This window comes from Flavobacterium rarum (SeqCode), assembly GCF_965234445.1.
GTDB classification, from domain to species: Bacteria; Bacteroidota; Bacteroidia; order Flavobacteriales; family Flavobacteriaceae; genus Flavobacterium; species Flavobacterium rarum.
The window spans coordinates 1-57671 of sequence record NZ_OZ248506.1; the positions used below are offsets into that span (position 1 = coordinate 1).

Annotated in this window: 45 protein-coding genes; 27 read left to right on the forward strand and 18 right to left on the reverse strand. The window is 34.3% G+C overall.

Translation table 11 applies throughout. The features are described 5' to 3' along the window. Positions 1–182, forward strand: a 182-nt coding sequence (locus AC8GF4_RS16900; protein ID WP_506596356.1) for a transposase, incomplete at its 5' end; no start/stop codon positions are given. Between the two features lie 74 nt (positions 183–256). After that, positions 257–601 (forward strand): 5'-methylthioadenosine/S-adenosylhomocysteine nucleosidase, encoded by a 345-nt coding sequence (gene mtnN, locus AC8GF4_RS16905; RefSeq protein WP_506596622.1) that lies wholly within the window; start codon positions 257–259, stop codon positions 599–601. Positions 602–635: 34 nt separating this feature from the next. Here the strand turns inward: mtnN and AC8GF4_RS16910 are convergent, their stop codons facing one another. Next, positions 636–1025, reverse strand: a complete 390-nt coding sequence (locus tag AC8GF4_RS16910; RefSeq protein WP_506596358.1) for an SPOR domain-containing protein — start codon at positions 1023–1025, stop codon at positions 636–638. 218 nt (positions 1026–1243) lie between these two features. Between AC8GF4_RS16910 and AC8GF4_RS16915 the strand changes: the two genes are divergently transcribed. The 14 genes from AC8GF4_RS16915 (at position 1244) to AC8GF4_RS16980 (ending at position 25430) form a co-directional block, all read left to right on the forward strand. Continuing rightward, complete coding sequence (locus AC8GF4_RS16915) at positions 1244–2587, forward strand: c-type cytochrome (protein ID WP_506596359.1); 1344 nt, start codon at positions 1244–1246, stop codon at positions 2585–2587. 86 nt (positions 2588–2673) lie between these two features. After that, positions 2674–5724 (forward strand): TAT-variant-translocated molybdopterin oxidoreductase, encoded by a 3051-nt coding sequence (locus AC8GF4_RS16920; protein ID WP_506596360.1) that lies wholly within the window; start codon positions 2674–2676, stop codon positions 5722–5724. Positions 5725–5760: 36 nt separating this feature from the next. Then, entirely contained in the window at positions 5761–7164 is a 1404-nt protein-coding gene (gene nrfD / locus AC8GF4_RS16925) for an NrfD/PsrC family molybdoenzyme membrane anchor subunit (protein WP_506596362.1), read from the forward strand. Then, positions 7157–7681: a DUF3341 domain-containing protein gene (locus AC8GF4_RS16930; RefSeq protein WP_506596363.1), complete on the forward strand. Its 525-nt coding sequence runs from the start codon at positions 7157–7159 to the stop codon at positions 7679–7681. The genes nrfD and AC8GF4_RS16930 overlap by 8 nt, the downstream gene beginning before the upstream one ends. An 8-nt stretch (positions 7682–7689) precedes the next feature. After that, on the forward strand, positions 7690–8238 hold the full coding sequence (locus tag AC8GF4_RS16935) for a c-type cytochrome (RefSeq protein ID WP_506596365.1): 549 nt from the start codon (positions 7690–7692) through the stop codon (positions 8236–8238). Between the two features lie 30 nt (positions 8239–8268). After that, positions 8269–9633: a quinol:cytochrome C oxidoreductase gene (locus tag AC8GF4_RS16940; RefSeq protein ID WP_506596367.1), complete on the forward strand. Its 1365-nt coding sequence runs from the start codon at positions 8269–8271 to the stop codon at positions 9631–9633. A gap of 19 nt (positions 9634–9652) precedes the next feature. Beyond that, positions 9653–10810 carry a cytochrome c oxidase subunit II gene (locus AC8GF4_RS16945; protein ID WP_506596369.1) on the forward strand — a complete coding sequence of 386 codons (1158 nt, stop codon included), beginning with the start codon at positions 9653–9655 and terminating at the stop codon, positions 10808–10810. A gap of 28 nt (positions 10811–10838) precedes the next feature. Next, the gene (locus tag AC8GF4_RS16950) at positions 10839–12635 is read left to right on the forward strand and encodes a cytochrome c oxidase subunit I (protein ID WP_506596371.1); all 1797 of its coding nucleotides are present in this window, start codon (positions 10839–10841) and stop codon (positions 12633–12635) included. A gap of 83 nt (positions 12636–12718) precedes the next feature. Continuing rightward, positions 12719–13741 (forward strand): Holliday junction branch migration DNA helicase RuvB, encoded by a 1023-nt coding sequence (gene ruvB, locus AC8GF4_RS16955; protein WP_506596624.1) that lies wholly within the window; start codon positions 12719–12721, stop codon positions 13739–13741. A 127-nt stretch (positions 13742–13868) separates the two neighbouring features. Further along, positions 13869–14792, forward strand: a complete 924-nt coding sequence (gene queG, locus AC8GF4_RS16960; RefSeq protein WP_506596626.1) for a tRNA epoxyqueuosine(34) reductase QueG — start codon at positions 13869–13871, stop codon at positions 14790–14792. A gap of 234 nt (positions 14793–15026) precedes the next feature. Continuing rightward, positions 15027–21536 carry a T9SS type B sorting domain-containing protein gene (locus AC8GF4_RS16965; protein ID WP_506596373.1) on the forward strand — a complete coding sequence of 2170 codons (6510 nt, stop codon included), beginning with the start codon at positions 15027–15029 and terminating at the stop codon, positions 21534–21536. A 33-nt stretch (positions 21537–21569) separates the two neighbouring features. Beyond that, complete coding sequence (locus AC8GF4_RS16970; RefSeq protein ID WP_506596375.1) at positions 21570–22496, forward strand: PorP/SprF family type IX secretion system membrane protein; 927 nt, start codon at positions 21570–21572, stop codon at positions 22494–22496. Positions 22497–22591: 95 nt separating this feature from the next. Further along, positions 22592–24535 (forward strand): OmpA family protein, encoded by a 1944-nt coding sequence (locus AC8GF4_RS16975; protein ID WP_506596377.1) that lies wholly within the window; start codon positions 22592–22594, stop codon positions 24533–24535. 187 nt (positions 24536–24722) lie between these two features. Next, positions 24723–25430, forward strand: coding sequence for a porin family protein (locus AC8GF4_RS16980; protein WP_506596379.1), 708 nt, complete (start codon positions 24723–24725; stop codon positions 25428–25430). Here AC8GF4_RS16980 and AC8GF4_RS16985 read toward each other — a convergent pair. From AC8GF4_RS16985 to AC8GF4_RS17005, 5 genes are all read right to left on the reverse strand, one after another. After that, positions 25425–26030 (reverse strand): hypothetical protein, encoded by a 606-nt coding sequence (locus AC8GF4_RS16985; protein ID WP_506596381.1) that lies wholly within the window; start codon positions 26028–26030, stop codon positions 25425–25427. The two genes, AC8GF4_RS16980 and AC8GF4_RS16985, sit on opposite strands and share 6 nt — an antisense overlap. Positions 26031–26072: 42 nt before the next feature. Further along, entirely contained in the window at positions 26073–27542 is a 1470-nt protein-coding gene (gene rpoN / locus AC8GF4_RS16990; protein WP_506596383.1) for an RNA polymerase factor sigma-54, read from the reverse strand. 102 nt (positions 27543–27644) lie between these two features. Beyond that, positions 27645–28553 carry an IS1595 family transposase gene (locus tag AC8GF4_RS16995; RefSeq protein ID WP_506596385.1) on the reverse strand — a complete coding sequence of 303 codons (909 nt, stop codon included), beginning with the start codon at positions 28551–28553 and terminating at the stop codon, positions 27645–27647. Between the two features lie 51 nt (positions 28554–28604). Next, a complete protein-coding gene (asnS, locus tag AC8GF4_RS17000; RefSeq protein ID WP_506596387.1) occupies positions 28605–30038 on the reverse strand; it encodes an asparagine--tRNA ligase in 1434 nt (477 codons plus the stop codon). 665 nt (positions 30039–30703) lie between these two features. Continuing rightward, the gene (locus AC8GF4_RS17005) at positions 30704–33118 is read right to left on the reverse strand and encodes an efflux RND transporter permease subunit (RefSeq protein WP_506596389.1); all 2415 of its coding nucleotides are present in this window, start codon (positions 33116–33118) and stop codon (positions 30704–30706) included. A 282-nt stretch (positions 33119–33400) separates the two neighbouring features. On the opposite strand from AC8GF4_RS17005, the gene AC8GF4_RS17010 reads away from it, so the two are divergent. The 4 genes from AC8GF4_RS17010 to AC8GF4_RS17025 all read left to right on the forward strand — a co-directional run bounded on the left by AC8GF4_RS17010 (position 33401) and on the right by AC8GF4_RS17025 (position 39898). Next, entirely contained in the window at positions 33401–35671 is a 2271-nt protein-coding gene (locus tag AC8GF4_RS17010; RefSeq protein ID WP_506596391.1) for a cation:proton antiporter domain-containing protein, read from the forward strand. A gap of 104 nt (positions 35672–35775) precedes the next feature. Continuing rightward, entirely contained in the window at positions 35776–36540 is a 765-nt protein-coding gene (locus tag AC8GF4_RS17015; RefSeq protein WP_506596392.1) for a sensor histidine kinase, read from the forward strand. Continuing rightward, a complete protein-coding gene (locus tag AC8GF4_RS17020) occupies positions 36509–37228 on the forward strand; it encodes a LytR/AlgR family response regulator transcription factor (RefSeq protein WP_506596394.1) in 720 nt (239 codons plus the stop codon). Before AC8GF4_RS17015 ends, AC8GF4_RS17020 begins: the two co-directional genes overlap by 32 nt. Positions 37229–37627: 399 nt before the next feature. Beyond that, positions 37628–39898, forward strand: coding sequence for a cation:proton antiporter (locus AC8GF4_RS17025; RefSeq protein ID WP_506596396.1), 2271 nt, complete (start codon positions 37628–37630; stop codon positions 39896–39898). Between the two features lie 50 nt (positions 39899–39948). On the opposite strand, the gene AC8GF4_RS17030 is transcribed toward AC8GF4_RS17025, so the two are convergent. From AC8GF4_RS17030 to AC8GF4_RS17045, 4 genes are all read right to left on the reverse strand, one after another. Further along, positions 39949–42447 carry a DUF5686 family protein gene (locus AC8GF4_RS17030; protein WP_506596397.1) on the reverse strand — a complete coding sequence of 833 codons (2499 nt, stop codon included), beginning with the start codon at positions 42445–42447 and terminating at the stop codon, positions 39949–39951. Between the two features lie 280 nt (positions 42448–42727). Further along, positions 42728–43291: a ribosome recycling factor gene (gene frr, locus AC8GF4_RS17035; RefSeq protein ID WP_506596399.1), complete on the reverse strand. Its 564-nt coding sequence runs from the start codon at positions 43289–43291 to the stop codon at positions 42728–42730. A gap of 124 nt (positions 43292–43415) precedes the next feature. Continuing rightward, positions 43416–44123, reverse strand: coding sequence for a UMP kinase (gene pyrH, locus AC8GF4_RS17040; RefSeq protein ID WP_506596401.1), 708 nt, complete (start codon positions 44121–44123; stop codon positions 43416–43418). Between the two features lie 128 nt (positions 44124–44251). Continuing rightward, positions 44252–45037: a patatin-like phospholipase family protein gene (locus AC8GF4_RS17045; RefSeq protein ID WP_506596403.1), complete on the reverse strand. Its 786-nt coding sequence runs from the start codon at positions 45035–45037 to the stop codon at positions 44252–44254. Between the two features lie 94 nt (positions 45038–45131). Between AC8GF4_RS17045 and AC8GF4_RS17050 the strand changes: the two genes are divergently transcribed. Further along, positions 45132–45749, forward strand: coding sequence for a thioredoxin family protein (locus tag AC8GF4_RS17050; RefSeq protein WP_506596405.1), 618 nt, complete (start codon positions 45132–45134; stop codon positions 45747–45749). A gap of 441 nt (positions 45750–46190) precedes the next feature. Here the strand turns inward: AC8GF4_RS17050 and AC8GF4_RS17055 are convergent, their stop codons facing one another. From AC8GF4_RS17055 to AC8GF4_RS17080, 6 genes are all read right to left on the reverse strand, one after another. Next, a complete protein-coding gene (locus AC8GF4_RS17055) occupies positions 46191–46454 on the reverse strand; it encodes a hypothetical protein (protein ID WP_506596407.1) in 264 nt (87 codons plus the stop codon). Further along, on the reverse strand, positions 46430–46594 hold the full coding sequence (locus AC8GF4_RS17060; RefSeq protein ID WP_506596409.1) for a hypothetical protein: 165 nt from the start codon (positions 46592–46594) through the stop codon (positions 46430–46432). The genes AC8GF4_RS17055 and AC8GF4_RS17060 overlap by 25 nt, the downstream gene beginning before the upstream one ends. Before the next feature lie 67 nt (positions 46595–46661). Continuing rightward, a complete protein-coding gene (truB, locus tag AC8GF4_RS17065) occupies positions 46662–47357 on the reverse strand; it encodes a tRNA pseudouridine(55) synthase TruB (RefSeq protein ID WP_506596411.1) in 696 nt (231 codons plus the stop codon). A 7-nt stretch (positions 47358–47364) separates the two neighbouring features. Then, positions 47365–48174: an undecaprenyl-diphosphate phosphatase gene (locus tag AC8GF4_RS17070; RefSeq protein WP_506596413.1), complete on the reverse strand. Its 810-nt coding sequence runs from the start codon at positions 48172–48174 to the stop codon at positions 47365–47367. 94 nt (positions 48175–48268) lie between these two features. After that, on the reverse strand, positions 48269–48514 hold the full coding sequence (locus AC8GF4_RS17075; RefSeq protein ID WP_506596415.1) for a DUF3098 domain-containing protein: 246 nt from the start codon (positions 48512–48514) through the stop codon (positions 48269–48271). An 84-nt stretch (positions 48515–48598) separates the two neighbouring features. Next, a complete protein-coding gene (locus tag AC8GF4_RS17080; protein WP_506596417.1) occupies positions 48599–49474 on the reverse strand; it encodes a cell division protein FtsX in 876 nt (291 codons plus the stop codon). Positions 49475–49902: 428 nt separating this feature from the next. Between AC8GF4_RS17080 and leuS the strand changes: the two genes are divergently transcribed. The 6 genes from leuS to AC8GF4_RS17110 all read left to right on the forward strand — a co-directional run bounded on the left by leuS (position 49903) and on the right by AC8GF4_RS17110 (position 56035). Beyond that, positions 49903–52788 (forward strand): leucine--tRNA ligase, encoded by a 2886-nt coding sequence (gene leuS, locus AC8GF4_RS17085; RefSeq protein WP_506596419.1) that lies wholly within the window; start codon positions 49903–49905, stop codon positions 52786–52788. Positions 52789–53036: 248 nt separating this feature from the next. Continuing rightward, positions 53037–53885 (forward strand): alpha/beta fold hydrolase, encoded by an 849-nt coding sequence (locus AC8GF4_RS17090; protein ID WP_506596421.1) that lies wholly within the window; start codon positions 53037–53039, stop codon positions 53883–53885. Positions 53886–53887: 2 nt separating this feature from the next. Then, the gene (locus tag AC8GF4_RS17095; protein WP_506596422.1) at positions 53888–54358 is read left to right on the forward strand and encodes an RNA polymerase sigma factor; all 471 of its coding nucleotides are present in this window, start codon (positions 53888–53890) and stop codon (positions 54356–54358) included. Next, positions 54348–54944, forward strand: coding sequence for a hypothetical protein (locus tag AC8GF4_RS17100; RefSeq protein WP_506596424.1), 597 nt, complete (start codon positions 54348–54350; stop codon positions 54942–54944). The genes AC8GF4_RS17095 and AC8GF4_RS17100 overlap by 11 nt, the downstream gene beginning before the upstream one ends. Positions 54945–55069: 125 nt before the next feature. Continuing rightward, complete coding sequence (locus AC8GF4_RS17105; RefSeq protein WP_506596426.1) at positions 55070–55255, forward strand: hypothetical protein; 186 nt, start codon at positions 55070–55072, stop codon at positions 55253–55255. A 93-nt stretch (positions 55256–55348) separates the two neighbouring features. Then, on the forward strand, positions 55349–56035 hold the full coding sequence (locus AC8GF4_RS17110; protein WP_506596427.1) for a zinc metallopeptidase: 687 nt from the start codon (positions 55349–55351) through the stop codon (positions 56033–56035). 105 nt (positions 56036–56140) lie between these two features. Here the strand turns inward: AC8GF4_RS17110 and AC8GF4_RS17115 are convergent, their stop codons facing one another. Then, positions 56141–56890, reverse strand: coding sequence for a uroporphyrinogen-III synthase (locus AC8GF4_RS17115; RefSeq protein ID WP_506596429.1), 750 nt, complete (start codon positions 56888–56890; stop codon positions 56141–56143). 12 nt (positions 56891–56902) lie between these two features. Further along, positions 56903–57574, reverse strand: coding sequence for a DUF4271 domain-containing protein (locus tag AC8GF4_RS17120; protein WP_506596430.1), 672 nt, complete (start codon positions 57572–57574; stop codon positions 56903–56905). Positions 57575–57671: the final 97 nt, after the last annotated feature.

The window sequence follows — 57671 nt, forward strand, 5'->3', positions numbered from 1 at the left end:
TTAATACCGCTGCAAATAGTTTGAACTATCATTTAGAAACCATTTTAAACTTCTTTAAAAACAGACATACTAATGCAAATGCAGAATCATTTAATTCCAAAATAAAACTCTTTAGAGCAAATCAAAGAGGCGTAGTAGATGTGAAATTCTTTCTCTTTAGAATGGAAAAACTTTTTGCTTAATCCCCATAAAATTTATGTGACCCCTTTATCCTCCAAAAAACATCTTGGATTGGGCTGTAGAGAATGTAAATAATATGATAAGGAATGATGATTTAATTCGTTTAATTTCTTTTAAACAACAAAAGACATTTTCTTTGTCAAGTCCAAAAGTTGTTGTTGGTCAAATTGCAAGTGGCGATCAATTCTTTTCTAATAATGAAGAAAAGAAAAACCTACTAACCCTGCTTCCTGAAGTTTTGTGTGTGGAAATGGAGGGAGCTGCAGTAGCGCAAGTCTGTTTTGAATATAAAGTTCCATATGTTATTATACGTACTATTTCAGATGAGTCGAATGAGAATTCTGTTGTTGATTTTAATGAATTTGTAACTCAAGTCGCTTCCAAATTTGGAGTGGCAATTATTCAAAAATTAATTCAATAATACTTTTTTTATAGCAAAGATTTTTATTAATATTTTATTTACTTGGCTTTATTAAGAATACTGTTTTGTATTTTTTTTGAATTTCAATAAGGTTTCTTTCTGCCTCCATTCGGGTTCTGAAGTTTCCAACCCAAACTTTATAATTAGGAGTATTGAAAATTATGGTTCCATCCAAATTTTTATATTCTTGTCTAAATTCATATAGAGTTTTTTTGGCACTCTCACTAACACCGTTGTAAATTTGAATTTTATAACGATCGTTATATGATAAATTAGGGTTGGATTTTCTTTTTTCGTTTAATAATTGTTCAAATTTTGAGTTTTCATTTAGGTTTAATATAGTGCTTTGAGCCATTAAATTTGTAGAGGTAATGGAAAACAGTGTAAAGAGTAGCAATGTGTTAAGTGGGCTTAAAAATCTCATAATCTGATTATTTATTATGCAAAAATAGTTTTTTAACAGGAAATCGTAATAGTTTTATTATTTAGATTTAATATAAATTATAATTAAGATTATTTTAAGGTTTTGAGAATAGTTCTTAAGTCGTATTTTTGTCCAAATTTTTAAATTAGGTCCGTTAGGTTTTCAGTATTTTTGGATGACAAACGAACAATTTTTTAGTAGATAATCAATATTTTAATATGAAAAAGGTGGGTAACCATAATTCGAATTCAAGGAAATTATTTTTAGGCTTAGCTTTAATGCTAAGTATTTCCGTAGCTACATTTGCTCAGGATACAGCTCCTGTTGCCGCTGCAGCAACTACAGCAGCTCCAGCCGTGAGTTCTGGAGGTGATGCGGTAAAAGGTAAAGAGCTTTTTAATGCCAATTGTGCTGCTTGTCATAAACTTGATGCTAAAGCGACAGGGCCAGCTCTTAGAAATATCATTTCAAAACATGATATTACATGGCTTTATAAGTGGATTCATAATAGTTCAGATTTAATAAAATCTGGTGATGCTGCTGCTGTTAAGGTTTTCGAGGAAAACAATAAAATTCCTATGACTGCTTTTCCTCAATTATCTGAGGGTGATATTGATAATATAATAGCTTATACTTCTGAGCCAAAAGCAGAAGCTCCTGCTGTAGTTGCAGGTGCAGCTGGTGTAGCTGGTGGTAAAGGTGATGCTTCTCAAGATGGAGGTGTTTCTAATAATGTTATTTTAGGTGCGTTATCATTTGTTATGATAATTCTTATTGTAATGTTAGTTTTAGTTAATAAAGTTTTAAGAAAAGTAGCTTCTGCTAATGGAATTGAAGTAGCTCCTAAAGAACCTTCGTTGCCGATTTGGAAAGCTTTTGCTAGAAATCAATTTTTGGTTTTAGTAACTTCTATATTTTTAATATTAACTGGGGCGTATTTTGTTTATGGCTTTTTAATGCAAGTTGGAGTTGATCAAAATTATCAGCCTATTCAGCCAATACATTACTCACACAGAATTCACGCTGGAGACAATGAGATCAATTGTAAATATTGTCACTCTTCGGCACGTGTTAGTAAACATTCTGGAATACCTTCTTTAAACGTTTGTATGAACTGCCATAAAAGTATTGGTGAAGTTGCAGAAACTACTGCTACTCCTGAATACAGCAAGGCTTTTTACGATGGAGAAATTCAAAAGCTTTATAAAGCAGTTGGATGGGATGCTACTTCACAATCGTATACTGGTAAAACAGAGCCAGTAAAATGGGTTCGAATTCATAATTTACCCGATTTTGTATATTTTAATCACTCTCAACACGTTTCGGTTGCTGGAATTGAATGTCAAACTTGTCATGGACCAGTTCAAGAATATGAAATAATGAAGCAATTTTCTTCTTTAACAATGGGGTGGTGTATTAATTGCCATAGAAAAACTGACGTTAAAATGGAAGGGAATGAATATTATACTAAAATTCATGAAGAGCTTTCTAAAAAGTATGGTGTTGATAAGTTGACTGCTGCTCAAATGGGTGGTTTAGAATGTGGTAAATGTCATTACTAGAAAGGTTATTAGGTTAATCGATTATTCGAATAAACCTTTAAACGAATCAATAAAATAATAATTAAGATTTAATATTTATATATAATATGTCATCAAACAAAAAATACTGGAAAAGTGTTGAAGAGCTAGACGGAAATAGTTCTATTGTTGAGGCGCTTAGAAATAACGAATTTGTTGAAGAAATTCCTACTGATGAATTTTTAGGAAACGAAGCTGCTTTGTCATCCTCTTCAACTACACGTCGTGACTTTTTAAAGTACGTTGGTTTTAGTACTGCGGCAGCGTCACTTGCTGCTTGTGAAGGCCCTGTGCACTTGTCTATTCCTTACGTATTACAACCTGAACAAATTATACCTGGGGTAGCAGATTATTATGCAACTTCAATATTTGATGGTTTTGATTTTGCAAACCTTTTGGTGAAAACGCGAGAAGGTCGTCCAATTAAAATTGACAATAATGCTATTGCTGGAGCAAAATTCACCGCAAATGCTAGAGTTCATGCTTCTATTTTAGGATTGTATGACAGTATGCGTTTGAAAGAACCAAAATTAGAAGCAAAAGATTCTACATGGGCTGCAGTTGATTCCAAAATCAAATCTAGTATTGTTGATGCTAAAGCAAAAGGTGGACAAGTTGTTTTTTTGACAAACACATTAGCAAGTCCTTCTACAGAAGCACTTATAGCTAGTTTTATTGCTAAGAATTCAAATGCTAAACATGTTATATATGATGCTGTTTCTTCTTCAGAAGCGTTAGATGCTTTTGAAACTGTTTATGGAGAAAGAGCTTTAGTGGATTATGATTTTTCAAAAGCTTCTTTAATCGTTTCAGTTGGAGCTGATTTCCTTGGAGATTGGCAAGGTGGTGGTTACGATACTGGATATGCACAAGGTAGAATTCCTAAAAACGGAAAAATGTCTCGTCATTTTCAATTAGAATCAAATATGACTTTATCTGGTGCTGCAGCTGATAAACGTGTTGCAATGTCAACCGTAAATCAGAAGCAAGCGTTAGTTACTATTTATAACATTATTACTGGTTCGTCTGTAGCTACTTCTTTGGATGCAGCTTATAAAGCAGATGTAACAAAAGCTGCTCAGCAATTAAAAGCAGCCGGTTCGAAAGGACTTTTGGTTTCAGGTATTCAAGATAAAAATGCTCAATTATTAGTCTTAGCAATTAATCAAGTATTAACAAGTGAAGCTTTTTCTACTTCGGGTACTAGACAAATACGTAAAGGATCTAATGAAAAAGTAGCTCAATTGATAAAAGATATGAATGCTGGTAGTGTTCATACTTTAATTATGAGTGGTGTTAATCCTGTTTATACTTTAGCTGACAGTAAATTGTTTGTTGAAGGATTGAAGAAAGTGAAGACTTCAGTTTCATTATCTTTAAAAGAAGACGAAACGGCATTGCTTTCTACAATTGCTGCTCCTGTTCCTCATTATTTGGAATCTTGGGGTGATTTAACTTTAACAAAAGGAACTTACAGTCTTACTCAGCCTACAATTCGTCCATTATTCAATACCAAACAATTTCAAGATATTTTATTATCTATTAGTGGTATTCCAGGTACTTATTATGATTATTTGAAATCTTTTTCAAGTTCAGTAATTGCTGGTTCGTCTTGGAACACTGTTTTACATGATGGAGTTTATGTTGGAGTTGTACCATCAGCTTCTGCAGGAACAGCTGATTATTCAGGTGCTGCAAATATCTTAGCACAAGCAAAATCAAACGGTCTAGAATTAGTATTGTATACTAAAACTGGAATGGGAGATGGTCAACAAGCGAATAACCCATGGTTACAAGAGTTTCCAGATCCATTAACAAGAGTGTCTTGGGATAATTATGTTACTGTTTCAAGTGTTGATGCTAAGAAATTAGGTTTGTCAAATGAAATTGTTGCAAATGGTGGATTGAATGGAAGTTATGCAAAATTAAATGCAAATGGAGTGACTTTTGAAAATGTTCCTGTAATTGTTCAGCCAGGTCAAGCGGTTGGTACAATTGGTATGGCTTTAGGTTATGGTCGTAAAGCAGCTTTAAAAGAAGAAATGCAAGTAGGTGTTAATGCTTACGGTTTATATGAAAATTTTAATAATGTACAAACTGCTACATTAGTAAAAGCTGATGGACAACACGAATTTGCTTGTGTTCAAGGTCAAAAAACATTGATGGGTAGAGGGGATATTATCAAAGAAACTTCTTTGGAAATATTCAATACAAAAGATGTCGAGTTTTGGAATGAAAAACCAATGGTATCATTAGATCACAAAGAAGTAGAAGCTACTTCTGTTGACTTATGGGGTTCTTTTGATCGTTCTACTGGACATCATTTTAATCTATCTATTGATTTAAATGCTTGTACTGGATGTGGCGCTTGTGTAATTGCTTGTCATGCTGAAAACAACGTTCCAGTTGTTGGTAAAGAAGAAGTACGAAGAAGTAGAGATATGCACTGGTTGCGTATCGATAGATATTATTCTTCTGAAAGTACTTTTGAAGGTGATAATGAGAGAAAAGAAAATATAGCTGGTTTGTCTAGTTCATTATCTACTTTCAATGAAATGGAAAATGCAAATGCTAATCCACAAGTTTCTTTTCAACCTGTAATGTGTCAACATTGTAATCACGCTCCTTGTGAGACTGTTTGTCCGGTTGCTGCAACTTCACATGGTCGTCAAGGTCAAAATCAAATGGCTTATAACAGATGTGTTGGTACGCGTTATTGTGCTAACAACTGTCCTTATAAAGTGCGTCGTTTTAACTGGTTCTTATATAATAAAAACAGTGAATTCGATTATCATATGAATGATGATTTAGGACGTATGGTTTTAAATCCAGATGTAAATGTTCGTTCTCGTGGAGTAATGGAAAAATGTTCAATGTGTATTCAAATGACACAAGCTACAATTTTGAAAGCTAAAAACGAAGGAAGAGCTATTAAAGATGGAGAATTCCAAACTGCTTGTTCAAATGCTTGTTCTACTGGAGCAATGATATTTGGGGATGTAAATGATAAAGAGGCTTCAGTTACTAAATTGGCTGAAGATGAAAGAAGTTATCATTTGTTAGAGCATGTTGGTACAAAACCAAATGTTGTATACCACGTTAAAGTTAGAAATACCTAGTACAAAAATTATTAATTAAGAATCAAATAAAGGATTATGTCGTCTCACTACGAAGCAGCCATTAGAAAACCCTTAGTTATAGGTGATAAATCATATCACGATATAACTGTAGACGTAGCCGCACCTATTGAAGGTAAAGCAAACAAACAATGGTGGATTGTATTTACAATCGCATTAACCGCTTTCCTTTGGGGAATGGGGTGTATTATTTACACTGTATCTACCGGTATTGGAACTTGGGGATTAAACAAAACAGTTGGTTGGGCTTGGGATATTACTAACTTTGTATGGTGGGTTGGTATTGGTCATGCCGGTACTCTTATCTCTGCTGTACTATTATTATTCCGTCAACGATGGAGAATGGCTATTAACCGTTCTGCAGAAGCTATGACTATTTTCTCTGTTATTCAAGCAGGTTTATTTCCAATTATTCACATGGGTCGTCCTTGGTTGGCTTATTGGGTATTGCCTATTCCAAATCAATTTGGATCACTTTGGGTAAACTTTAACTCTCCTTTACTTTGGGACGTGTTTGCAATTTCTACTTATCTTTCTGTTTCATTAGTTTTCTGGTGGACTGGTTTGTTACCCGATTTTGCAATGCTTCGTGATAGAGCAATTACTCCTTTTAACAAAAGAGTATATTCTATATTAAGTTTTGGATGGAGTGGTAGAGCAAAAGATTGGCAACGTTTTGAAGAAGTATCTTTGGTTCTTGCAGGTTTAGCTACTCCACTTGTACTTTCGGTTCATACTATTGTGTCGATGGACTTTGCAACTTCTGTAATTCCAGGATGGCATACTACAATTTTCCCTCCGTACTTCGTTGCTGGAGCGGTTTTTTCAGGATTTGCAATGGTTAATACTTTGCTAATTATAATGAGAAAGGTTTCTAATCTTGAAGCGTATATTACTATTCAGCATATCGAATTGATGAATATTGTAATCATGATTACTGGTTCTATTGTTGGGGTTGCTTATATAACTGAGCTTTTCATTGCTTGGTATTCCGGAGTAGAGTATGAACAATATGCGTTTTTAAATAGAGCAACTGGACCTTACTGGTGGGCCTATTGGGCGATGATGACTTGTAATGTGTTTTCACCACAATTTATGTGGTTCAAAAAATTAAGAACAAGTATTATGTTTTCTTTTGTCATTTCAATTGTAGTAAATATTGGTATGTGGTTTGAAAGATTTGTGATTATTGTAACTTCATTGCATAGAGATTATTTACCGTCTTCATGGACCATGTTCTCTCCTACATTTGTTGATATTGGAATTTTTATAGGAACAATTGGTTTCTTCTTTGTATTGTTTTTATTGTATGCTAGAACTTTCCCAGTGATTGCTCAAGCCGAGGTTAAAACTATATTGAAAGCTACTGGAGAATATTATATTAAAGAAAGAGAAGCTAATAAACATTCACATCATGAGTAATAGAGTTATATACGCCATTTATAATGACGATGATATTTTGATGGATGCTGTAAAGAAAACACGTGCAGCTCATCACCATATTGAAGAAGTTTTCACCCCTTTTCCAGTTCACGGATTGGACAAAGCAATGGGTTTAGCACCAACAAGATTAGCCATTTGTGCTTTTATATATGGATTGTGCGGATTGTCTTTTGGTACTTGGATGATGAATTTTATTATGATTCAAGACTGGCCTCAAGATATTGGTGGTAAACCAAGTTTTAGTTATATTGATAATATGCCAGCTTTCGTTCCTATAATGTTTGAAGAAACAGTATTTTTCGCTGCGCATTTAATGGTTATTACTTTTTATATGAGAAGTAGATTATGGCCGTTTAAAGAAGCTGAAAATCCTGATGTTAGAACAACAGATGACCATTTTTTAATGGAAGTTGCTGTTAATAACAATGAAGAAGAATTAGTTTCTTTCTTTGAAAGTACAGGTGCAGTAGAAGTAAAAGTAATTGATAAGCATTAATTTTAGATATGAAAAGTTTATATAAAATAACACTTGTATTTGGTATAATGATATTCGTTTCATCATGTCATAATGATGCAAATCCTAATTATCAATATTTTCCAAATATGTATGAAGCAGTGAGTGCTGAAACATATGCTCCCGCACCAGTAACTGTTTTCAAAAATGGTAATGAAGCACAACTTCCTGCTATTGGTTCTATTAAAAGAGGTTTTCAACCTTTCGAATATGATAATACTCCTGAAGGATATACATTAGCGAAAGCAAATTTAAAATCTCCATTGGATTCATTAGACAGAAATTCCGGTAAGGGGAAGGATCTTTTTGAAATTTATTGTATCAGTTGCCATGGTGCAGCTGGTGATGGTAAAGGAAAATTAGTTGAAAGAGAAAAAATATTAGGGGTTCCTAGCTACAAAGACAGAGAAATCACCGAAGGTAGTATTTACTTTGTTGTAACTTATGGGTTAAATGCTATGGGTTCTCATGCAAACCAACTTAGTTCACACGAACGTTGGTTAGTTTCAGACTATGTTCTTAAACTTAGAGCACAATAAAAATTGTTGAACAAACTGATCGTAATAGATATGTATACATTTTCAAGTAAATTAAAAACGTTTTCTTTCGTCTTAATGGCAATTGGCCTTTTAGGAATTGGATACGGATTTTTAACTGCACCTAAAGACATTCAACAAGTTGAAGCTTTACTTGCTGCAGAAACTCATGGAGGACATGGTGAAGCTAAACATGAAACAGCTGCACCTGCTCATAATTCTGAAACAGCAGCTACAGAACATGGCAAATTAGAAACTGAGAAACATGATGTAAAAGAAGTTTCTGAACATAAGGAACATTTAGAGCATGTTTTTCATCAATTGCAAAACAAACCATGGGCTGCATTATATGTAGCTTGTATTTTCTTTATGCTTTTATCAATGGGGACTTTAGCTTTTTATGCTATACAACAAGTTGCTCAAGCAGGTTGGTCGCCAGTTCTTTTTAGAGTAATGCAGGCAATAACGGCTTATTTGCCAGTTGGTTCTGTTTTGTTTTTTATCTTTTTATTGTTATGTGGATTGCATTTTAACCATTTGTTTATTTGGTTGGATCCTGAAGTCGTAGCTCATGATAAAATTATTGCTGGAAAATCAGGATACCTAAACTTTCCTTTTTGGATAGTTAGAGCTGCTATATTTTTGTTGGGTTGGAATGCTTATCGTTATTTTTCTCGTAAAAATTGTCTGGCTCAAGATGAATCAAGTGATAATTCTTTTTACAAAAAGAATTTCAATATTTCTGCAATGTTTTTAGTATTCTTTATTGTAACTGAATCCATTATGTCTTGGGATTGGATTATGTCTATTGATCCGCATTGGTCAAGTACATTATTTGGTTGGTACGTTTTTGCTAGTTTCTTTGTAAGTGGTATTACTATGATAGCCATGGTTACTGTATATTTGAAATCAAGAGGGTATTTAGAAAATGTAAATTCAAGTCATATACATGATTTAGCTAAATTCATGTTTGGTATTAGTGTATTTTGGACATATTTATGGTTTTCACAATTCATGTTGATTTGGTATGCTAATATTCCAGAAGAGATTACTTATTTTGTAACCAGAATTCAAGTTTACAATTTACCATTTTTTGGAGCTGTAGTTATGAATTTCTTGTTTCCAATATTGATCTTAATAAATACTGATTTCAAACGTATCACTTGGATTTTAGTTATGGCTGGTATTTCAATTTTGTTAGGTCATTATATTGACTTTTTCAATATGATTATGCCAGGTACAGTGGGTGGAAGTTGGTTTATTGGAATCTCAGAAATTGCATCCGTTTTATTCTTTCTTGGATTATTTATTTTTGTTGTCTTCTCAGCATTAACTAAAGTTCCTTTGTTACCAAAAAGAAATCCATATATAGAAGAGAGTAAACATTTTCATTATTAATATTTAAAGAGATAAACAGATGACAAGTTTGTTGGTAATTATAGTTTTAGTTTTATTGGCAATTGCATTATGGCAATTGACGAAGATCTTCGATCTAACGCAAGTAGGTTCGACTTCGGACAATTCTCAAATAGCAAATGACGATGATAATAATGTTCAAGGATATTTGATGTTTGGCTTTGTTGCTTTCATTTATATATTTACGATTTATGGTGTTTACACTTGGGGTCCATTAGTTCTTCATACCCCTGCTTCAGAACATGGTTCGTTAATAGACGGATTAATGAATGTTACTTGGGTTTTAATATTTATAGTTCAAGCTATTACGCAAGTTCTATTGCATTATTTTGCTTTTAAGTACAGAGGAAATAAAGATAAAAGAGCCTTATATTTTGCTGATAATAATAAATTAGAAGCAATATGGAGTGTTATTCCTGCTGTTGTTTTGGCTGGTTTAATTCTTTACGGTTTGTATGCTTGGACCAATATTATGTTTATTGATGAAGATGATGATACGGTTGTAATTGAAATTTATGCTCAACAATTCAAATGGACAGCGAGATATGCAGGTACAGACAATGTATTAGGTAAAGCTAATGTAAGATTAATAGAAGGCGTTAATACTTTAGGTGTGGATTTAGCTGATCCATACTCTCAAGATGATATAGTAGTATCTGAATTACATATCCCGAAAGGAAAGAAAATTCATTTCAAGATGCGTTCTCAAGATGTTTTGCACTCTGCTTATTTTCCTTATTTTAGAGCGCAAATGAATTGTGTTCCTGGAATGGTCACAGAGTTTGCTTTTACTCCAATATATACAACTGCTGAATATCAAGCGTTACCTTATATGGTTGAGAAAGTAGCTAATATTAATAAAATTAGAGCTAAGAAAAGTATTGAACTTGTAGCTAAAGGTGAAACAGCTTTAGACCCTTACACTTTTGACTATTTATTATTGTGTAATAAAATTTGTGGAGCTTCACATTATAACATGCAAATGAAAGTAATTGTTGATTCTCCAGAAGATTACAAGAAATGGGTAAATGAACAAGCCAAATTAGTAAGCCAAGTTAAAGAAGATAAAGCAGGTGCTGTACCTTCTGAAGGCGAAGTAAAAGTAGATTCAACTCAATCAAAAGATACTGTAGCTGTTGTTAAAATAGCTATGAAATAATTATTAAGAAAATTTAAAGTATAAATATATGTCAGCAGAAGGTCACGATCACGGACACGATCACGAACACGAACACCACCATAAGGACACTTTCATTACTAAATATATTTTTAGTATTGATCACAAAATGATTGCCAAACAATACCTTATAACAGGTATTATTATGGGAGTAATTGGTGTTACTATGTCTATGCTTTTTAGAATGCAATTGGCATGGCCAGAAGAGTCTTTCAAGATTTTTAATATTTTACTTGGTGATAAATGGGCTCCAAATGGAGTAATGACTAACGATATTTACTTAGCTTTAGTTACTATACACGGAACAATAATGGTTTTCTTTGTGCTTACCGCGGGTTTGAGTGGTACGTTTAGTAACTTATTAATACCGTTACAAATTGGTGCTCGAGATATGGCATCCGGTTTTATGAACATGATTTCGTATTGGTTATTCTTTTTGTCAAGTGTAATCATGATTTGTTCTCTATTTATTGAATCAGGACCTGCAAATGCAGGTTGGACTATTTATCCTCCTTTAAGCGCACTCCCTCAAGCAATATCTGGTTCTGGTTTGGGTATGACTTTATGGTTGGTTTCTATGGCAATTTTTATTGCTTCATCTTTAATGGGATCTCTTAATTATGTCGTAACTGTAATTAATCTTAGAACCAAAGGAATGTCAATGACAAGAATGCCTCTTACTATTTGGGCTTTCTTTGTAACTGCAATTATCGGTATAGTTTCTTTTCCTGTTTTATTATCGGCTGCTTTATTGTTGATTTTTGATAGAAGTTTTGGTACTTCATTTTTCTTGTCAGATATATATCTAGCGGGTGAAGTGTTACATTATCAAGGTGGTTCACCTGTTTTGTTTGAGCATTTATTTTGGTTTTTAGGGCATCCTGAAGTTTATATAGTTCTTTTACCTGCTTTGGGTATTACTTCTGAAGTTATTGCAACAAACTCACGTAAACCAATTTTTGGTTACAGAGCAATGATTATGTCTATCATAGCTATTGCCTTTTTGTCAACAATTGTTTGGGGTCACCATATGTTTATTTCTGGTATGAATCCTTTTTTAGGATCTGTTTTTACTTTTACTACGTTGTTAATTGCAATACCATCTGCAGTTAAAGCGTTTAATTATATAACAACGCTTTGGAAAGGAAACTTACAACTTAATCCAGCTATGTTGTTTTCAATAGGTTTGGTTTCTACTTTCATAACTGGAGGTTTAACTGGAATTATTTTAGGAGATAGTACATTGGATATTAATGTTCATGATACTTATTTTGTTGTTGCTCACTTTCACTTGGTTATGGGTATTTCTGCACTTTACGGAATGTTTGCAGGTGTTTATCATTGGTTTCCAAGATTATTTGGTAGAATGTTGAACAAAAATTTAGGATATGTTCACTTTTGGGTTACTGCAATATGTGCTTATGGTGTATTTTTCCCAATGCATTTTATTGGTTTAGCAGGTTTGCCAAGACGCTATTATACAAATACGAATTTTCCTTTATTTGATGATTTGCAAAACGTAAATGTATTGATTACAACATTTGCATTAATTGGTGGAGTTTTTCAATTAGTGTTTTTGTATAATTTCTTTAGTAGTATTTTCTATGGTAAGAAATCAGTTATGAATCCATGGAAATCCAACACTTTGGAATGGACAGCGCCAGTAGAACATATTCATGGTAACTGGCCTGGAGAAATTCCAGAAGTTCACCGTTGGCCTTATGATTATAGTAAACCAGGTCATGATGATGATTTTGTACCTCAAAATGTACCAATGAAAGTTGGAGAAGAAGTATTACATCATTAGTTTTAAAATAAAATTTTTAAATGCCTTTCAATCTTGAGAGGCATTTTTTTATAATTTATAGTTACTTTTTTTATCTTTATAGAATGAATGAAAACTTAGATCCTACTAACAGCAATTTAAGCACTGATGAACTTGATATCGAAAAAAGATTAAGGCCTTTGTCTTTTGATGATTTTGCAGGTCAAGATCAGGTGTTAGAAAATTTAAAAGTTTTTGTTGCGGCCGCTAATCAACGAAATGAAGCGCTAGATCATACTCTTTTTCACGGGCCTCCTGGATTAGGGAAAACCACTTTGGCTAATATTTTGGCTAATGAATTGCAAGTGGGTATCAAAATTACTTCAGGACCTGTATTGGATAAGCCTGGGGATCTTGCTGGTTTATTAACAAATCTTGAAGAGCGAGATGTTTTGTTTATTGATGAAATTCATCGTTTAAGTCCTATAGTAGAGGAATATCTATATTCAGCTATGGAAGATTTTAAGATCGATATCATGATTGAATCAGGTCCAAATGCAAGAACCGTTCAAATTAATTTAAATCCTTTTACATTAATCGGTGCAACTACTCGATCAGGTTTACTTACTGCGCCTATGCGTGCTAGGTTTGGTATTTCTTCAAGATTGCAATATTATACTACTGAACTTTTAACTTCTATAGTCGAGCGTTCGGCTTCTATTTTTAAAATGCCTATTTCTCTGGAAGCTGCTATAGAAATTGCTGGTAGAAGCAGAGGGACACCACGTATAGCAAATGCATTACTTCGTAGGGTTCGAGATTTTGCTCAGATTAAAGGAAATGGAACAATTGATATTGAAATTGCTCGGTACGCCTTAAAAGCACTAAATGTTGATGCTCATGGCCTAGATGAGATGGATAATAAGATATTAAATACTATTATTGATAAATTTAAAGGAGGCCCTGTTGGTCTTTCAACATTGGCGACTGCTGTTTCCGAAAGTAGTGAAACAATTGAAGAAGTATATGAGCCCTTTTTGATCCAAGAAGGTTTTATTATGAGAACGCCTAGAGGAAGAGAAGTTACTGATAAAGCTTATAAGCATTTAGGTAAAATTAAAACAAATATTCAAGGAGGCTTGTTTTAATTGTAAGAAGCTTTTCTTTCTAAATACTATGTTTTTGCCAACTTCAAGTAAGTAGAAAAAATTTTTCTTTTTTAACGAATTATTCGATAGTTATTTTATCAAGTCGGTAATTATAATTTTTTTTATTATTCTAAACAATAAATCAAAATATACAGAGTTCATAAAGTCTGAGTCTAAACGCCTCGGTTTTCTGTCTTGTGGAATATCTAAAGCTGGTTTTCTTGAACAAGAAGCACCTCGTCTAGAAGATTGGTTAAACAAGAATAGAAATGGCCAAATGGCCTATATGGAGAATCACTTTGATAAACGTTTGGATCCTACTTTATTGGTAGATGATGCCAAAAGTGTGGTTTCGCTTTTGTTGAATTATTATCCTTCTGAATTACAGAATTCTGATTCTTTTAAAATATCAAAATATGCTTATGGTCAAGATTATCATTATGTAATCAAAGATAAATTAAATGAATTACTTTTTTCCATTCAACAAAATATAGGAGAAGTTTCGGGTAGAGCATTCGTAGATTCAGCCCCTGTACTTGATAAAGCTTGGGCAGCAAAAAGTGGTTTAGGTTGGATTGGAAAAAGTAGCAATTTATTAACTCAAAAAGTAGGTTCTTTTTATTTTATTGCCGAACTTATTATCGATTTAGACTTAGAATACGATCAAGTAACCACAGATCATTGTGGTACTTGTACCGCTTGTATTGATGCTTGTCCTACCCAAGCAATTGTTGCTCCCTATTTAGTTGATGGAAGTAAATGCATATCTTATTTTACTATTGAACTCAAAGATAGTATTCCGCAAGAAATGAAAGGTAAATTTAATGATTGGGTATTTGGTTGTGATGTTTGCCAAGATGTTTGTCCTTGGAATAGGTTTTCAAAGCCGCATAATGAACCTTTATTTAATCCTAATCCTGATTTACTTTCTATATCCAAAAAAGATTGGATTGAAATATCAGAAGAAACTTTCAATGTTGTTTTTAAAAACTCTGCGCTTAAACGCACTAAATATCAAGGAATTAAGCGAAATATTGCCTTTTTAAAATAATTTTCATTTTTTATCTAGTTTTTTTGTTTAATTATTTTTGCATATTAATTTTTATTTAAAATATTTTGTATCTTTATTGTAATTAGTTGTAATTTAAAGAAATAACACTTTTTTATCGGTTAAAAACGCTTGTTGTCGACTATAAAAGCATTTAATCGGATTTTGTTAATAAGTTGTTTGCAATTTTATAATTTTGCATGTCCCATTCTATTTGAACTTAATACAGAATTAATTATGAGAAACTTTACTTTAAAAAGGCTTAAATCTTTTAAGCCATTATTTTTTGTTGTTTTATTTTTATTCAGTAGTTTTTCTGTATTTTCTCAATATTCAACAAAACATTATATTGCCGCTGCTCCTTGGGATTATTCTTCAGATGCTAATGAGTTTGTTATTTCATGTCCTTCAGGGACAGCTAGTGTGACCATTACCAAAAGTGATGGAACTGCAATTACAACGATGAGTGTTACTTCAGGTTCACCTGTTGCTTTCAGACCAACAGGTATCCCTGCAACAAAACCTGCCAATGCCATCAATACAATATACAATGATAGAGGGTTGATTTTTACAAGTACTCTACCCATTGCAGTTTCTATAAGAAATATTGAAAGTGATCAAGTAAATGGTGGTAGACCTGCAGAGATTAAAGGAAATGCCTCATTAGCAAGTTATGGAAATGAAGCAATTGGATCTTCTTTTAGAGTAGGATATTACAGAACAAATTTCACTGGGCTTTATGCTTATGCACCAACAGGATTTCCAGCTGCAACAGCAGCACCTGTTTATTCAGTTATGGCAATTGATAACAACACTGTGGTATCAATAAATGGGACTGTTTTGGTTACTTTGAATGCAGGCCAGTGTTATCTTTTTCAAACAGCAATCGGATCATTAATTTCTTCTACTAAACCAGTTGTAATGAATTCTGGTCAATGGAGAGATACGCCAACTGGTTGTGGAGATTCAGTTTTGAATGAAATTCCTCCTGTTCGAGTTTTGGGTACAAATTATTTAGTGGTTAGAGGAAGTGGAACAACTCGAGGTACTAGTACTAATTTAAATTTCCCAGAACAAACCGTCTTTATTGCTACTGAAGACAATACAAGAGTTACTGTAAATACTGTAGATACTGCAGGAACCATAACAGCTACAAATAACTACCTTTTGCCAACTGCTGGAAGTTATCAAAGTATTTTTCATGGTATTGATGGTGTAAAATATTCAGCTTCAATTATTTCTGCTGATAAAAAAATTATAGTATATTCTGGTACAGCACAAAGTTGCGAAGTTGATATGGCTTGTGTTGCTCCTATAAGTCCTTGTACGGGTTCCTATAGTGTAGAAACCATTAAATTTTTAACATATAATAATACTACCTTAAAATATTTTGGGTATGTTTTAGTTAATGATGCATCTGCTCCAGTTTTTATAAATGGTGTCAATTTGGAGACTTTGACAAGTACTTCAAGATATCAAATAGGTAGTTCTGGTTATTACATTATGAGATTTACAAATACTCAATTAGGTGATCCTACAAACCTTGTTTTTACATCTTCTGTTCGAATGAGTTTGAGTATGGTGCAGTCAGAAGGAGGGTTTTCTATGGCTTCTTACTTGTCTTCGTATAATGATAATGCCACCCAACAGTTTGCCCCTACAATAAACGGTTCTGGGTGTGTTTCGACCTTAACGGCTGAGCCAGGGTTAGAGCCATACCAATGGTATTTAAATGATGTCTTGATACCAGGCGCCACAAACCAAACTTATGTCCCTACGGAAACAGGATCATATTCGGTTGCAGGAATAAAAGAATGTGGGCTTTCGGTAGCTTCAACCCCTGTAGTAATCAATTGTATTCCAATCGATGCGGTTAATGATGGGAGTAGTTTGTCTCCATTTGCGACCGTGATTTCAGGTTCAACTCTGCCAACTTCTGTAATGTCAAATGATTTTATAAATGGAGTTGCAGCAACAACGAGTAACACTACTATCACACCTAAGACTCAAGGACCCTTAACTATTAATGCTGCGGGTATTATTACTGTAGCCTCGGGAACCGTGAATGGAGTATATCCAATTGAATATGAATTGTGTTCGACGCTTTTGTCTCCTACTATTTGTGATAAAGCTACAGCTTATGTTAAAGTAACTGTCCTGCCAGGATCAATTGCTTCAGATCGAACAATTTGTAGTGGAGGAGATCCTGCTGCTTTTACAAGCACAAGTAATGGTGTAGGAGTTGGAACAATAACCTACCGATGGGAAAGTGCTGTAAGTCCATTTACTACCTGGAATACGATATCAGGTCAAACTGCTACAACTTATGATGTTCCCTCAGGATTAATAGTTACAACTAGCTATCGCAGAATTGCAATATCAACATTAGGAGAATCTGATCCAACTGCACCAGTAACTGTAACGGTAAATCCATTACCAACAACTTACGCTGTAACAGGTGGTGGAGCTTTTTGTTCTGGTGGAACAGGAGTTGCAGTAGGGCTAGCGAATTCTCAAACTGGTATCAATTACCAATTAAAATTAGGTGGTGTAAATAATGGAGCAGCTGTTACAGGAACTGGAAGTGCGATTAGTTTTGGAAATAAAACGACCGCTGGAACGTATACAGTTGTAGCCACTAATGCGACAACAGGATGTACAGTTGCAATGACTGGAAGTGTTTCGGTTTCTATTAATTCATTACCAATAAGTTATGCTGTAACCGGCGGTGGAGCTTTTTGTTCTGGTGGAACAGGAGTTGCAGTAGGACTAGCGAATTCTCAAACTGGTATCAATTATCAATTACAATTAGGTGGTGTAAATGACGGATCAGTTGTTGCAGGTACTGGAAGTGCGTTTAGTTTTGGAAACAAAACGGCCGCTGGAACGTATACAGTTATAGCTACTAATGCAACTACAGGATGTACAGTTGCAATGACTGGAAGTGTTTTGGTTTCTATTAATTCATTACCAATAAGTTATACTGTAACAGGCGGTGGAGCTTTTTGTTCTGGTGGAACAGGTGTTGCAGTAGGACTAGCAAATTCTCAAACTGGTATCAATTATCAATTACAATTAGGTGGTGTAAATGACGGTTCAGTTGTTGCAGGAACCGGTAGTACGATTAGTTTTGGAAACAAAACGACCGCTGGAACGTATACAGTTGTAGCCACTAATGCAACTACAGGATGTACAGTTGCAATGACTGGAAGTGTAGGTATAACAATCAATGCCGCACCAGCTGCGCCAACAGCGCCAGTGGACGTAACGGTATGCGAAACAGGATCATCTCAAACTTTGACAGCAACAGCCACGGTTCCTTCGGGATCAAGTATTGTTTGGTATGATGCTGCAACAGGCGGAAATGTGGTAAATCCAGCGACATTAGTAAGTACAACCGCTTCGACACTAACATTATACGGACAAACGTCTAACGGCACCTGTTCTAGTTTAACAAGAACCGCTGTTGTTTTGACAATCAATGCCGCACCAGCTGCGCCAACAGCGCCAGTGGACGTAACGGTATGCGAAACAGGATCATCTCAAACTTTGACAGCAACAGCCACGGTTCCTTCGGGATCAAGTATTGTTTGGTATGATGCTGCAACAGGCGGAAATGTGGTAAATCCAGCGACATTAGTAAGTACAACCGCTTCGACACTAACATTATACGGACAAACGTCTAACGGCACCTGTTCTAGTTTAACAAGAACCGCTGTTGTTTTGACAATCAATGCCGCACCAGCTGCGCCAACAGTATCTGTTTTAACTCAGGCAACTTGTGCTTTTTCAAAAGGTAGTGTTTTATTAAGTGGGTTGCCTTCAGGGATTTGGATGATTAATCCAGTTTCTATCTCAGGTAATACTCCTTCATGGTCTATTTTTAATTTATCTTCGGGTACTTATAGCTATACTGTAACTAATTCTGTTGGTTGTACATCATTGACAACTGCGGATATAATTATTTCTAATGTAATTTGTGCTAATGATGACAACATCTTCCCAGCACAAACACCAAGCACTACCGTTGCCACCACCGTTGGAAACGTAACGGATAATGATACCTTAAATGGAGTTGCAGTTACAGCTTCCAACACGGATGTTACTCCAATCACCACAGGACCATTAAGCATAGATGCGGACGGAGTGTTAAGCTTAGCGCCAAACACCATCACAGGAACGTATACCATTACCTACCAATTGTGTGAAGTAGGAGCAATGCCTACGAATTGTGATACAGCAGTTGCTACAGTAGTAGTTGGGAATGTAATCGATGCCGTATTGAACAACACTTTCCCAGCACAAACACCAAGCACTACCGTTGCCACCACCGTTGGAAACGTAACGGATAATGATACCTTAAATGGAGTTGCTGTAACAGTATCAAATACAGATGTTACGCCAATCGCCACAGGACCCTTAAGCATAGATGCGAACGGAGTGTTGAGCTTAGCGCCAAACACCACCACAGGAACATACACTATAACATACCAATTGTGTGAAGTAGGAGCCAATCCAGCAAATTGTGATACAGCAGTTGCGACAGTAGTAGTAGGCAATGTAATTGATGCCGTATTGAACAACACTTTCCCAGCACAAACACCAAGCACTACCGTTGCCACCACCGTTGGAAACGTAACGGATAATGATACCTTAAATGGAGTTGCAGTTACAGCTTCCAACACGGATGTTACGCCAATTATCACAGGACCATTAAGCATAGATGCGAACGGAGTGTTGAGCTTAGCGCCAAACACCACCACAGGAACATACACTATAACATACCAATTGTGTGAAGTAGGAGCCAATCCAGCGAATTGTGATACAGCAGTTGCTACAGTAGTAGTTGGCAATGTAATCGATGCCGTATTGGACAACACTTTCCCAGCACAAACACCAAGCACTACCGTTACCACCACCGTTGGAAACGTAACGGATAATGATACCTTAAATGGAGTTGCAGTAACAGTATCAAATACAGATGTTACGCCAATCACCACTGGACCATTAAGCATAGATGCAAACGGAGTTTTGAGCTTAGCGCCAAACACCACCACAGGAACGTATACCATTACCTACCAATTATGTGAAGTAGGAGCTTCGCCAGCGAATTGTGCCACATCCACTGTAACGGTTGTGGTAAGTGCACCACTAATCGATGCGGTAACCGAAACAACTCCATCAATCAACGGATTAACTGGAGGAACCACAGCGACTTTAGTAGGGAACGACACTTTAAACGGTAGTCCAGTAGTAATAGGTAGTAACCCAGGTCAAGTAACTTTGGTAGGCCTAGCAGTTCCAACAGGATTAACCTTAAATGCAGACGGAACGGTATCGGTAGCACCAAACACCCCGGCCGGAAACTACAATGTAGTTTACAGAATCTGTGAAGTAACGAATCCAAGTAATTGTGATACCGTGACTTCAGTAGTAGTTGTTAACACAATAGATGCTAAAAATGATGCATTATCAACTATAATTGGAGCATTTGGAGGAACAACAGAAAATATACTATTGAATGATAGTCTAAATGGTGTAGTATTAACCGCTGCTACTTTAAATACAGTAGTTGTAACTCGAGTAGGGGTTTATCCATCAGGAATAACAATTAATGCAGATGGTACTTTGAATGTTGCTCCAGGAACGGCAGTTGGAAATTATATATTAGAATATCAAATATGTTCGTTAGCATTACCAACATTATGTGATACGGCTAGTATTACAATTCAGATAATTACTGTTGCACCACCACCATCACCAGCTCCACCGGCAATATTCGCTGATACTGATTTGGCTGGTCCAATTGTGAGTAATACAACAGCGCAAAATGTTTTGAATGTATTGTCTAATGATTTTATAGAATTGACACCAGCCACAGTAAGTAATGTTGTAGTATCTACAGTTACAGCAGATCCAACAGGGTTTATGACTTTGCAAGGAGATGGGACAATAGTTCTAGGGGCTAATATACCAGCTGGTACCTATACATTGACCTATTCAATATGCGAAATAGTTAGACCAACCAATTGTACGACTGCAACGGTTACGATAATTGTAGATAAGCCAAGTATTGCATTAGTGAAAACGGCCAAATTCAATGACGAAAATGGTGATGGTTATTCTAAAGCAGGAGAAACTATTACGTATAGTTTTGAGGTAACCAATACTGGTAACACGATTTTGACCAATGTTACGATAAGTGATCCATTACCAGGGGTTGTAATGTCAGGATTTCCATTAACATTGGGCATTGGAGAGAGTAATAGTACCCATTTCCAAGGAGTATATACGATCAAACAAAGCGATATCAATTCGGGAAGTATTTCTAACCAAGCTACCGTTTATGGAACAGCACCAAGTGGTTTAGTAGTAGAAGACAAATCAGATGATTCAAATTTGGTTAATGATAATCCTACTGTACTATCAGTTTCGGGCTGTGCTGTAAAAGTCTTTAATGCGGTATCTCCAGACGGTAACGGTCAAAACGATCGATTCTATATCCTTGGACTGGAATGTTATCCAGAGAATTCGATAGAGATTTTCAATCGTTGGGGAGTTTTGGTATTTGAAAGGGATCAATACAACAATGAGGACAAAGCCTTTAGAGGGATATCAGAGGGAAGAGTTACCTTAGAGAAATCATCTGAATTGCCTGTAGGAACTTACTTTTATATACTTAAATATAAAGACAGCGGTAACAATAGTTTTGAAAAATCAGGATACTTGTATTTGAATAGAAAATAAAAAGAGCCCCAAGCTTTAAAAATAAATATACTTATGAAAACAATAATAATAGGGTTGTTGTTAATGGTTTTGTCCATTAACAGCTATGCCCAACAAGATGCCCAATACACCCAGTACATGTACAATACTATATTGGTCAATCCAGCTTATGCAGGATCCCGACAGGCAATGAGCATTTTTGCTTTACATCGTACACAGTGGGTGGGTTTGGATGGAGCTCCAGTAACGAATTCTTTTTCGATTAATACACCGATAAATGAAAGTAAAGTAGGATTGGGATTATCATTTGTAAACGATCAAATAGGGCCTTCTGATGAAAATAATATCGCTGTCGATTTCTCCTACACTATCCCAGCATCAGAGAAGTATAAAATGTCATTTGGAATAAAAGCCAGTGCCAATTTGTTAAACGTAGACTTTACCAAACTGGATCAATACCCAGGCGACCCTATATTTGAAGAAAACATAGACAATAAATTTTCACCCAATATAGGAGTTGGATTCTATTTGCATTCCGACAAAGGCTACTTAGGATTGTCCGCGCCTAATCTTATCGAAACGCAACATTTTGATGGTTCTGCTACATCGAGTTCTACGAGTCATATAGCTACCGAGCGAATCAATTATTACTTAATAGCGGGTTATGTTTTTGATTTGAATCCAAGTCTTAAATTCAAACCCTCTTTGCAAAGTAAATACGTTCAAGGAGCGCCATTGCAAGTTGATTTGAGCGCCAATTTTATGATAAATGATAAATTTGTGGCAGGATTGGCCTACAGGTGGAGCGCAGCGATGAGTGCTATGGTCGGATTTCAAGCAAGTGATTCTTTTTTTGTGGGCTATGCCTATGATTTTGACACCACCGATTTAGTTGATTACAATTCAGGTTCGCACGAAATCTTTTTGCGATACGAATTGTTTAACAAGTTTGACAAAATTATATCCCCAAGATTCTTCTAAAACGTACACTTATGAAATCGGCATGATTCCATATCATAAATTGCAAAGAAGAATGTCGATACCATATTCCGTTAAAAAACAAATATTATCTTCATATGAAAATTAAAAACATAGTTTACATCCTGTTTTTGAGTGTTATCCTAACACAGGGATATGCCCAAAAAGCAACCGTTGCCAAAGCAGATACCAATTACGATCGATATGCTTATGTGGACGCCATAGACAATTACGAGAAAGTAGCCGAGAAAGGGTACCAAGACGAGAAGATGTTCCAAAAATTAGGCAATGCTTATTACTTTAAAGCCGAATTGCCACAAGCTTTAAAATGGTACGATAAGCTTTTTGCTTTATATCCCAACCAAGAGCCAGAGTATTTTTACCGCTATTCGCAAACATTAAAATCAACAGGAGACTACACCAAAGCCGATCAGATGCTGGAGCAGTTTAATGCAAAAACCGGTAACGATAAAAGAGGGATATTATTCAAAGAAAACAAGAATTACCTAGAAGAGATCAAAGTCAATTCTGGTCGTTTTCAAGTAGTGGATGCAGGAGTTAATTCGGAATTCTCCGATTACGGTAGTTCTTTTTTTGGAGATAAATTAGTATTTGCATCGGCAAGAGATACCGGCGGGGTTTCCAAGAAAGTATTCAAATGGACCAACAAATCTTTTACGAATTTGTACGCCTCAGAGATGAAATCCGATGGTGAAATGGGGATTCCCGAAAAATTTGAACGTAAGATCAACTCCAAATTTAATGAGTCGACTCCAATTTTTACCCAAGACGGTAAAACAATGTATTTTACTAGGAATAACTACCTGTCGGGCAAAAGAGGAAGAGATGCAGACAAAAACACATTGCTTAAAATTTATAAATCCACATTGGACAAAGAAGGTCAATGGAGTGATGTAAAAGAATTGCCTTTTAATAGTGATCAATACAGTGTGGCGCATCCTACATTGAGCGTTGACGAAAAGACGTTGTATTTTGCATCGGATATGCCGGGTACCTTAGGACAATCGGATTTGTTTAGAGTCAAAATAAATGAAGATGGCACTTATGGAGTTCCAGAGAATCTGGGGCCAGAGATCAATACCGAAGGAAGAGAAACTTTTCCGTTTATATCTGCCGACAAAGAATTGTATTTTGCCAGCGATGGTCGACCAGGACTTGGCGGATTGGATGTGTTTGTGGCCAAAATTGAAGTAGATCAAAGCTTTTACGGGATTCAAAACGTAGGAGAACCAATCAATAGCAAGCAAGACGATTTTGCCTTTTTGATCAACAGTAAAAATAGAAATGGATTTTTTACCTCGAACAGAGAAGGGGGAAAAGGATATGATGATATTTACCGATTTGTGGAGAACAAAAAACTAACTTGTGAGCAAGAACTTTCAGGATTGGTAACCGACTTGGAAACAAAAGAAATACTGATCAACACAAAGATGAGTTTGTTTGATGCCAATTTCAAGCCACTGCAAGTAACACAAACAGATGCAAAAGGGCGATATAGTTTTCCGGTAGATTGTGGTAAAATTTATTATGTAAGAGCTGAGAAAGACGAATACCAAACCAAAGAAGGGTCAGTTAAGACAAAGAGTTTTAGCAGCAGCAAAGATTACCCAGTGGCTTTGGAAAAAAGAATTAAAACCATTGCAGTAGGAACGGATTTGGCCAAAACCTTGGATATTCCTATTATTTATTTTGATTTGGATAAGTCCTTCATTCGAAAAGATGCTGCTTATGAGTTGGCCAAAGTGATGACGGTAATGCAACAGTATCCAGAGATGAAAATAGAAGTACGCTCACATACCGATAGTCGCCAAACATCGAAATACAACGAAAAACTATCCGACAAAAGAGCCAAAGCTACAGTAGCTTGGTTAGTGAAAAACGGAATAAATTCGACGCGATTAATCGGGAAAGGATATGGAGAAACAATGTTAGTGAATCAATGTGCTGATGGCGTAAAATGTACTGAGGAAGAACATCAAGCCAACAGACGAAGTGAATTCATAATTGTTTCGTTGAAATAAACCTACAATAAGTATTTAAATCCCTTCTTTTTGAGACATTCTTAAAGAAGGGATTTTTTGTGCTATTAATTTGTTTCAAAAAATAGTATCAAACTTTCTAAATGGTATATTTGTGGGTATAATTCATAAGCAATGGTTATAAATGTACTAGTAAAGCATTTTTGCCTACAATTTAACTCTCAAAATAATGATACGATTAGTACTTGGTTGTTTCCTTTTTTTTTCCGCTATCAAAGGCTTTTCTCAAGAGGAGCCGTTTTCTATAGATACCTTACATGTTAAGATTGACAGTCTATACCGGGAAGATCAATTCTATGCAGGAATTAATTACAACTCACTTATAACAAAACCTGAGGGTGTTTTTCAAAACAAAATATCATTTGGTTTTTCTGCAGGATTTCTTAGAGATATGCCATTAAACGAAAGTAGAACTTTAGCAATTGCTCCAGGAATAGGATTTTCTTTTAACAATTATATACAAAATATGGTGATTGCTGGAAGTGGCAAGAACCCAGTTTATGGGGTAATTCCATCTGATGTGAGTTATAGTAAAAATAGATTTGAGCAATGGCGAGTAGAAGTACCAATTGAACTTAGGTGGAGAACTTCTACTCCCGAAGAGTTTCAGTTTTTTAGGATTTATGGGGGATTCAAATTCAGTTATTTGTTATCGGATAAATCAGTATTTGACGATGGAATTCAAAAAAAAGTCATAAAAAATAATAAAGATTTTGAAGACTTATTGTACGGTGTTTATCTTACAATTGGTTACAGTTCGTTTAATTTACAAGTATATTATGGTTTGAATACACTGTTTAAATCTACAGCACAAATTGATTCGGTTCCTGTAAAAATGGATGTTCTAAGTATTGGTGTAGTCTTTTATATATTATAACCATAAAAATAAAAACGCTAGTTGAGGAAAACTACCTATTAATAAGCCAATAATGAGTTCTTTTTGAGTATGTGCTTGCATAACCAATCGAGAGGAAGCAACAAAGCCATTCATCAATAACATAAATGGCACAAGGTATATACTTCCCATTTGCAAGTGAATATTCAATCCAAATACAAATACGGTTAACGCAGAAATAGCAAGCATATGAAGGCTGGCTTTTGTTTTGAGATACAGTAATCCAAGTGCAAATAAAGTGCTGAATAAAGCTCCTAAAAAGAAAAAATGCAATTCGGGATAATATTCTAATGGAATACTTTTTCGAAGCAAGAGTATAATTAAAAAGCTTTGAAAGATTAATGGAATTTTACGTTGGTTAATATCGCCAATCATTATAGAATCAACTTTTCCTAAATACTTTAGCAGTAGATATAGTGCAATTGGTGTTAAAACGGTTATAGTAGTTATTTGCAATAAAAACAGGGAGATCTGTTCTATTTTATAATCTGAAATGTGAAATAAAAAATAGAAAAAACAGGCTTGTACCGGTATGAATAACGGATGAAAAATATAGGAGAATAAAGGCAGAATTTTTTTCAATTTTATAATGAGTTTAGTAGAGTGAAATACTAAAAATAAAAGCTATAGTTTTCTTCGCATTCTGGCAACAGGAATTTCTAGCTGTTCCCGATATTTAGCTATAGTTCTTCTAGCAATTGGGTATCCTTTCTCTTTTAAAATTTCAGACAATAGATCATCTGGGAGTGGATTGTTTTTGTCTTCTTCTTCAATAGTATTTTGTAGAATTCTTTTGATTTCAATAGTAGATACTTCTTCGCCTTGATCGTTTTTCATTGCTTCAGAGAAAAATTCTTTTACTAATTTTGTTCCAAAGGGAGTCTCTACATATTTACTGTTTGCTACTCTTGAAATAGTTGAGATATCAAGACCTACCATGTCTGCAATATCTTTCAAGATCATGGGTTTTAATTGCGTTTCATCACCATCCAACAAGTAGTCTTTTTGATAATGCATTATGGCATTCATAGTTACATATAAGGTGTCTTGTCTTTGTTTGATAGCATCAATGAACCATCGAGCCGAATCCAATTTTTGTTTTATAAATTGAACTGCATCTTTTTGAGAACTCGATTTGTCTTTTGACTCTTTATAGGTTTGCATCATTTCTTGGTAGTCTTTAGAGACATGCAAGGAAGGGGCGTTTCTGCCATTTAATGTTAGTTCTAGTTCACCATCAACGATACGAATGGCGAAATCGGGAACTACATTTTCTGTAACTTTATTGTTTCCTGTAAAAGAACCTCCTGGTTTTGGGTTTAATTTTTCTACTTCATGAACAGCATTTCTAAGTTGTTCGCTGGAAATATTAAATTTTTGAATCAACTTGTCGTAATGTTTTCTAACAAAAGCATCAAACTGTTGATCAATAATTGCAGTGGCTAGGTCAACTGATTCAGTTGGTGTTTTGTGCTTGAGTTGCAATAACAAACACTCTTGTAAATCACGCGCTCCAACGCCTGTAGGTTCGAGTTCATGAATGATTTGTAAGATGGATTGAACTTGTTTATCATTAGTATATATGCCTTGAGTAAAAGCCATATCGTCTACTAAATCGGGTATGCTTCTTCGGAGGTATCCGATATCGTCAATACTTCCCACCAAAAATTCTGCGATATCGCGTTCTTCATCATTCAAAATGAAAGTATTCAATTGATTGATTAAATCTTGATGAAAACTTATTGTGGCAGCAAAGGGTGTTTCTTTCTCCTCATCGTCATCACTATAATTGTTTGCTTGTGTTTTGTAGTCAGGAGTATCGTCGTTGTTTAAATATTCGTCTATGTTTATGTCTTCGGATTCTATTCTGTCTGCTTCAGAATCATCATAGTCATCATAATCTTCGTTGTCATAATCCTCTTTTTCGTAGTTTTCATCCTCTTCTTTACCGGATTCTAAAGCAGGATTCTCATTCATTTCTTCTAACAATCGTTGTTCAAATGCTTGAGTAGGCAACTGAATCAACTTCATCAACTGTATTTGTTGTGGAGATAATTTCTGTGATATTTTTAAATTTAAAAATTGCTTTAGCATATTTGATTGTTTAAAGGTTTAAGAGTTTAATTGTTTAAAGTTGTTGCGTTCCAAACAACTTTAAACAATTAAAACAAGATTAAACTTTTAGGTATAGGCGCTTTAATCGCACTTGTTAGTTATTGATTTTACTGGAATTACTTTGTAATTGACCATCTTTCTTATTAACACATCGAATATTGTTTCCATATTTGACCTTCTATTGTATCTAAAATGATATTCATTCAAATAATCCCGCATATGTTCTTTGCTACAATGATGATGTATTCCTCTAAGCCATCCTTTAATATTCATTATGTGAATATGTAACTCTTTAAAGTTTTTTCCGTCATCCGAATCTACTTGTTTCAGGTTTAAAAAGTCTTTTTTCAACGGACTATAACCTCTCCATTTATCAGTAATTATTGTGGAAACTTTTGAGACATATTTCTCTAAAAAAGTTCCTAATTCTGTTGCGGATGAATGCTCTATTACTTCAGCATAAGCGCGTCCATCACCGTCATCTAAAATTTCTACGGCTAGAACAACCAACTTTTTCAATCCTTTACTTCTCCCTTTTTTATTTTCTTCTGGACCTCCAACCATAAACTCATCGACATGAACAACCCCTGTTAATGGGTGGTTCAAGCTACTCTTCATTGCTTGTTGCACTTTTGACTTGAAAGACCAACAAGTCTTTTGGCGAAGTTCAAACTCTGAACTTAATTCTAAAGACGACATCCCTTTCTTCTTAGTGCTAATTTTAAAAGCAATATGGAATGCAATTAAAAGCGAAAATTTAATCTTCTCAAACATTGTTCCTGTAGTAGGACTTTCATCGTATCTACATTTTGTACAACGTCTGTTTTGAGGATTTTTTCCATTCCCAAACTTCTCGTTACTGCATCGTTTACATTTATATTCGTCTGCCCACTTTATTTCTGAAAGATAAATTAAACAATCATTATCATCTTTAAATCTATTATGGAATTTTATCGAATTCACTCCTCTAAAAATATTTCTATCTGCCATTAGGCTAAGATAATTGTTTGCGACCTAAACGCCTATACCTATAAACTTTTTTTAAAACTCTGCATTTTGGGGCGTTCTCGGAAAAGGAATTACGTCACGTATGTTTGTCATTCCAGTTACAAACAGCACCAGTCTTTCGAATCCAAGACCGAAACCAGAGTGTACTGCAGATCCGAATCGTCTAGTATCCAAGTACCACCACAATTCTTCTTCGTGAATTCCTAAGGCTTTCATTTTTTCGACCAAAACATCAAAACGCTCTTCTCTTTGTGAACCTCCCACAATTTCTCCAATTCCAGGGAAAAGGATATCCATTGCACGAACTGTTTTTCCGTCTTCGTTCAAACGCATATAGAAAGCTTTGATATTTGCAGGATAATCAAACAAGATTACTGGGCATTTAAAGTGTTTTTCCACCAAATAACGTTCGTGTTCCGATTGTAAATCAGCTCCCCATTCGTTAATGATGTAGCTGAATTTTTTCTTTTTGTTAGGAGTGGAATCTCTTAAAATATCAATCGCTTCGGTGTACGAAACACGTTTGAAATTGTTATCCATAACAAAACCTAGTTTTTCCAACAAAGGCATTTCGCTTCTTTCTGCTTGTGGTTTTGATTTTTCCTCTTCAGTCAAACGACCTTCCAGAAATTTCAAATCATCAGCACAGTGATCCACTGCATATTTCACTACATATTTAATAAAATCTTCGGCAAGATCCATATTGTCATTTAAATCATTGAAAGCTACTTCTGGTTCAATCATCCAAAACTCAGCCAAATGGCGAGAAGTATTGGAGTTTTCTGCTCTAAAGGTTGGTCCAAAAGTATAAATTTGTCCCAAAGCCATCGCAAAAGTTTCGCCTTCCAATTGTCCAGAAACGGTAAGATTCGTTTCTTTTCCAAAGAAATCTTCTTTGTAATTCACTTTTCCATCTTCTGTTCTTGGTGTATTGTCGAAAGGTAAAGCCGTAACTTTGAACATTTCTCCAGCTCCCTCAGCGTCCGATCCTGTGATGATTGGAGTATTTACATAAACAAACCCTTTTTCCTGAAAATAATTGTGAACCGCAAATGACAATACAGAACGCACTCTCATAATCGCTCCAAAAGCATTTGTACGCACACGCAAATGCGCATTTTCACGCAAGAATTCCAAAGAATGTTTCTTAGGCTGCATTGGGAATTTCTCTGCATCCGAATCACCAAGAATTTCCAGTTTGTTGACTTGGATTTCATATTTTTGACCAGCACCTTTACTTTCTATCAAACTTCCGGTTACCGAAATTGCGGCGCCAGTGGTAATTCTTTTCAAAGTTTCATCGGGAGTATTCTCAAAATCGACAACACATTGTATGTTATTAATGGTCGAGCCATCATTTAAAGCAATAAACTGATTGTTTCTAAAAGTTCTAACCCAACCTTTTGCATTAATTTCCTGTAACGTCGTTGTACTGTTTAGTAAGTCTTTAACTTTTGTATGTCTCATTTTAATATTTGATTTCTTATTTTAACAAATTTAACGTTTTTATTCCAATGCAAATATAATTTTTTTCTTTGTAAAAGTCATTTGTCAAGTGCTGGAATCAGGAGTTATTTTAGTTCGTAGAAGCTTCTATTTCTTGCTAAAAGTTGTGTCTTTTGTTTTTATATAAAAAAGAAAAAGAGGTTTGCTTTATAAGGGCTTCCTGTGGAGATTTGGTGATTTTGGGAAAGAATAGTTTTTGTTTCCAAAGAGTTATAATTCGTTTTTACTTTTCAATGCAACAAATGTACTTACCGCATATAAAGGATATATTGAAATGTCCTCCAAACTTGAAAAATTTTCGAGTGAAAACCGTATTCCTTTTTGAATGCTTTTTTCTTTCTAGAATAGGCGTAAACTTTGCATTGCTCCGCTTTTTGATGATTTGATTTCCACTGGAATAATGGTTTATACAGTTGTAATTCATTATGCAATATAAAAAACAGTAAATCAATTTGTTAGAATGTTTTTTTATATTTTTTACAGCCAAAAATACAGCGTAAATGATATTTTGTAGGGGCGAATATTGAGTAAAAATGATAAAAAAAGCACCCTAAAACTTAAAATTTTAGGGTGCTACCAATGAGTCTTTATTTTGTAGTGACAACAAATTATAATAGAAACAGCTCCTACTTTTTCTCTAATTCGTCAATTTCTTCATCGCTGAATTCAAGCATTTCTAGTTTAGGCTCAATGAATTCCTGTTCGTTTGCAATTGTTTTGTTCAAGGTTAAAACCAGTGCTGGCAACAACATCAAATTGGATAACATTCCAAATAATAAAGTCAACGAAATCAGGCCTCCTAGAGCGATAGTTCCTCCAAAACTAGAAAGCATAAATACTGAAAACCCGAAAAATAAAACGATAGAAGTATAAAACATACTTAGACCCGATTCGTTAAAAGTGGCATATACCGATTTTTTGATTTTCCAATTGTTCTTCTTCAATTCCTCACGATATTGAGCCAAGAATCGAACCGTATCATCGACTGAAAGACCAAAAGCAATACCAAATACCAATATGGTTGACGGTTTTAAAGGAATGTCCAAAAAGCCCATGATTCCTGCCGTAAGAAGTAATGGCAAGAGATTTGGGATGATCGAAACCAAAACCATTTTGAATGATCGAAACATAAATGCAATCAGCAATGCAGTTAGGAAAAACGCAAACACTAATGATGATAGTAAATTGTTTAGTAAGTATCCGGTTCCTTTTTGAAAAACCAATGCTTTTCCGGTAATGATAACTTTGTATTTATTTGGCGGAAAAAGAATGTCCGCTTTTCTGCGAATTTCTCCTTCAATTATAGGGATTCTGCTGCCACTTTCGTCTCGCATAAACGTGGTGATTCGAGCGACTTGCCCTGTAGAATCGACATAACTTTTCATTAAGTTGGCTTTGGAATCTTTGGCGGCATTTTTGGCAAAAGACAAGATAAATGCTTGTTCTTGTGAAGTTGGTAAATCGTAATAATCTGGATTTCCATTATAATAAGCTTGTTTGGAATATTTTACCAAATTGACAATCGAAATTGGTTTTGAAAGTTCTGGAATTTCTTCTATTGTTTTTTGAAGCTCATCCATTTTTTCTAAAGTAGACAATTTCATAACGCCTTTTTTGCGTTTGGTGTCGATCATAATTTCTAATGGCATAATTCCGTCGAATTCTTTTTCGAAAAAAATAATGTCCTTAAAAAAAGGTTCTTTTTTGGGCATATCCTCAATTAAACTCCCAGAAATACGCATTTGAAATATACCAATGATGCTAATGACCAAAAGACTTACCGCCACCACATAAATAGAGAAGCGGTTGTATTTTACGTTTCGTAATATCCAATCCATAAAACGCTTAATCGAAATTCTATCCAAATGTCCCAAATGCCTATCGGAAGGTGCGGGTGCGTAACTATGCAAAATAGGTATAGTTATGATGCATAAGATAAAAAGCATCAAAATGTTAATGGAGGTTACATTCCCGAATTCAATTAGTAACTTATTGTTTGAAGATATAAAGGTGAAAAAACCAATAGCTGTGGTTAGATTGGTCATCAAAGTCGCCATTCCTATCTTTGTGGTAACACGTTGCAAAGCTTTGGCTTTGTTACGGTGAATTTTGTATTCCTGATGGTACTTGTTGGTTAGGAAAATACAGTTTGGAATCCCAATGACAATCATCAAAGTTGGAACCATTGCAGTTAATACCGTGATTTCATAATCTAATAATCCCAATATTCCAAAAGACCACATTACACTTATGATTACAATAAGAAGTGAAATCATCGTGGCTCTAAAACTTCTAAAAAAGTAAAAGAATAAAAGAGAAGTAAGAAATAATGCAGCACCAATGAAAAGGCTTATTTCATTCAGTATTGTTTGTGCGTTTAGTGTTCGAATGTAAGGCATTCCAGAAACCCGAAGTTTAATATCGGTTTCTTTCTCAAAGGCTTTTATAGCAGGAATAAGTTTGTTGAGTACGTAAAACTTTCTTTCGGTAGTGTTTACAATTTTCTTGTCAAGGTAAACCGCTGAGCGAATACTTCCAGACCTTTTATTAAAAATTAGACCCTCGTAAAAAGGGAGTTTGTTAAAAAGTTCTTTTTTTATTTTTTGAAGGTATTCTTTGTCTACTGTTTTGTTTTGGTCAATAAATGGTACTAATTCAAATTTTTGTGCAGTTTCATTCTTTTGTAGTTTTTTCAAGTCATTCAATGAAATTACCAAATCGACATCTTTGTTTGATTTGATTGTGTTCATTAATTTAACCCATGAAGTATACACTTTTGGTGTAAAAATAGCATCGTTTTTTACACCAATGACAATCAGGTTTCCTTCTTCTCCAAATTTATCTAAGAACGAATTGTATTCTATGTTTACAATATTATCTGCGGGTAATAAATTGGCTTCTGTGTGAGTAAATTGAATGTTTTTCCATTGCATGGCAAGAAATATCGTAATTAGTGCAATTAACGATAACATTAGTATTCTATTTCTAAGAACAACTCTGGCAATTAACTCCCAAAAGCCTAGACTAAACCATTTTTTCATACGAAGTACTATTTGTTTTGTTTATCCCGATTGAAAGGGAAGGTATCGTCACTATTCCTTTTTTTTAATTGCATTTTGAGGAATGATGACAATTTTATTTTAAAATTTTTAACGCGTCAAAATTACATAAACTCAAACAGTTATTTTGTTTTTTTTTATTTGATTTGTGGTTTTTTTAGCGGTTAAAATAAATTTTATTTACTATTGATATTTGTTTTACAATTAATAGATTTGTTTTTCTCATCTTTGTTTTATTATATAAATTTACGCATTGCTATAGGTATGAAAAAGTACAGGAATACATTGTTTTATTTTGGCGTAACTGGTGGTTTTACTGCCTTAATGTATTGGATTATTAAAGAAGGAAAACACCTTGAAGACAAAGAGACCATTGTTCATCCTTTAGTGACCAATAATTCTTGGGAAGATTTTCTCAATGCAATGATTCATAATGTACAAGATCCTTTGGCTATATTATTGGCACAAATTATAATGATTATCCTTGTTGCTCGAATTTTTGGTTGGTTTTTCAAAAAAATTGGACAACCTTCCGTAATTGGAGAAATTATCGCTGGAATAGCACTTGGACCATCCTTATTAGGTATGTATTTTCCCGATTTCTTTCATGCATTATTTCCACCTGATTCATTAGAGAATTTAAAATTTTTGAGCCAGATAGGACTGATACTTTTTATGTTTGTTATTGGTATGGAACTCGATATCAAAGTACTTAAAAACAGAGCTAAAGAGGCTGTTGTCATCAGTCATGCCAGTATTGTAATTCCATTTGCACTTGGTATTGGATTGGCTTATTTTGTTTACGATCGTTTTGCTCCAGTAGGTGTTAAGTTTCTTTCCTTTAGTTTGTTTATGGGAATAGCCATGAGTATCACTGCTTTTCCTGTTTTGGCTCGAATTGTTCAAGAAAGAGGCATGCATAAAACCAAATTGGGCGCTATTGTTATTACATGCGCCGCTGCAGATGACATCACGGCTTGGTGTTTGTTGGCCGTAGTTATTGCAATTGTAAAAGCGGGAACTTTTGAAAGTTCAATGTTTATCATTTCTTTAGCCGTCTTATATGTTCTCATAATGATTTTTCTGGTAAAACCTTTCTTAAAAAGAATCGGTGATTTATATGGTTCCAAAGATAGTTTGAGTAAACCAGTGGTGGCTATCTTTTTTTTAATTCTAATCATTTCTTCTTATGCAACTGAATTAGTTGGAATTCACGCTTTGTTTGGTGCCTTTATGATGGGGACTATAATGCCCGATGTACCAAAATTTAGAACCGTTTTTATTGCCAAAGTCGAAGATGTTTCTGTGATTTTGTTACTGCCTTTGTTTTTTGTTTTCACCGGTTTGCGTACCGAAATTGGCTTGATAAATGATCCGTATTTGTGGAAAGTAACCGGTTTGATTATTTTGGTAGCAGTTGTAGGGAAATTTTTTGGAAGTGCTTTGGCGGCAAAATTTGTGGGTCAAAATTGGCGCAATAGTTTAATTATTGGTGCTCTTATGAATACTAGAGGATTGATGGAACTTATTGTATTAAATATTGGTTTAGGTCTTGGCGTACTAACTCCCGAAGTTTTTACTATGATGGTTATCATGGCTTTGGTTACTACGTTTATGACAGGACCAGCTTTAAATCTCATCAATTTTATATTCAAAACTAGCGATATAGTTGATCATGAAGATGAAGTAGATCAAAGTAAATATAGGATATTAATCTCCTTCGGGAATAATGAAAAAGGGAAATCTTTGTTGCGATTGGCCAATAGTATGGTAAAAAAGCAAAAAGAAAAAGCCAGTATTACCGCTTTGCATTTGTCGTTAAGTGAAGAAGTACACACTTTTAACATGGAGGATAAGGAGAAAACCAGTTTTAATCCAATAATGAAAGAAGCCACGGTTTTGAAACAAGAATTAACCACTATTTTTAAGGCTACCATTGATATCGAAAACGAAATAACAGAAATTGCAAACCAAGGAGATTATGATTTATTGTTAGTAGGTCTCGGAAAATCTATTTTTGAAGGAACTATTCTAGGAAAAGTAATTGGATTTACTACTCGAATTATCAATCCGGAAAGATTGTTGGATAAATTTACCGGAAAAGAAGGTTTGTTCGTGAATTCACCTTTTGATGAAAGAACCAGACAAATTGTTCTGAAAGCCAAAATGCCTTTGGGTGTTTTGATAGACAAAGATTTACAAGCAGTAAATCAAGTATTTGTTCCAATTTACAGCTCCGAAGATTCTTTTTTGATTGATTATTCCCAAAAAATAATTTTTAATAATAATGCTACGGTAGCTTTTGTAGACATGAATGGCCACATAGAATCGAATTTTGTAATTGCAAGTGCTATTGATTCCTTAAAACAAAAATTTCCAACTAACGTGATTTTGGATAATGAATCTATTCTTAAAACAGAATTCCTAGTGAAACAAGATTTAATGATGGTGAGTTTGGATAGTTGGAGAGACTTATTGGATTCTCGTTCTACTTGGTTGAGTGGCGTTCCTTCGGTCTTGATTATTAAACCTTGATTTGGATAGTTTTTTTATCTTAAAGCGTATGTAGTTAAGTTCTGTTTGGAGTAAATACAATCTTAAAGTGCTCTTTGATAATTATTTAAAATTTGATTTATAAAATGTATAACCCAAAAGAAAACAATAGCATCATATATGTGTTACTGGTCATTATTCTGATATTTATAGTACTGCTTTGTTATCTGATGTATCGATTGATCGAATCTGGAAAAGCCAAGAAAAGAGTTGAAGAGCAATTTGATATACTCGAAATGAAAGTCAATACCCTGCAATTGGAAACATTGGAATCCAAGCTAAATCCACATCTTTTCAAGAATATCCTTAATTCAATTCAATCACACGCCTACCAAACGTATTTTGCTTTGGATAAATTGGCGAATGTTTTGGACTACATTTTATACGAAAGTCCAAAAAAATTTGTTACACCAAAAGAAGAAATTCAGTTTGCTCTCAATTTGATCGAAATTAATAAAATTAAGGTGAGTCCACTTTTTGAATTAAAAGTAAAAACAAAAATTAATGATGGAGAAAAGTTGTACGAGCAAAATCTGCTGGCACCTCTGATATCAATTGATTTAATTGAAAATGCTTTTAAACATGCTGATTTGCAAAGTTCCGATGCCTTTATTTCGATATTGTTTGAATTCAAGGACAATTGTTTCAGTTTGACAGTTTCGAATAAAATTTCGGAGAAAAAAGCGTTAAAAAAAGAACGAAGCGGTATTGGTGCCACAACATTGGAACAACGATTAAAAATTATATACAAAAATCAGTTCAAATTGGATAAATTTGTCGAAAACGACATTTATATTGCGCATTTAAAAATCAATCTTCTTGAATACAAAAATCAAATGTTTACTGCTTGACGATGAATTGCCAGGATTGACTTATCTGAAAATGCTTTGTGAGCAAATACCAGAATTAGAAATTGTAAAGGCATTCAATGATCCGCAAAAATTACTAGACGAAGTTCCCAAACTCGATTTTGATTTGTGTATAATGGATATCGAAATGCCAGGAATCGACGGTTTAACTCTTGCCAATTTGCTGCAAGATAAAATGATTGTTTTTACCACTGCCTACAAGAATTACGCCGCCGAAGCATTTGATATTGATGCGTTGGATTACATCACAAAACCTGTTACCAAAGAACGTTTGGAAAAAGCTGCCGCCAAAGCTTTGGAACGATTTCAAAAACTGGAGACTTCCAAAAAATTCATTCATTTGAATGCCGATAAAGGAAAAGCGTTGCTGTATTTTGACCAAATTCAATATATTAAGACCGCATTAATCGATAGTAGGGACAAGGAAGTGCATTTGCTTGATGGTAGTCTTTTGACTCTTAAAAACATCAATTTTGATTCGTTATTAAATCAGCTTCCCAAGGCTGATTTTTGCAGAGTGAATAAAAAAGAAATTATTGCAATACAAGCAGTGCAGTTTTTTAATCATAATGAAATCACACTATCTCTTCAGGAGAAAAATGGAAAACCTATTGTGTTGGTTTTGAGCGAAACCTACCGTTCTGATTTTTTAACGAAAGTGAGAATATAACCTATTTTACAGTTGTTTAAGATATCCTTAAAACTAATAAAGTAAAAAGTATTGTCGAGAAAGTATCTCATGATTTATACACAAATTTGAACATTGATTAAAACGATTATTAATTAGCTAGTCTATATAGTCTTCATTTTTGATTATACTATAGTAAACGGTTTTAACCGTTGGAGACAATTTAGAGGGAACGAAATGTCTAAATAGCGCTTGCAATATGTTACCCACGATTGAAACCGCGGGCTATAGTAAAAATGCTGAAAACCGAAAACTGTGACCTTATTACAAAGTTTTGCACTCTTGTTACATTGACTTGAAATTAGATTCCAATTCGTTTTATACTTTACAAATGGGTTCTCATATTTGCATTGTATTAAAATTAATTTAAAAGAGTGTCGTATGAAGAATGTTAAAAATTCTTTTTTCTATTTAATCATTATAGGTGGATTCTCGTTTTTGATCTATTGGATTATTCTAAAAGGGAAAATGCTTGAAATTGGTCAAAATATAGTTTCTAAGCAAACCGGTAAAGGACATTGGGAGGATTTTATAGCTTCGATGGGTCACAATTTGCAAAATCCTTTGGCTATTTTATTGGTACAAATCATAACGATAATTTTGGTTGCGCGTTTTTTTGGATGGATTTGTCGTAAAATCGGACAACCATCCGTAATTGGTGAAATTATTGCAGGAATTGTTCTAGGCCCTTCTTTGATCGGAATGTATTTTCCAGAATATTCTGCGCTGTTGTTTCCAAAAGATTCGTTGGGGAACTTACAGTTTTTAAGTCAAATTGGTTTGATCTTTTTCATGTTTGTTATTGGAATGGAACTCGATTTGAAAGCATTGAAAAACAAAGCACACGATGCCGTTGTGATTAGTCATGCCAGTATTATAATTCCGTTTGCGCTCGGTATTGGATTGGCTTATTTTATGTATCATTCTTTTGCGCCATCTGGTGTTGAATTTGCTTCTTTTGGATTGTTTTTAGGGATTGCTATGAGTATTACTGCGTTTCCTGTTTTGGCAAGGATTGTGCAGGAACGCGGGATTCATAAAACCAAATTAGGATCCATTGTGATTACTTGCGCAGCAGCGGATGATGTTACAGCTTGGTGTATTTTGGCAGCTGTAATTGCTATTGTAAAAGCAGGTTCGTTTACGAGTTCGCTTTATGTTATGGCACTGGCCGTGTTTTATGTGATAGTGATGTTGAAAGTGGTTCGCCCTTTTCTAAAAAAAGTAGGCGATTTGAATAGTACAAGAGAAAGTCTCAACAAACCTGTCGTGGCTATTTTCTTTTTAACTTTATTGTTGTCTTCTTATGTAACGGAGCTTATTGGGATTCATGCTCTTTTCGGGGCTTTTATGGCTGGAGCAATTATGCCAGAAAACAATAAGTTTAGAAATATTTTTATCGAAAAGGTAGAAGATGTTTCGGTAATTGTTTTGTTACCGTTATTCTTTGTTTTCACAGGTTTAAGAACCCAGATTGGGTTGATTGATGATCCGTATTTATGGAAAATTACGGGTCTAATTATTTTGGTTGCTGTAGTTGGTAAATTTTTTGGAAGTGCCTTAGCGGCAAAAGTAGTGGGGCATAATTGGAAAGACAGTCTTTCTATTGGAGCTTTAATGAATACAAGAGGTTTGATGGAATTGGTCGTTCTTAATATTGGTTATGATTTAGGTGTTTTGTCTACCCAAATTTTCACTATGATGGTAATAATGGCTTTGGTTACTACTTTTATGACCGGTCCTGCTTTGGATTTAATAAACTATGTTTTTAGAGACAAACCTACTATTATACCCGAAGAAATTAGTAATAGAAGCAAATACAAAATCCTGATTTCGTTTGCCACTCCAGACAAAGGAAAAACGTTGCTAAAAGTAGCCAACAGTTTGGTTAAGAAACAAAGCGGAAACACGATTGTAACGGCTATGCACCTAACATTAAGTTCCGAATTGCATTCTTTTGATGTTAAGGATTATGAAAGGGAAACATTTCTTCCTGTTCTTTCTGAATCAGAGCATCTAAATCAAAAAATAGTGACTCTTTTTAAAGTTTCAAATGATATTGATTCCGAAATAACCGAAACGGCAAATCATGGTCAATATGATTTTTTATTGGTAGGGTTGGGACAATCTATTTTTGAAGGAACATTATTAGGGAAAGTACTTGGTTTTACAACCCGAATTATTAACCCGGATCGTTTAATTGATAAGATTACCGGTAAAGAAGGCTTATTCGAAAATTCACCTTTTGATGAAAGAACCCGACAGATTATAGCCAATAGCAAAATGCCAGTTGGAATTCTTGTGGATAAAGAGTTGGAAGAAATTAACACCGTTTTTATGCCGATTTTCAGTAAAGAAGATGGTTTTCTGATTGAATTTGCTCAAAAATTAATACACAATAATGGTTCTCAAATAACCGTTTTGGACGCTGCAGGGCAAGTAAGAAATAGTAGGGAAATACAAGAAAAAGTTCGTTCGATCGAGCAAATAGCGCCCAATCACATCATGTTGATGCAGGAAAGAACTATTAAAAAAGAATTTTTAGCACAACAAAATTTAATGATTATTAGTCTAGATAGTTGGAAAAAATTGATAGATTCTCACAGTACTTGGCTCAACAATACGCCTTCGGTTTTGATTATAAAGCCTTAAGTGTTACTTAAAGGTTCTATAAATTTAAGATTAAATCTATAGAACCTTTTTTAAATTCCCAAATCAAGAATAAATGTCAATTTTAAAGCGATGTTGTCTTTGAAGTTGCTTAAATGGTTTGGTCCATAACGATAATAACCACCAAGTCCCAATCCGTTGAAGATTTTGTTAAGTTCGATTCCGGATTCAAAGTAACCTTTGTTTAAGGTTTTATAGTCCAATCCAATATGATTTTCTGGATTTTTCATATTTCCCCAAGCCATTCGCGTTACAAAATCGAATGCAGGTTTTACTTTTTTGAAAATAAAAATTCTATTAAAAGCATGTTTGAATTGAAATGACATGTATTCACTAGAGAAAAACTCATTAAAGTACATGGTTTCAAAACTATTTTTACCAGCAAATGTTATTCGTTTTATAATCGTTTCTTTGTTCAAATTATTGGGAGAGTTACCATATAATTGTGGAAGTGGAACATCGCCAAAAGCACGTCCTACTTCAAGCAATAAAAATGTTTTTTGCCCATTTAAGTACTTAATTTGGTAATCTGCTTTAAGGTCTATTTTGGTAAAATTAAAATCATTGTTTAAAGTATTGGGAATGGATTGCGTCAATTGAAATGTAAATTTTGGAAACCTTTTTTCGATTTCCAATCTTCCTGTTGGGGTTTGCATATAATCACTGTTCGGACTCCATTTTAAGGATACGGTTGCCGTTGTTAGCGTATAAGTATTGTATAAAGTGCCATTCGAGTTGTAACTGTAATTAAATAGAGGTGTTACAAATGAATTAGCTAGCACCAAAACACTTTCCATTTTGGGGATTATTTTTGATTCCAATGCTACTCGCCAATGTTCATAGCGATAAAAAGTGTTAAAATTTATGGATCGTGGATCATAAATTTTGAACGTTTTTTTTTCGATAGCATAATCAATACTTGCATTCTCCCGAAGATCATCTGTATAGCTAATTCCAATCCAAGTATTAGAGAATTTATGGACTCTTGCTCCAATTCCTATGTTGTATTTAAATTCATAATCTCGAAGTCCATAAGCGGAGTAACCTTCAATCCTGTATTTTTTAGAAAAATAATCATTTGTTACGCCACCAAGTCCCAAACGAAGTCCTTCATAGTTGTTGTAAGTTAGAATTTTACGCAAATCGAAATCCCAAAATTTAAAAGGAAGGTAGCCGGTTAAAATTTTTCGTGCAAAATTCAGTCGGTTTTCAATTCTTTTTTTTATCGAAATACTGTCCAATGATAAATAAGTTTTTTGACTTCGGGTGTCCAAACTATCTTTTCTATATTCAAACCAAAAACTTTCGGGTCTATTTATGGCATCTTCTTTAATTTCGACTTGTACAATTGGCTTTTTAATTTTGACGGATTTATTGTGTTGAATGTCAAAATTGGTAGTTTGAGAAAGTAGGTAAACATAATCGGATTCCTCTCTTTTTCTGGGTTCTAAGTTTTCTTTTATGTCCCCGTCAAATTGAATTGTTCCTCCCAAAATCTTTATGTCATCATCATTTGTTCCTTTTACAATTTTGAATTTCTTTTGAGTAGGAAACCATAAATTTTCTTCTGGAATGTATTGAAATTCATGAATACCACTTATGTCAAGTATGCCTTTTATACGCATTATCGCTTTTGCAACAGCATAATTCATTTCATCAATGTAAAGTACCCCTTCCAAACCAGCCGATTTTTCTTTCTCTTTGTTTTTGAAATAAATCATATAGGTATTTCGACCATTTATTGCAACGGTATCCAAAATTTTGAAATTGTATTCTTTTAAGGCATCTCTTGCTATTGGGCTGTTGTACTTGGTTTCAAAAAGTTCATACTTGGAGTCGTAAATTGAAAAAGATTGAAGATTGAAGGACAAGACTTCGTAAACGGGCTGTTTAAATCCAGCCATTCTAGTCCCCAAAATGGTTTCTTTTAATCTTTTGCCGTCAAATTGGTATTGAGATACTTTTTCGGTCTGAAATAGATGTTGTTTTTTTATTAATTGTTTGAATTTGTAATTGGTCGAATCTATTTTTTTTAAATAGATTTCAAAAGGTCGTATTACAAAAATTGAATCAATATTGCCGTGAATTGAGTCTGGATTGGCAGTTACAATAAGTTTGTTGTAAGATTTAAATTCAAAACTTTTTAGTTTTTCTTGAGGATTGTTGTTTGCTTTGTTTTGAATGGCTTTTTTTATAATGCCTGTTGCAGGATTAAAGTTTGTAACAAGAACTTCATTAAGAGTATTGGTTTTTTGTAAAAGCTCAATTTTAAAAAAAGATTGATTGCCTACTATTGCAATTGTTTTTGTTGTGTAACCAATATAAGAAACCGTTACAAAGGCTATTTTGGTTTTGGATATAAGGTTGAATTTTCCATCTACATCCGAGATGGTATTAGACCCTTCATTTGATAGTATGGATGCAAAAGGGAGTGGTTTTTGGGATGTAATGTCTTTTGCAATTCCGTTTACTTGAAATTGTGCCTGTAGCGAAAGCGTAAAAAGGAAGAACAGAAAAAAAAAGTACTTCATAAAAACGGTTTATTGCAAAACGTGTTCATTTACATTTTGTAATGGCAAAAATAGTAATAAAAAAATCTGTCTCGTTCCAAAAAACAAGACAGATTTAATAATTGGCTTTTTTATTAGGTACTATCCCGATGGCTATCGGAACTAAGATACTAAGTTTCTATGATTTGAGCAGATAAATAATTCATAAAAAAAATCGTCGCTTATTTCACTAACACTAAAAAATTTGTTTTTACTTAGAATCTCAGATGCTTAGCATTTTAGCAACTTTAAAAGATAAAAACTAAACTTTCATTATCTCCGCTTCTTTTGATACCAGAAGTTCGTCTATTTTTCTAATAAAAGAATTGGTTAAGTTTTGTACTTCTTCTTCGGCATCTTTACAAATATCCTCAGAAGTTCCTTCTTTTTCTAATTTTTTAATATCAGTATTTGCGTCTTTTCTAGAATTTCTAACACCTATTTTAGCATCTTCGGCTTCTACTTTGGCTTGTTTGGCTAATTCGCGTCTTCGGTCTTCTGTAAGTGGCGGAACACTAATGATGATCATATCGCCATTATTCATCGGGTTAAACCCAATGTTGGCAACCATAATCGCTTTTTCAATAGGGTGTAACATGTTTTTTTCAAAAGGTTGAAGTGTAATCGTCCTTGCGTCTGGCACACTTATTTTTGAAACTTGAGAAAGGGGTGAAGCAGATCCGTAATAATCTACAAACACACTCCCCAACATTGCTGGTGATGCTTTTCCAGCACGAATATTTAAAAATGCTTTTTCTAAATGTTCGATAGAACCTGTCATTGATTCTTTGGTGCTATCTAGTATAAATTCAATTTCTTCTGTCATAATTTAGATTTTTGGATTTTAAGACTTCTTAGATTTTTAGATTTCTTTGATTTTCTAGATTTACTAATTTTCTGTCCATCAACAAATCAAAGAAGTCTAAAAATCTCTCAGTCTAAGAAGTTTTTTATATATTAACTACGGTTCCTATATTTTGTCCTTCACAAATTTTCAATAGATTCCCTATTTTATTCATGTCGAATACTACAATTGGCAATTTGTTTTCTTGACTTAATGTAAAAGCAGTTGTGTCCATTACATTCAATCCTTTTTTTAATACATCATCAAATGAAATGTAATCAAATTTTACAGCTGAAGTGTTTTTCTCTGGATCACAATCATAAACTCCATCTACGCGTGTTCCTTTTAGAATTACATCGGCATTGATTTCAATTCCTCTTAAAACGGCAGCGGTATCTGTTGTAAAATAGGGGTTTCCAGTTCCAGCACCAAAAATTACGATTCTTCCTTTCTCAAGATGACGATCTGCTCTTCTTTTGATATAAGGTTCTGCTATAGATTCCATTTTTAAAGCAGTTTGCAAACGGGTCTTCATTCCTTTCTCTTCAAGAGCACCTTGCAAAGCCATTCCGTTTATAACAGTTGCTAGCATTCCCATATAATCTCCTTGTACTCTATCCATCCCAGCACTAGCTCCTGCTACACCTCTAAAAATGTTTCCTCCACCAATTACTATCGCGATTTCTATTCCTTTGGCATGAATTTGCTTGATTTCATCGGCATATTCGGCCAATCTTTTCGGGTCTATGCCATATTGTAAATCACCCATTAAAGCTTCACCACTTAATTTCAGAAGAATTCTTTTGTATTTCATCGTTTGATTTTTGTTTTATTAAGGGCTCCAGATCGCTTTCTAGAGTTAATTGCATTACAATTACAAATCTGTGACTTTGTAATTTGTGCAAATATAGTCATATTCTGTTTTTTTTGAAATAGTGTTTATTAAATATTTAAATTAAGTTTTTCATATGAATCTTTAGCAGATTCGTATCCAATATTAAAAATGGCATCCATCTTTGTTTTACTAGTTTCAAAAGTGTTATAACTGGATAGCGCTTCAGGTTCTATCAACCAATCACAATGTTCAAATTTGTGAATACTAGAATTAGCCGAAAAAAGATCGAAGGCTCTAGCCGTTACAGACTTTATAGAAGTTAAATCCTTGGCTTCAATTTTTTGAATGGTACTTACATAAACACCAATTATGATATCGCATTTTCCTTTTAATATTTCGGTTGGAAAATGATTTAAAATCCCGCCATCACTAAATAATTCACTACCGAGTTCATAAGGAGACATTACTCCAGGAAAAGAAGATGATGCTAAAACAGCGTCAATTATTTTTGTATCGGCACCAAATATTCTAGATTTTCCTTTAATCATTTCGGTTGCTGTAATATAAATCGGTATTTTAAGTTCTCCCAAAGTAGCCTCTTTGAAAATTTCATAAAAATATTCTTTGAAGGATTCAGAATCAATTAATCCTGCTTTTGAAAAAGTAAAATGTTTCCAATGGAAGAAATAAATTGATTTAAAGAATTCCAAAATAGCTTCGGGTGATTTTCCGCTTCCATAAAGAGCGGCTACAACTGAGCCTGCACTCGAACCAGCAATTTGGTTGGGAACTATTTTTTTTTCCTCCATAAATTTTAATACACCAGCATGGGCGATTCCTTTTGAACCTCCTCCTGATAAAATTAATCCTATTGATTTTGAAGTGCTATACATTTTATAAATTTATGCATTTAGTTTGTTCGAAAGTGATTTTTATCACCTATTTATAAGTTAGTGATTCCTAATTTTGCATTAAAATAATATAGTTATGAAGATGTCAGTCGCAAAAGCATTGTTTAATAGTCATTCCTATTTGGAATATAGAAAAATTGTATCTGATTTATTATCAGAAGGAAAGTCGACGGGGAATGAACAATCCGAAGATTTGTTGCATTATAGTACCTTGAATGAAACTCGTATGAAACGTTTGGATAAAACAATTCAAGTTTCGGAGGAAGTTAGTTTGAAATTGAAAGGACTGAAAAACGAGTACATTTGGTTAGTCATCGCCGAAGGTTGGTGTGGAGACGCAGCACAAATTTTGCCTATTTTAAATAAAATGGCATCAGAAACTGGAAACATTGTTTTAAAAATAATTTTTCGTGATTTGAATGAGGATATAATGAATCATTTTTTGACCAACGGAGCAAGATCAATCCCAAAACTACTTATTATTGACAAACAAACTGGAAAGGTTTGCGATGATTGGGGACCAAGACCTGAAGGAGCTTTAAATCTAATTAAAAATTACAAAGCTACTCATGGAGTTGTAGACGAAGAAGCCAAAACGCAATTACAAATGTGGTATTTGCATGATAAAGGATTGTCTGTTCAAAATGAAGTGGTAGAGTTGATGTATGCTGTAAAAGATTGTATCTGTGTTTAATAATAAAAATATTTTTTTGTTTTTTATATAAAAAAGTGTAATTTAGTGATCGCTAACCAGGTTTACTATTTTTGATTTACTTTTTTATTGGTGTGTTTTAGATATTGTTTAACAATTTTAAAAAAAACCTCTTTATGAAAGCATTATTTGAAAAGGTGTATGATTATGTATCAAATTTCTTATTTGGAAATGATACGGCTACTCATTATTAACCAAAAGTTAGAAAAGTTAAAAAAAGTATGAATTAAAACTACTTTAATTTTACCAAAAAACACATCTCAAATTCAAGTGTGAATCTGTTATGTGTTTTTTTGTGCTTAAATCTAAAAAAATCGTATGTGATTTGGTCAAATGCGAATCTGAAAAATTAACCAATTTTAATTTTTTTTGAATCCTGAATCTTTTTTGGAGAACGGCTACAATGAAAAGCTCTTAAAACTTCTATTCTTTTGGGAGTGATTCTGTATATAATGAGATAGGAACCCAAAATAATATTTCTGTATTTCTTTGTTTTAGTGGTGAGATGACGGCATTCGGGATGAAGATAGTAGCTAGAGCTAATTCATTTAAGCAAATGTAGATTTCGGCAATAAAATAATCGGCAAGCTTTAATCCGAATGTTTCCATTCCATATTCGTGGATTGAAGGAAGGTCTATAAAATCAAAAAATTTGGAAGTAACTACTTTGAGATTTTCTTTCTCCATTCTTCAAATTTTTTTTTTGATTCTTCCAAAGTATAAAATGCTCCCTCCTTAGCTTCTTTAATCATAGAAGCAAATTTTTTTTGAGACATGGGTTTGCCTGGGATAGCGTAATTTTCTGAATTCTCTTTTTTCGTTTTCATTGCAACAGTTTTATAAACATAAAGATACTAAAAAAGTAATAGAGGAAATGTTTCGGGTGCTAAATTGTTATTTTGAAGCTAGGGTAGCTTCAAAATCATTCACATCTATAGCATCTTTTACATCATAATCCCCAATTTTGGTTCGACGTAAAACCGTTAAGTGTGAACCTGAATTCATCGCTTTTCCAAAATCAAAAGCTAGGGAACGAATGTAAGTGCCTTTGCTGCAAACTACCCTAAAATCGACTTCGGGAAGTGCTATTCTCGTGATTTCAAATTCGTGAATGGTGGTTTTTCTAGACGCAATTTCTACTGTTTCTCCAGCACGTGCGTGTTCGTACAAGCGTACGCCGTCTTTTTTTATAGCAGAAAAAATAGGTGGTATTTGGTCAATTTCGCCCAAAAACTGTTTTACGGTTTCATGAATGAGTGATTCATTGATGTGTGATGTAGTAAATTCTTGGTCAATTTCTGTTTCCAAATCGTATGATGGAGTAGTAGCGCCAATAAAAAAAGTTCCGGTATATTCTTTGGCTTGCCCTTGAAGTTCTGAGATTCTTTTGGTAAATTTTCCGGTGCAAACCAATAATAATCCAGAAGCGAGTGGGTCTAATGTTCCCGCATGTCCAATTTTAAATTTTTTTGGCAGTCCTGCTCTGTTGATTAGCGCATATTTGAGCTTATTTACTGCTTGAAAAGAAGTAAAATGCAAAGGTTTGTCAATTAATAGCACTTGACCGTTTAAAAAATCTTCGGTTGTCAATGGGTTGTTATTTTATGTATGAAAAGTAAATTAAAAGAAAAATACCAACGATAATGCGATACCATCCCCAAGGTTTGAAACCGTATTGTTTAATTATTCCGATAAAAAATTTGATGGCTATTATGGCTACAATAAAAGCGATAACATTACCCATTAAGAATAACTTTATGTTTTCTGGGGATTGAATAAGAAGCTCGTATCCTTTTAAACTTGAAACTTCGTAAGTCTTCAATAATAAAGAATAAACGGTAACCGCCAGCATTGTCGGAACGGCAAGAAAAAAAGAGAACTCAGCAGCAGCCTGACGCGTTAAGCCTTGTTGCATGCCTCCAATTATGGAAGCAGCAGAACGGCTTGTTCCTGGCATCATTGCTAGACATTGCCAAAAACCAATTGCAACTGCTTTTTTAATGGTGATTTCTTCTTCTTCAATAATGGTTGGGTTCTGGAATCTATTGTCTACAAAAAGCAATATAATACCACCTATTATAAGTACAATTGCTATCGGAATTGGGTCTCCAAGGACTGCTTCTATTTTGTCATCAAATAATTTTCCTAAAACTAGAGCTGGAATAACAGCACAAGCTAATTTGATGTAGAAATTAAACTTTGAGAAATCAAAAAACTTTTTCCAGTATAAAGCAACTACTGCCAAAATAGCTCCAAATTGTATGGAAACTTGGAAAAGTTTGACGAAATCATCATTTTGAATCCCGAAATAGGAACTAACAAATATCATATGTCCCGTTGAGGAAATGGGAAGATATTCTGTTAGACCTTCAACAATAGCAAGTAGGATAGCTTGGAATGTATTCATTATAGACTGTTAGATTGTTAGACTTTTTAGAAGTTTAGACAACTTAGATTTTTTTAGAAGTCTAACTATCTAATAATCTAAGTTGTCTAACTGTCTATTTCTCTTTTTTAGAGTTTTTCATTATGGCATAAACAGTGATTCCAAAACCAATCAGAACGGTTGTTGGAGCCAAACGAATTCTTCGAAAATCGAATACAGATTCGTTAAAAACGTTGGGATCATCACTTCCCCCACCAGACATTAGAATAAATCCTAATGCAATTACACCGATTCCGATTAATAGAATTTTGTAATTTATTTTTTCAAAAAGGAATTCGTGTTTGTTTTCTTCGTTGTTCATTTTTATTTTGTTTTTTTAATCTTAGAATGTTTTGCGTTCGCTATTTAGTTCTGCAATCTAAAATCTACATTCTGCAATCTTAAATTAATAAAGGTCGTCTGTTCTTAAATTCAAGAATCGTTGTGTAGCAAAATAAGTACTTAGCCAAGTAATTAACACTCCAAGACCAAATACTGCAACTAATACAAGTCCTATAAGTAACTTGTCATCAAGGATTCCTAATGCTGGAAAGCTGGTTTCAAGATATACCAAAACTCCTATTAAAGCAAGTATAGCAAGTCCTGCTCCAATCATGCCGAGTTTGATGCTACGCATAACAAATGGTTTTCGGATAAACGATTTGGTTGCACCCACCATTTGCATTGTTTTGATGATAAAACGGTTTGAATAAATAGAAAGGCGTAAAGAGCTATTGATTAATAGTACAGCAATTAAGGTCAAGAAAGCACTGATAATTAAAATCCACATACTCACTTTTTTGATGTTGTCGTTGACTAAGTTGATCAATTGCTTATCATAAACAATGTCCGAAATCATTGTATTTTTGCGTAAACGAGATTCGATTTTTACAATACTGTCTTTGATTACGTAATCTGCTTTTAAATGAATGTCATAAGAGTTCTGTAAAGGGTTTTCTCCCAAAAATGTAACGAAATCTTCTCCAATAATGTCAGTATGCTCTTTTGCAGCTTGTTCTTTGGAAACATAAACAAAAGACTTTGCAAATTTGGTTGTCTTCAATTCTTGGTCAAAGGCCTTTAGAATAGTGTCATTGGCTTCTTTTTTGAAGAAAACCGTCATAGCAATCTCTTCTTTGAAATCATCGGCTAGTTTTTTGGAATTTATTATAAAAAAACCCAAGATACCCAGTAGGAATAATACCAAAAAAACACTCAATACAACTGAAAAATAAGAGGAAATTAACCTGCGTTTTTGAAACTTATCAAATGATGAACTCATAGTATATATTAATTACGGGGTAAAAATAATAAACATATTCTTTAATTTGAAGTTAATAACTCCCAAAGTTTTAACTTTCGTACAATAAATGTAAATTTGCCAACTTTCTATTCCTTCTGAAACACCAATAAAGTATTGGTTTTTTTGTTTTTGACCACTAAACATCTTGGTGGTTGGAGCGCGTGAGGGATAGTAGCAAGCTACCGAAGTAGCGTGGATAGCCCGACCCAATTAAGAAAAGGGGCAAATAAGCGGTATGATAAGTTGGCCCCTTTTTTTAATTGGGTCACGCCCAAATGAATTTGAAATGGAAACGCAAATTAAATAGATCTCCGTTTGGAGGTTGTTTTAAAAATTTTGCAGCCAATATAATAATAGGAATGACTAGAGTGTGATATAGCATACTCCTTTAAAAAACTGAAATAGGAATGAAATACAATCCGAACGAAATTGAAGCCAAATGGCAGAAATACTGGGCAGAACACAAGACTTTTGCTGCACAAAACAATTCTGAAAAACCAAAGCATTATGTTTTGGATATGTTTCCTTATCCATCTGGTGCAGGTTTGCACGTCGGGCATCCGCTAGGGTACATCGCATCGGATGTGTATTCGAGATTCAAAAGACACCAAGGTTTTAACGTGTTACACCCGATGGGATACGACAGTTTTGGATTGCCAGCCGAGCAATATGCCATTCAGACTGGGCAACGTCCAGAAGATACTACCTCGGTAAATATTGATGGTGGTGTGGACAAGGAAGGAAAAGTGATTGCTGGGTACAGAAAACAATTGGACAAAATAGGATTTTCTTTTGATTGGGATCGTGAAGTGCGTACGTCTAATCCTGATTATTACAAGCATACACAATGGATTTTTATCCAATTGTTTAATTCTTGGTATAATAAAGATTCGGATAAAGCTGAGGATATTGCTACTTTGATTTCGATTTTTTCTGCTGAAGGAAATGCGAATGTAAATGCAGTTTGTGATGATAATATTCAAGAGTTTTCGGCAAATGAATGGAACGCTTTCGCGAAAGAACAACAGGAGAGAATTTTGCTGCAATACCGATTGACGTATTTGGCAGAAACCGAAGTGAACTGGTGTCCGGGATTGGGAACGGTTTTGGCAAATGACGAAATTGTAAATGGCGTTTCAGAGCGTGGCGGTTTTACAGTAGTACGTAAAAAAATGACGCAATGGAGCATGCGAATTTCAGCTTATGCGGAACGTTTGCTGCAAGGTTTGAATGATATTGATTGGAGTGAAAGCATTAAGGAAAGCCAAAGAAACTGGATTGGAAAATCGGTAGGGGCGATGGTTTCTTTTAAAGTTAGGAGTCAGAAGTTAGAAGTTAGAAGTGAACAACTATCTATCGATGTATTTACTACTAGACCTGATACCATCTTCGGAGTAACGTTTATGACTTTGGCACCCGAACACGAATTGGTGGCTCAAATCACAACTGCTGAACAAAAAGTAGCTGTTGAGGCTTATATAGAAAAAACAGCCAAGCGTTCCGAAAGAGAGCGTATGGCCGATGTGAAAACCATTTCTGGTGTGTTCACAGGAGCGTATGCTGAGCATCCGTTTACCAAAGAACCGATTCCAGTTTGGATTGGCGATTATGTTTTGGCGGGTTACGGCACAGGTGCTGTGATGGCGGTTCCTTGTGGTGACGAAAGAGATTATGCTTTTGCGAATTTCTTCAAAGGTCAAAGCGGAATGCAAGAAATTAAAAACATTTTTGTGAATGTTGATATTTCCAAAGAAGCTTACGGTTCAAAAGACAATGTAGAAATTGCCAATTCGGATTTTCTAAACGGATTGAATTACAAAGAAGCAACCAAGAAAATAATTTCAGCACTCGAAGAATTTGGACAAGGAAAAGGGAAAATCAATTACCGTTTGCGTGATGCGGTTTTCTCCCGTCAGCGTTATTGGGGAGAGCCTTTCCCGGTGTATTATGTGAACGGCTTACCGCAAATGATCGATGCAAAATTTTTGCCAATCATTTTGCCGGAAGTGGAAAAGTATTTACCAACCGAAGACGGATTGCCTCCATTAGGAAATGCTTCGGTTTGGGCTTGGGACAGTGCGAATAATAAGGTGGTTGACACAAATTTGGTTGACAATACGACTATTTTCCCATTAGAATTGAACACGATGCCAGGTTGGGCAGGAAGTTCTTGGTATTGGATGCGTTATATGGATGCGCACAACGAGAACGAATTTGCCGGCAAGGAAGCATTGAAATATTGGGAAAGTGTGGATTTATACATCGGCGGAAGCGAACACGCTACAGGTCACTTATTGTATTCCCGTTTTTGGAACAAATTCTTAAAAGACAAAGGTTTTGCACCAACCGAAGAGCCATTCAAAAAATTGATCAATCAAGGAATGATTTTGGGAATGAGTGCGTTTGTTTACCGATTGGAAGGGACAAATACTTTTGTTTCTAAAAATAAAATAAACGGACAAAATGTGCAACCTATTCATACTGATGTTTCATTTGTAAATGCTTCGGAAGAATTGGATATTGAAAAGTTCAAGCAGTTTAGAGAAGATTATAAAGATGCTGAATTCATATGCGAAGACAACGGAAAATACATCGTTGGTCGCGAAATCGAAAAAATGTCGAAATCCAAATATAATGTCGTTACTCCGGATGATATTTGTACTGAATACGGAGCCGATACGTTGCGTTTGTATGAAATGTTCTTAGGTCCATTGGAGCAAGCCAAACCTTGGAACACGGCAGGAATTTCGGGAGTATTTGGGTTCTTGAAAAAACTGTGTCGTTTGTATTTTGATGAACATACAATGATTGTTACGGATAATCCGCCAACAGCAGATAACCTTAAATCATTACACAAAACCATCAAGAAAGTGGCGGAAGATATCGAGAGTTTCTCTTTCAATACTTCGGTTTCACAATTTATGATTTGCGTGAATGAATTGTCAACGCAAAATTGTCATTCTCGTGCCATTTTGGAACCATTGGCGATTGTGATTTCGCCTTACGCGCCGCATATTGCTGAGGAATTGTGGTCGTTGTTAGGCAATACAGCTTCTATTGCAACGGTTCCTTTTCCTATTTTTGAACCAAAGTATTTGGTAGAAAGTGAAAAGGAATATCCAGTTTCATTCAACGGAAAAATGCGCTTTACTATGGTTTTACCTTTGGATTTAACCAAAGAAGAAATCGAGGAAATCGTTATGAAAGACGAAAGAACCATCAAACAGCTGGAAGGAAAAACGCCAAACAAGGTGATCATTGTTCCAGGGAAAATTATTAATTTGGTGGGGTAAAAAAGAGTCAATTTCAATGGCAATGACAATAGCAATTAGAAATTGAATTAATGAAAAATAAGTTTTAAAAAATCCAAATTCCAATGACAATCTGTTAATTGGAGTTTGGATTTTTTTATTGGTATTTCTAATTGTCATTGCCATTGAAATTGCTATTGCCATTTAATTTTAATTTTTTTTGTAACATTTTAATAATTGCCGTATCCAAAGGACGGATCCGATTAATTATTAACTTAAAACTATTAAAAATGAAAAAGTATATCTTCTTAGTTATCACGCTATTATTTTCAGCATTATGTTTAAATGTATTTGGGCAAACAAAATTGTATCCGTTTGAAGTAGCCAAAACAGGAAAGGGAAAACAAGCTATAATTTTTCTGCCTGGATTTGCCAGTTCTGGAGATGTTTGGAATGAAACAAGATCTAATTTTGAAAAAGAATTTACTTGTTATACTTTTACTATGGCTGGTTTTGCAGGAGTGAAACCCCAGCCGAATGCTTCTTTTAAAAATTGGGAAACTGAAATTGTCAATTATATAATAGCCAACAAAATCGAAAAGCCAATTATAATAGGTCATAGTATGGGTGGCGGACTAGCGCTCGCTATTGCATCCGATTATCCGGAATTAATCAGTAAGATTGTGGTTGTAGATGCGCTTCCTTGTTTGGCAGCTTTGAGAGATCCATCTTTTAAATCACTAGATAATAATGATTGCTCTTCAATGGTCAATCAAATGACGGCCATGTCTGAAGATGAATTTCTTCAAATGCAAAAAAGAAATATGGCGATGCTTTTGGCAGATGTCTCAAAACAAGAAGAAGCAATTAGTTGGAGTATGAAATCAGACCGAAAAACATTTGGTGAAATGTATTGTGATTTTTCAAATACCGATTTGAGAGACAAAATTGTGGCAATAAAATGTCCTTCATTGGTGTTGTTGGAATTTGGTTTCTCCAATTATAAAGTGCCAGTTGAAGCACAATTCAAAAACTTAAAAACAGCTAGTTTTCAATATTCAAACAAAGGATTGCACTTTATTATGTATGATGATGCAGCATGGTATTTGGCACAACTAAACAATTTTATAAAATCGTAATAATGGAGTTTGAACAACTATACAAGTCATATTGGCATAAGGTTTTTCGATTGTGCATGGGTTACGTTAATGATTATGACATTGCGCAGGATATAGCGCAAGAGACATTTATAATTGTTTGGCAAAAACTACACACATTTAGAAACGAATCTGCTATCGGAACTTGGATTTTCCGAATTGCATCCAACAATTGTTTGAGGCAAATTGATAAAGAAAAGCGATTTCCAAAGTCCGATCTTCCCATACATATTGCAGAAGAAAAGCACTATTCGGTAGAGCCTCAGATTCAATTTTTGTACAAATGCATTGCCGAATTGCCAGAAACCGACCGTATTATTATTTCACTCGAACTAGAAGATGTAAAACAAGCAGAAATTGCCAGTATTGTTGGACTGTCAGAAGCCAATACAAGAGTGAAAATTCATAGAATAAAAGAAAAATTAACTCAAAAGTTTAAAGAAAATGGGCAATAATATAGACTTTAAAGATTTATGGAAACAACAAGCTGTAAATCCGCCAAATATTGAAGAATTACTTACTAAACTCAAACAGTTTAAAAGAGCAAGTCTTAGAAAATTAATTATAACAAATGTGTTGCTTATTGCAACAAGTGTCTTCATTGTTTTTGTCTGGTATACGTATCAGCCAGCGTTTATTTCAACCAAAATTGGGATTGTTTTAGTCATTTTTGCAATGATGGTTTATTTATTTGTCTACAATAAATTAGGGACGTTTTATAAAACTATTGATGGTACGCAGAGCAATAGTGATTACTTGCAAAAATTAATTTCCATAAAAGCAAAGCTTCAGTTTTTGCAATCCACGATGTTGAGTTTGTATTTTATACTGCTTGGCTCAGGCTTGTGTTTGTATATGTTTGAATACACAAATCGAATGACCCTATTTTGGGGAATTATTACTTATGCTATAATGTTGGGATGGGTAGGATTTACTTGGTTTTACTTAAGACCAAAAGAAATTAAAAAAGAGCAAGATAGAATCAACGGTTTGATAGCTAAATTTGAAGCGGTAAACAAACAACTCGATGCCAATGAATAGCAGAGGATCTTCGTAGTAGTGTCTGCCAAATATAATAATTCCAAATTTCAATTTTGTGATTGGAGTTTGGGATTTTTTTGTGTAACATTTTTCATTTTTTTATAACCAATATAAAAAACATAAAAATGAAAAAGCACGAAGTTCACATTTTGAAAAAAACAGCCGGATTTTCCAGTATGAAAGATGAATTGTCAAGAGAGGTAGAAGTTTTCTTGAATGCTAAATCCGCTGAAGGATATGAGATTATAAATGTATCTTTTACATATTATGAAGCTACAGAACTGATAGCCTTTATTACGATCTGCAAATAATCTTTTAAATGCCAAAATGACACAATTATAATTTGGTTCAGAATTTGATGTTTGATATATAGATTTTAAACTTTCAATTAAAAAAACAAAAATATGGGGATGAGTTATTTAATTCTTGCGGGCGCGATAATGCTGGCAAGTTGGTTAGTGAGTTCTACACTAAAAAGTAAATTTGAATTTTATTCGAAATTGCATTTGCAAAACGGCATGTCGGGTGCCGAAATCGCCGAGAAAATGCTCGCAGATAACGGAATTCGTGATGTGCGAGTAATTTCTACACCAGGTCAGTTGACGGACCATTACAATCCTGTGGACAAAACAGTCAATTTGAGTGAGGCAGTTTACAATCAACGCAATGCGGCTGCGGCTGCTGTTGCAGCGCACGAATGCGGGCATGCGGTACAACATGCTGTAGGCTATCAATGGCTGACAATGCGTTCTCAATTGGTGCCAATTGTAAATGTAGCTTCGTCTTATATGCAATGGATTTTGTTGGCAGGAATCTTAATGTTGCGTACTTTTCCGCAATTGCTATTGATCGGAATTGTCATTTTTGCTGCAACGACTTTATTTTCGATTGTAACCTTGCCAGTAGAATATGATGCGAGTAAAAGAGCTTTGGCTTGGTTGGAGAATAAAAATATGCTCACACAGCAAGAACAGGCAGGTGCAAAAGATTCTTTAAAATGGGCTGCTAGAACTTACGTGGTTGCTGCTCTAGGATCTATAGCGACTTTATTGTATTACGTTTCTATCTATATGGGAGGTAGAAGAAACTAGCGAAAAAGGTATTAAATAAAAAATTCCAAATTCCAATCGTGAAATTGGGATTTGGAATTTTTATTGTTATTGAAATTGCAATTGTTATTGCCGTTTCATAGAAGTTTATTTTCCTTTATTTGCTTCGGCTATATATTTTTCTAAAGCCATTGTCATCGATGGAGTTCCAGGTGTTGGAGCCATAATGTCAATACGTAATCCGTGATCCAATGCTTCCTTTTGGGTTGTGCTTCCAAAAACGGCAATTCGAGTGTTGTTTTGTTCGAAGTCTGGAAAGTTTTTATATAATGATTTAATTCCTGTTGGGCTAAAGAAAGCCAAAACATCATAATAAACATCTGCCAAATCAGACAAGTCACTCATCACTGTTTTGTAAAAAGTAGCTGGAGTCCAGTCCACTTTTAAAGCATTTAGTGTTACAGGTATATCTGCATTCAATTGGTCTGAAGCTGGTAGTAAGAATTTTTCGTCTTTGTATTTTTTGATTAATGGAGACAAATCAGCAAAATCTTTTGGCCCGACATAGATTTTACGTTTTCTATATACTACATATTTTTGTAGATAAAACGCAATGGCTTCCGATTGGCAGAAATATTTTAATCCTTCAGGAACTTTATAACGCATTTCATCGGCTACTCTAAAAAAATGATCTACACCGTTCTTGCTAGTTAATATTATAGCAGTGTAATTGTTAAGGTCAATTTTTTGAAGTCGAATTTCTTTTGCGTTTACTCCTTCTACATGAATAAAAGGTCTGAAATCAATTTTTACTTTATGCTTTTGTTGTAGCTCAAAGTATGGAGAATTTTCCACTTTAGGTTCTGGTTGCGATACCAAAATTGTTTTCACTTTCATATTTAATATTTTCTAAACACTCCCTTTTGTTAGCCAATAATACATAAAATAATAGGGTGCTATTTCAAGAGTGCAAAGATATAAAATAAAATAAAACAACTTACTTAAAATTTCTTTTCTGTAATTTTTTATTGAAACAAAATACAATAACACGTTGATTCCTATAATAGTATATAAAATCACTAATAGAATATTTTTGGATACAGAATCATAATAGAATAAAATAATATCGATTGGCAACAAAACTAGGCCAACATAGGTGCGATATGTGACTTTTTGTAAGTTATACTGCTCTAAAAGTTCTTCTATTTTGAAAGTAGTTGCTATTATTTTTTCGATCAAAAATTTTGATAAAATAAAGTAAATTATAAAAGTAAATATTTGAATGAATAAGACCCAGTCCGTTTTTGAACCATATCCGAGATAACTAAGTGTGAGTTGTATGAAAAAAGACATGGATATAATCTGGACAAAAAACAAAGAAATAGAAAACATGCCCATTAAGTGGCTGCTATCTCTGTAGATTCTTGTGTATTTGTCAGAATATATTAATCGGGTAAAATCTTCAAATCGGTTTTCATAAATGGATTTGGTTAACGCAATGATGCCAAAAGCCAACATAAATAGTAGGATAACCCAATCTTTATTTTCAATTGTTCTAGGATGAAGTATGTGTTCTGTCATATCCTGACAAAATTAGTGATTTTTATAACATTTTTTATTATAATTTTATAATAATCAAATGCCATAAATAGGTTACTTTTGCACCGAAATTACACGA

Bases quoted from the DNA above. Each gene is read 5' to 3' on its own strand.
- AC8GF4_RS17050 (WP_506596405.1), top strand. From the start codon at position 45,132: ATGAAGATGTCAGTCGCAAAAGCATTGTTTAATAGTCATTCCTATTTG.
- AC8GF4_RS16915 (WP_506596359.1), top strand. From the start codon at position 1,244: ATGAAAAAGGTGGGTAACCATAATTCGAATTCAAGGAAATTATTTTTA.
- AC8GF4_RS17075 (WP_506596415.1), bottom strand. From the start codon at position 48,514: ATGAACAACGAAGAAAACAAACACGAATTCCTTTTTGAAAAAATAAAT.
- AC8GF4_RS16920 (WP_506596360.1), top strand. From the start codon at position 2,674: ATGTCATCAAACAAAAAATACTGGAAAAGTGTTGAAGAGCTAGACGGA.
- AC8GF4_RS16930 (WP_506596363.1), top strand. From the start codon at position 7,157: ATGAGTAATAGAGTTATATACGCCATTTATAATGACGATGATATTTTG.
- nrfD (WP_506596362.1), top strand. From the start codon at position 5,761: ATGTCGTCTCACTACGAAGCAGCCATTAGAAAACCCTTAGTTATAGGT.
- AC8GF4_RS17010 (WP_506596391.1), top strand. From the start codon at position 33,401: ATGAAAAAGTACAGGAATACATTGTTTTATTTTGGCGTAACTGGTGGT.
- AC8GF4_RS17115 (WP_506596429.1), bottom strand. From the start codon at position 56,890: ATGAAAGTGAAAACAATTTTGGTATCGCAACCAGAACCTAAAGTGGAA.
- AC8GF4_RS16935 (WP_506596365.1), top strand. From the start codon at position 7,690: ATGAAAAGTTTATATAAAATAACACTTGTATTTGGTATAATGATATTC.
- AC8GF4_RS17030 (WP_506596397.1), bottom strand. From the start codon at position 42,447: ATGAAGTACTTTTTTTTTCTGTTCTTCCTTTTTACGCTTTCGCTACAG.
- AC8GF4_RS16910 (WP_506596358.1), bottom strand. From the start codon at position 1,025: ATGAGATTTTTAAGCCCACTTAACACATTGCTACTCTTTACACTGTTT.
- AC8GF4_RS17060 (WP_506596409.1), bottom strand. From the start codon at position 46,594: ATGAAAACGAAAAAAGAGAATTCAGAAAATTACGCTATCCCAGGCAAA.
- AC8GF4_RS17110 (WP_506596427.1), top strand. From the start codon at position 55,349: ATGGGGATGAGTTATTTAATTCTTGCGGGCGCGATAATGCTGGCAAGT.
- frr (WP_506596399.1), bottom strand. From the start codon at position 43,291: ATGACAGAAGAAATTGAATTTATACTAGATAGCACCAAAGAATCAATG.
- AC8GF4_RS17045 (WP_506596403.1), bottom strand. From the start codon at position 45,037: ATGTATAGCACTTCAAAATCAATAGGATTAATTTTATCAGGAGGAGGT.
- AC8GF4_RS16970 (WP_506596375.1), top strand. From the start codon at position 21,570: ATGAAAACAATAATAATAGGGTTGTTGTTAATGGTTTTGTCCATTAAC.
- AC8GF4_RS17025 (WP_506596396.1), top strand. From the start codon at position 37,628: ATGAAGAATGTTAAAAATTCTTTTTTCTATTTAATCATTATAGGTGGA.
- AC8GF4_RS16980 (WP_506596379.1), top strand. From the start codon at position 24,723: ATGATACGATTAGTACTTGGTTGTTTCCTTTTTTTTTCCGCTATCAAA.
- AC8GF4_RS17100 (WP_506596424.1), top strand. From the start codon at position 54,348: ATGGGCAATAATATAGACTTTAAAGATTTATGGAAACAACAAGCTGTA.
- AC8GF4_RS17070 (WP_506596413.1), bottom strand. From the start codon at position 48,174: ATGAATACATTCCAAGCTATCCTACTTGCTATTGTTGAAGGTCTAACA.
- mtnN (WP_506596622.1), top strand. From the start codon at position 257: ATGATAAGGAATGATGATTTAATTCGTTTAATTTCTTTTAAACAACAA.
- AC8GF4_RS16965 (WP_506596373.1), top strand. From the start codon at position 15,027: ATGAGAAACTTTACTTTAAAAAGGCTTAAATCTTTTAAGCCATTATTT.
- ruvB (WP_506596624.1), top strand. From the start codon at position 12,719: ATGAATGAAAACTTAGATCCTACTAACAGCAATTTAAGCACTGATGAA.
- AC8GF4_RS17005 (WP_506596389.1), bottom strand. From the start codon at position 33,118: ATGAAAAAATGGTTTAGTCTAGGCTTTTGGGAGTTAATTGCCAGAGTT.
- asnS (WP_506596387.1), bottom strand. From the start codon at position 30,038: ATGAGACATACAAAAGTTAAAGACTTACTAAACAGTACAACGACGTTA.
- pyrH (WP_506596401.1), bottom strand. From the start codon at position 44,123: ATGAAATACAAAAGAATTCTTCTGAAATTAAGTGGTGAAGCTTTAATG.
- AC8GF4_RS17120 (WP_506596430.1), bottom strand. From the start codon at position 57,574: ATGACAGAACACATACTTCATCCTAGAACAATTGAAAATAAAGATTGG.
- AC8GF4_RS17055 (WP_506596407.1), bottom strand. From the start codon at position 46,454: ATGGAGAAAGAAAATCTCAAAGTAGTTACTTCCAAATTTTTTGATTTT.
- AC8GF4_RS17090 (WP_506596421.1), top strand. From the start codon at position 53,037: ATGAAAAAGTATATCTTCTTAGTTATCACGCTATTATTTTCAGCATTA.
- AC8GF4_RS16945 (WP_506596369.1), top strand. From the start codon at position 9,653: ATGACAAGTTTGTTGGTAATTATAGTTTTAGTTTTATTGGCAATTGCA.
- AC8GF4_RS17015 (WP_506596392.1), top strand. From the start codon at position 35,776: ATGTATAACCCAAAAGAAAACAATAGCATCATATATGTGTTACTGGTC.
- AC8GF4_RS17095 (WP_506596422.1), top strand. From the start codon at position 53,888: ATGGAGTTTGAACAACTATACAAGTCATATTGGCATAAGGTTTTTCGA.
- leuS (WP_506596419.1), top strand. From the start codon at position 49,903: ATGAAATACAATCCGAACGAAATTGAAGCCAAATGGCAGAAATACTGG.
- AC8GF4_RS16950 (WP_506596371.1), top strand. From the start codon at position 10,839: ATGTCAGCAGAAGGTCACGATCACGGACACGATCACGAACACGAACAC.
- AC8GF4_RS16995 (WP_506596385.1), bottom strand. From the start codon at position 28,553: ATGGCAGATAGAAATATTTTTAGAGGAGTGAATTCGATAAAATTCCAT.
- AC8GF4_RS16940 (WP_506596367.1), top strand. From the start codon at position 8,269: ATGTATACATTTTCAAGTAAATTAAAAACGTTTTCTTTCGTCTTAATG.
- AC8GF4_RS17080 (WP_506596417.1), bottom strand. From the start codon at position 49,474: ATGAGTTCATCATTTGATAAGTTTCAAAAACGCAGGTTAATTTCCTCT.
- AC8GF4_RS17105 (WP_506596426.1), top strand. From the start codon at position 55,070: ATGAAAAAGCACGAAGTTCACATTTTGAAAAAAACAGCCGGATTTTCC.
- rpoN (WP_506596383.1), bottom strand. From the start codon at position 27,542: ATGCTAAAGCAATTTTTAAATTTAAAAATATCACAGAAATTATCTCCA.
- AC8GF4_RS16975 (WP_506596377.1), top strand. From the start codon at position 22,592: ATGAAAATTAAAAACATAGTTTACATCCTGTTTTTGAGTGTTATCCTA.